At 71.3% G+C, this 56893-nt stretch carries 50 protein-coding genes and 1 riboswitch (1 of these 51 running past the window's edge); of the genes, 29 read left to right on the top strand and 21 right to left on the bottom strand.

Features of this window, described 5'->3' with window-relative positions:
• The first annotated feature begins 82 nt into the window (after positions 1–82).
• Positions 83–1258: a hypothetical protein gene (locus ASD48_RS12545; protein WP_057601627.1), complete on the top strand. Its 1176-nt coding sequence runs from the start codon at positions 83–85 to the stop codon at positions 1256–1258.
• Between the two features lie 80 nt (positions 1259–1338).
• Here the strand turns inward: ASD48_RS12545 and ASD48_RS12540 are convergent, their stop codons facing one another.
• The 9 genes from ASD48_RS12540 to glgX all read right to left on the bottom strand — a co-directional run bounded on the left by ASD48_RS12540 (position 1339) and on the right by glgX (position 17919).
• Positions 1339–1857: a DUF1990 domain-containing protein gene (locus tag ASD48_RS12540; protein WP_057601626.1), complete on the bottom strand. Its 519-nt coding sequence runs from the start codon at positions 1855–1857 to the stop codon at positions 1339–1341.
• 72 nt (positions 1858–1929) lie between these two features.
• The gene (locus ASD48_RS12535; RefSeq protein ID WP_057601625.1) at positions 1930–3594 is read right to left on the bottom strand and encodes a M4 family metallopeptidase; all 1665 of its coding nucleotides are present in this window, start codon (positions 3592–3594) and stop codon (positions 1930–1932) included.
• A gap of 319 nt (positions 3595–3913) precedes the next feature.
• Positions 3914–5962, bottom strand: a complete 2049-nt coding sequence (locus tag ASD48_RS12530) for a M4 family metallopeptidase (RefSeq protein WP_057601624.1) — start codon at positions 5960–5962, stop codon at positions 3914–3916.
• Positions 5963–6500: 538 nt separating this feature from the next.
• Positions 6501–8273: an ABC transporter ATP-binding protein gene (locus tag ASD48_RS12525; protein ID WP_079073738.1), complete on the bottom strand. Its 1773-nt coding sequence runs from the start codon at positions 8271–8273 to the stop codon at positions 6501–6503.
• Entirely contained in the window at positions 8270–10159 is a 1890-nt protein-coding gene (locus tag ASD48_RS12520; RefSeq protein ID WP_057601622.1) for an ABC transporter ATP-binding protein, read from the bottom strand. The genes ASD48_RS12525 and ASD48_RS12520 overlap by 4 nt, the downstream gene beginning before the upstream one ends.
• Positions 10160–10198: 39 nt before the next feature.
• A complete protein-coding gene (locus ASD48_RS12515; RefSeq protein WP_057601621.1) occupies positions 10199–12058 on the bottom strand; it encodes an ABC transporter ATP-binding protein in 1860 nt (619 codons plus the stop codon).
• Positions 12055–13929 carry an ABC transporter ATP-binding protein gene (locus ASD48_RS12510; protein WP_057601620.1) on the bottom strand — a complete coding sequence of 625 codons (1875 nt, stop codon included), beginning with the start codon at positions 13927–13929 and terminating at the stop codon, positions 12055–12057. Before ASD48_RS12510 ends, ASD48_RS12515 begins: the two co-directional genes overlap by 4 nt.
• Positions 13930–14165: 236 nt before the next feature.
• Positions 14166–15566, bottom strand: coding sequence for a sulfatase-like hydrolase/transferase (locus ASD48_RS12505; protein WP_057601619.1), 1401 nt, complete (start codon positions 15564–15566; stop codon positions 14166–14168).
• A gap of 121 nt (positions 15567–15687) precedes the next feature.
• Positions 15688–17919 (bottom strand): glycogen debranching protein GlgX, encoded by a 2232-nt coding sequence (glgX, locus tag ASD48_RS12500; protein ID WP_057601618.1) that lies wholly within the window; start codon positions 17917–17919, stop codon positions 15688–15690.
• A gap of 153 nt (positions 17920–18072) precedes the next feature.
• Here glgX and ASD48_RS12495 point away from each other — a divergent pair, with 153 nt between their 5' ends.
• From ASD48_RS12495 to ASD48_RS12465, 7 genes are all read left to right on the top strand, one after another.
• The gene (locus tag ASD48_RS12495; protein ID WP_057601617.1) at positions 18073–19317 is read left to right on the top strand and encodes an Ig-like domain-containing protein; all 1245 of its coding nucleotides are present in this window, start codon (positions 18073–18075) and stop codon (positions 19315–19317) included.
• 185 nt (positions 19318–19502) lie between these two features.
• A complete protein-coding gene (locus ASD48_RS12490; RefSeq protein ID WP_079073739.1) occupies positions 19503–20741 on the top strand; it encodes an Ig-like domain-containing protein in 1239 nt (412 codons plus the stop codon).
• A gap of 212 nt (positions 20742–20953) precedes the next feature.
• Positions 20954–21721 carry an enoyl-CoA hydratase-related protein gene (locus tag ASD48_RS12485; protein ID WP_057601616.1) on the top strand — a complete coding sequence of 256 codons (768 nt, stop codon included), beginning with the start codon at positions 20954–20956 and terminating at the stop codon, positions 21719–21721.
• A gap of 288 nt (positions 21722–22009) precedes the next feature.
• On the top strand, positions 22010–22513 hold the full coding sequence (locus ASD48_RS12480) for an ATP-binding protein (protein WP_057601615.1): 504 nt from the start codon (positions 22010–22012) through the stop codon (positions 22511–22513).
• 244 nt (positions 22514–22757) lie between these two features.
• Positions 22758–23582, top strand: a complete 825-nt coding sequence (locus ASD48_RS12475; RefSeq protein ID WP_057601614.1) for a polysaccharide deacetylase family protein — start codon at positions 22758–22760, stop codon at positions 23580–23582.
• On the top strand, positions 23582–24778 hold the full coding sequence (locus tag ASD48_RS12470) for a hypothetical protein (protein WP_057601613.1): 1197 nt from the start codon (positions 23582–23584) through the stop codon (positions 24776–24778). Before ASD48_RS12475 ends, ASD48_RS12470 begins: the two co-directional genes overlap by 1 nt.
• A 244-nt stretch (positions 24779–25022) precedes the next feature.
• Positions 25023–25640 (top strand): ADP-ribosyltransferase, encoded by a 618-nt coding sequence (locus ASD48_RS12465; RefSeq protein ID WP_057601648.1) that lies wholly within the window; start codon positions 25023–25025, stop codon positions 25638–25640.
• On the opposite strand, the gene ASD48_RS12460 is transcribed toward ASD48_RS12465, so the two are convergent.
• Positions 25597–26295, bottom strand: coding sequence for an N-acetyltransferase (locus ASD48_RS12460; protein WP_057601612.1), 699 nt, complete (start codon positions 26293–26295; stop codon positions 25597–25599). The genes ASD48_RS12465 and ASD48_RS12460 overlap by 44 nt on opposite strands.
• 61 nt (positions 26296–26356) lie before the next feature.
• On the opposite strand from ASD48_RS12460, the gene ASD48_RS12455 reads away from it, so the two are divergent.
• The 3 genes from ASD48_RS12455 to ASD48_RS12445 all read left to right on the top strand — a co-directional run bounded on the left by ASD48_RS12455 (position 26357) and on the right by ASD48_RS12445 (position 28428).
• A complete protein-coding gene (locus ASD48_RS12455) occupies positions 26357–27271 on the top strand; it encodes a MerR family transcriptional regulator (protein ID WP_057601611.1) in 915 nt (304 codons plus the stop codon).
• A 62-nt stretch (positions 27272–27333) separates the two neighbouring features.
• Positions 27334–27546: an EF-hand domain-containing protein gene (locus ASD48_RS12450; protein WP_028807102.1), complete on the top strand. Its 213-nt coding sequence runs from the start codon at positions 27334–27336 to the stop codon at positions 27544–27546.
• 219 nt (positions 27547–27765) lie between these two features.
• Positions 27766–28428 carry an NAD(P)-binding domain-containing protein gene (locus ASD48_RS12445; RefSeq protein WP_057601610.1) on the top strand — a complete coding sequence of 221 codons (663 nt, stop codon included), beginning with the start codon at positions 27766–27768 and terminating at the stop codon, positions 28426–28428.
• Positions 28429–28608: 180 nt separating this feature from the next.
• Here the strand turns inward: ASD48_RS12445 and ASD48_RS12440 are convergent, their stop codons facing one another.
• The 5 genes from ASD48_RS12440 to gcvT form a co-directional block, all read right to left on the bottom strand.
• Positions 28609–29151 (bottom strand): MOSC domain-containing protein, encoded by a 543-nt coding sequence (locus ASD48_RS12440; protein ID WP_057601609.1) that lies wholly within the window; start codon positions 29149–29151, stop codon positions 28609–28611.
• 38 nt (positions 29152–29189) lie between these two features.
• Entirely contained in the window at positions 29190–30557 is a 1368-nt protein-coding gene (locus tag ASD48_RS12435; RefSeq protein WP_057601608.1) for an L-serine ammonia-lyase, read from the bottom strand.
• A gap of 76 nt (positions 30558–30633) precedes the next feature.
• Positions 30634–31911 (bottom strand): serine hydroxymethyltransferase, encoded by a 1278-nt coding sequence (glyA, locus tag ASD48_RS12430; protein ID WP_057601607.1) that lies wholly within the window; start codon positions 31909–31911, stop codon positions 30634–30636.
• A gap of 14 nt (positions 31912–31925) precedes the next feature.
• A complete protein-coding gene (gene gcvH / locus ASD48_RS12425) occupies positions 31926–32303 on the bottom strand; it encodes a glycine cleavage system protein GcvH (RefSeq protein ID WP_020131386.1) in 378 nt (125 codons plus the stop codon).
• Between the two features lie 118 nt (positions 32304–32421).
• The gene (gene gcvT, locus ASD48_RS12420) at positions 32422–33564 is read right to left on the bottom strand and encodes a glycine cleavage system aminomethyltransferase GcvT (RefSeq protein WP_057601606.1); all 1143 of its coding nucleotides are present in this window, start codon (positions 33562–33564) and stop codon (positions 32422–32424) included.
• Positions 33565–33724: 160 nt separating this feature from the next.
• Positions 33725–33824, bottom strand: a riboswitch (glycine riboswitch).
• A 173-nt stretch (positions 33825–33997) separates the two neighbouring features.
• Here gcvT and ASD48_RS12415 point away from each other — a divergent pair.
• The 9 genes from ASD48_RS12415 (at position 33998) to ASD48_RS41770 (ending at position 44070) form a co-directional block, all read left to right on the top strand.
• Positions 33998–34687, top strand: coding sequence for an AAA family ATPase (locus tag ASD48_RS12415; RefSeq protein ID WP_057601605.1), 690 nt, complete (start codon positions 33998–34000; stop codon positions 34685–34687).
• Between the two features lie 78 nt (positions 34688–34765).
• Positions 34766–35572, top strand: coding sequence for an enhanced serine sensitivity protein SseB (locus ASD48_RS12410; RefSeq protein ID WP_057601604.1), 807 nt, complete (start codon positions 34766–34768; stop codon positions 35570–35572).
• Positions 35573–35787: 215 nt separating this feature from the next.
• Positions 35788–36543 (top strand): enhanced serine sensitivity protein SseB C-terminal domain-containing protein, encoded by a 756-nt coding sequence (locus ASD48_RS12405; protein ID WP_020131390.1) that lies wholly within the window; start codon positions 35788–35790, stop codon positions 36541–36543.
• Between the two features lie 313 nt (positions 36544–36856).
• Positions 36857–37864 carry an ABC transporter permease gene (locus ASD48_RS12400; protein ID WP_057601603.1) on the top strand — a complete coding sequence of 336 codons (1008 nt, stop codon included), beginning with the start codon at positions 36857–36859 and terminating at the stop codon, positions 37862–37864.
• Between the two features lie 119 nt (positions 37865–37983).
• Positions 37984–39783, top strand: a complete 1800-nt coding sequence (locus ASD48_RS12395; protein ID WP_057601602.1) for an ABC transporter substrate-binding protein — start codon at positions 37984–37986, stop codon at positions 39781–39783.
• Between the two features lie 110 nt (positions 39784–39893).
• Complete coding sequence (locus ASD48_RS12390; RefSeq protein WP_057601601.1) at positions 39894–40892, top strand: ABC transporter permease; 999 nt, start codon at positions 39894–39896, stop codon at positions 40890–40892.
• On the top strand, positions 40889–41986 hold the full coding sequence (locus ASD48_RS12385; RefSeq protein WP_057601600.1) for an ABC transporter ATP-binding protein: 1098 nt from the start codon (positions 40889–40891) through the stop codon (positions 41984–41986). The genes ASD48_RS12390 and ASD48_RS12385 overlap by 4 nt, the downstream gene beginning before the upstream one ends.
• Positions 41983–43350, top strand: coding sequence for a dipeptide ABC transporter ATP-binding protein (locus tag ASD48_RS12380; RefSeq protein WP_079073736.1), 1368 nt, complete (start codon positions 41983–41985; stop codon positions 43348–43350). Before ASD48_RS12385 ends, ASD48_RS12380 begins: the two co-directional genes overlap by 4 nt.
• Positions 43351–43413: 63 nt before the next feature.
• A complete protein-coding gene (locus tag ASD48_RS41770) occupies positions 43414–44070 on the top strand; it encodes a trimeric intracellular cation channel family protein (protein ID WP_079073735.1) in 657 nt (218 codons plus the stop codon).
• On the opposite strand, the gene ASD48_RS12375 is transcribed toward ASD48_RS41770, so the two are convergent.
• A complete protein-coding gene (locus ASD48_RS12375) occupies positions 43979–45235 on the bottom strand; it encodes an alpha/beta hydrolase-fold protein (RefSeq protein ID WP_057601646.1) in 1257 nt (418 codons plus the stop codon). The genes ASD48_RS41770 and ASD48_RS12375 overlap by 92 nt on opposite strands.
• 210 nt (positions 45236–45445) lie before the next feature.
• Between ASD48_RS12375 and ASD48_RS12370 the strand changes: the two genes are divergently transcribed.
• Together ASD48_RS12370 and ASD48_RS12365 are read left to right on the top strand one after the other, a co-directional pair.
• Positions 45446–46333 (top strand): thioesterase family protein, encoded by an 888-nt coding sequence (locus ASD48_RS12370; RefSeq protein WP_057601599.1) that lies wholly within the window; start codon positions 45446–45448, stop codon positions 46331–46333.
• A 205-nt stretch (positions 46334–46538) separates the two neighbouring features.
• Entirely contained in the window at positions 46539–46925 is a 387-nt protein-coding gene (locus tag ASD48_RS12365; protein ID WP_057601598.1) for a PT domain-containing protein, read from the top strand.
• 95 nt (positions 46926–47020) lie between these two features.
• On the opposite strand, the gene ASD48_RS12360 is transcribed toward ASD48_RS12365, so the two are convergent.
• Positions 47021–47647, bottom strand: a complete 627-nt coding sequence (locus tag ASD48_RS12360) for a TetR family transcriptional regulator (protein WP_057601597.1) — start codon at positions 47645–47647, stop codon at positions 47021–47023.
• A 122-nt stretch (positions 47648–47769) separates the two neighbouring features.
• On the opposite strand from ASD48_RS12360, the gene ASD48_RS44715 reads away from it, so the two are divergent.
• The 3 genes from ASD48_RS44715 to ASD48_RS12350 are packed head-to-tail and all read left to right on the top strand — an operon-like array spanning position 47770 to position 49463.
• Complete coding sequence (locus ASD48_RS44715) at positions 47770–47937, top strand: hypothetical protein (RefSeq protein WP_020131401.1); 168 nt, start codon at positions 47770–47772, stop codon at positions 47935–47937.
• A 35-nt stretch (positions 47938–47972) separates the two neighbouring features.
• The gene (locus ASD48_RS12355) at positions 47973–48239 is read left to right on the top strand and encodes a hypothetical protein (RefSeq protein WP_057601596.1); all 267 of its coding nucleotides are present in this window, start codon (positions 47973–47975) and stop codon (positions 48237–48239) included.
• 60 nt (positions 48240–48299) lie between these two features.
• The gene (locus tag ASD48_RS12350) at positions 48300–49463 is read left to right on the top strand and encodes a cysteine desulfurase family protein (RefSeq protein ID WP_057601595.1); all 1164 of its coding nucleotides are present in this window, start codon (positions 48300–48302) and stop codon (positions 49461–49463) included.
• Positions 49464–50014: 551 nt separating this feature from the next.
• On the opposite strand, the gene ASD48_RS12345 is transcribed toward ASD48_RS12350, so the two are convergent.
• Together ASD48_RS12345 and ASD48_RS12340 are read right to left on the bottom strand one after the other, a co-directional pair.
• Positions 50015–51607, bottom strand: a complete 1593-nt coding sequence (locus ASD48_RS12345) for a multicopper oxidase domain-containing protein (protein WP_057601594.1) — start codon at positions 51605–51607, stop codon at positions 50015–50017.
• A 203-nt stretch (positions 51608–51810) separates the two neighbouring features.
• Positions 51811–52497, bottom strand: a complete 687-nt coding sequence (locus tag ASD48_RS12340) for an N-acetylmuramoyl-L-alanine amidase (RefSeq protein ID WP_057601593.1) — start codon at positions 52495–52497, stop codon at positions 51811–51813.
• An 83-nt stretch (positions 52498–52580) separates the two neighbouring features.
• Here ASD48_RS12340 and mnmA point away from each other — a divergent pair, with 83 nt between their 5' ends.
• Positions 52581–53711: a tRNA 2-thiouridine(34) synthase MnmA gene (mnmA, locus tag ASD48_RS12335; protein ID WP_057601592.1), complete on the top strand. Its 1131-nt coding sequence runs from the start codon at positions 52581–52583 to the stop codon at positions 53709–53711.
• A 3-nt stretch (positions 53712–53714) separates the two neighbouring features.
• Here mnmA and ASD48_RS12330 read toward each other — a convergent pair whose 3' ends face one another.
• Together ASD48_RS12330 and ASD48_RS12325 are read right to left on the bottom strand one after the other, a co-directional pair.
• Complete coding sequence (locus ASD48_RS12330) at positions 53715–54500, bottom strand: alpha/beta hydrolase (RefSeq protein WP_057601591.1); 786 nt, start codon at positions 54498–54500, stop codon at positions 53715–53717.
• 38 nt (positions 54501–54538) lie between these two features.
• A complete protein-coding gene (locus ASD48_RS12325) occupies positions 54539–54892 on the bottom strand; it encodes a DUF427 domain-containing protein (protein ID WP_057601590.1) in 354 nt (117 codons plus the stop codon).
• A 50-nt stretch (positions 54893–54942) separates the two neighbouring features.
• Between ASD48_RS12325 and ASD48_RS12320 the strand changes: the two genes are divergently transcribed.
• The 3 genes in view from ASD48_RS12320 to ASD48_RS12310 are tightly spaced (at most 51 nt apart) and all read left to right on the top strand, a layout consistent with a single transcriptional unit that may run on beyond the window.
• Positions 54943–55506 carry a TIGR00730 family Rossman fold protein gene (locus ASD48_RS12320; protein ID WP_057601589.1) on the top strand — a complete coding sequence of 188 codons (564 nt, stop codon included), beginning with the start codon at positions 54943–54945 and terminating at the stop codon, positions 55504–55506.
• A gap of 27 nt (positions 55507–55533) precedes the next feature.
• The gene (locus ASD48_RS12315) at positions 55534–56223 is read left to right on the top strand and encodes an SDR family oxidoreductase (RefSeq protein ID WP_057601645.1); all 690 of its coding nucleotides are present in this window, start codon (positions 55534–55536) and stop codon (positions 56221–56223) included.
• A gap of 51 nt (positions 56224–56274) precedes the next feature.
• Positions 56275–56893: the 5' portion of a methionine synthase gene (locus ASD48_RS12310; protein ID WP_057601588.1), read on the top strand. Its footprint extends 383 nt past the window's final position; 619 of the gene's 1002 nt are visible here — the first part of the coding sequence; it begins with the start codon at positions 56275–56277; the stop codon falls past the right edge of the window.

The raw sequence follows: 56893 nt of genomic DNA, 5'->3' as shown, positions 1-56893 counted from the left end.
TACCAGGCCTCCCGCCATGTCTGATCAGGGCTGACATAGGCTGTGCGGCCCGGTGATCGACACAGAGAGAGGCCGAGGGCGCGTGTCTGACAGACCGTCCGAAGAGCACAGATCCGGTTCGTCCGAGGGGAAGGGGGACGGCAGCTCCATATCCGATGAGGAGTGGGCGAAGTTCGTCCGGGACAGCGAACGCGAGATACCCGACTCCGCGCCGAAGGAGCCGTCCGCGCGGGCCCGCGAGGTCACGGAGCGGCTGCGGCAGCAGGAGGCGCGCGGGGTGACGCCCACGGGGTGGCGCACCGTCGCGGATCTGCAGGGGATGCAGGAGCGGGCGTCTCGCAGGAGGCGACGGCGGTGGGTCTTCCTCGGCGGGCCCGTCGCGGTCGCGATGGCCGTCGTGGCGATGCGGCCGTCGTTGTTGCCGGGCAACCCCTTCGGTGTCGGCGAGCCCCGGTCCGCCGTCTCCGCCTCGCCGTTGCCCTTGGAGACCGGCGCCCCGACCGGCGCGCCCGGCGCGGCGGGCGTCGCGATCCCCACGATCGAGCGGCCGTTCGCGGGCTCCCCGGCGCTGCAGTGGGCCGACGGCGCGGCCGGCATCGTGCCGCCGAAGGCGACCCGTGTCGGATCGCTGTCCAAGGCCCAGGTGGAGCAGGCACTTCAGCAGACCCGGAAGCTGCTGATCGACGCGAACCTCGATCCGGTCACCCTGCGCGGCGGACGTCCCGAGACGGCGCTCTCCGTGATCGAGCCACGGCAGAAGGAGTTGCTCGAGCTGCTGGACACCTCGCTGGGCAAGCCGGACGAGGAGCACGACCCGGTGCTGATGTTCAGCCGCTTCGACCCCGCCGAACTGCGCCTGGCCGGTGACGTGGTCAAGACGCGGGGACGGATGACGTTCGAGGCGGGCGAGAGCGCCTCCGTCGTCGTGCACGCCGACTACACCTTCGTGTATCCGCTGGTGCGGGTCGACAAGGACGTTCCGACCGAGGTGGAGCGCACCATCGTGCGCCGGGTCGTCGACATCGAGCTGTTCGATCCCGACAAGTGGGTCGTCACACCGGGGAAGATCACCGTCACGAAGTACGACCAGGAGATCGGCAACTCCGCCTGCGACGTCTACGACGGTTATCTGCACCCCGAGTTCGGGACGGCCGAGCCCACGGGCGCGCCCGCGACCGGCCCGACGACGGACCCCTACGACCGTAGCCAGGATCTCGCCGGGCACTTCGAGGGCTGCGGCGTGGTGTCCCGGACCTGACCCGCCGGCGCGTGGCGTGGTGCATGGTGCGCGGTGCGTGGTGCACAGGGGCGGCCCGCCCGGCCGCGACCCGTTCGCGGCTAGGACTCGTCGCCGCCGCACAGCCCCCGCAGCACCACCCCGCACCGTCGTGCGTACGCCTGCTGCAGGCCGCGGGTCGCCGGTCCGCCGGCCCTCGCGTACCACTTCGCGCCGCGGCTGAAGGCGGAGACCGTCAGCCAGACCGTGCCGTCTCCCGTGCGGTCGACGACGAAGGACTCCTCGCCGCATTCGGGGTGGCCGGGGAGGGTGCCGTACGCCCAGCCGGCCCGCCGGTGTTCCTCCATCGTCCAGACCACGCGGCAGGGGGCTTTGATGAAGCCGGCCACGGTGACCGTGACGTCGACGTCGGGGGCCGCCCGTTCCGCGGTCGTGTCCATGCCCACGCCGAGGGCGCGGTGCATCTCCCAGGTCATGACCGCTTCGGCGGCTCGGCGGAAGACCTCATGGCCCTCGCCGAGGCGGGTGCGGACGTGGAGGGGGCGGAAGCCCGGGGGGCAGTGGCCGGGGCGGTCGCGGGTCGCGCCGACTTCGTCGTACGTGAAGGCCTTCGAGGACATGGGAGCCAAGAGTAGGGCGGTACCCGGGGATGCCTTCGTCCCGGGTACCGCCCTGTCTCGACTGGCCGGTCGTCAGGCGACGTTGACGGCCGTCCAGGCCGCCGCCACCGCCTTGTACTCGGTGCTGGTCGAGCCGTACAGCGCCGACGCCGCGCTCAGGGTCGCCGTGCGGGCGCCCGAGTAGGTGGTCGTCGAGGTCATGTAGGTCGTCAGCGCCTTGTACCAGATCTGGACGGCCTTGGCGCGTCCGATGCCGGTGAGGGTGGAGCTGTTGTACGTCGGGGAGTTGTAGCTGACCCCGTTGATGGTCCGGCTGCCGCTGCCCTCGCTCAGCAGGAAGAAGAAGTGGTTCGCCGGGCCGGACGAGTAGTGCACGTCCAGGTTCTTCAGCGAGGAAGACCAGTAGTTGGCCGAGCCGCCGTCCTTGCTCGGCTGGTCCATGTAGCGCAGCGGGGTGCCGTCGCCGTTGATGTTGATCTTCTCGCCGATGAGGTAGTCGCCGACGTCGGAGGTGTTCGCCGCGTAGAACTCGACGGCGGTGCCGAAGATGTCGGAGGTCGCCTCGTTGAGGCCGCCGGACTCGCCCGAGTAGTTCAGGCCCGCCGTGTTGGAGGTGACGCCGTGCGTCATCTCGTGGCCGGCCACGTCCAGCGAGGTCAGCGGGTGGGTGTTGCTCGACCCGTCGCCGTACGTCATGCAGAAGCAGCTGTCGTCCCAGAAGGCGTTCACGTAGGCGTTGCCGTAGTGGACGCGGGAGTACGCGGCGACGCCGTTGTTCTTGATGCCGCTGCGGCCGAACGTCGACTTGTAGAAGTCCCACGTCGCCTGCGCGCCGTACGCGGCGTCGACCGCGGCCGTCTGGTCCGTGGTCGAGCTGGAGGCGGCGCCGGTGCCCCAGGTGTCGTCCGCGTCGGTGAACAGGGTGCCCGCCGAGGAGCTGGTGCCGTGCGCCTTGTTGTACGTCTTGTGGCCGCCGCGCGTGCCGTCGGTCAGCTGGTACGTCGAGCCCGAGAGGGTCGTGCCGAGGGTCACCGTGCCCGAGTAGAGGCTCTTGCCGGTGCCGGTCTCGATGCCCTGGTACTCGTACAGCTTCTTGCCGGTGGCCGCGTCGGTGATGACGTGCAGCTCGTTCGGGGTGCCGTCGTCCTGGAGACCGCCGACGACCGTCTCGTACGCCAGGACCGGCTTGCTGCCGTTGCCGGCCCAGATCACCTTGCGGGGCGCGTCGCTGGCCTCGGTGCTGGCGGAGCCGGCGTCCTTGGCGAGGGTCAGGGCCTGCTTCTCGGCCTTGGCGGCGGTGACGACGGGGGTGAGCGAGGCGACCTTGATGGTGGTGCTGGTCGCCTTGGTGACACCCTTGTTCGCGCCCGCGGCCGACTCGTGGACGACCAGGTCGCCGCCGAGGACCGGCAGACCCGCGTAGGTCCGCTCGTAGCGCGTGTGGACCGTGCCGTCCGCGTCCTTCACGACGTCGCGCACGACCAGCTTCTCCTGGGCGCCGAGGCCTATCTCCTGCGCGGTCTCGGGCGCGTCGGCCTGCTTGTCCTGGATCAGGGCGGTGCGGGCGGCCGGGGCCAGCGCGGTGGGCACGGCGAGGGGCGTGCCACCGGTGGCGTCCGTCGGGGCCTGGGCGGCGGCGGTACCGGCGGTCAGGCCGGTGGTGACCAGGGCTCCGGCCGCGACGGCGGTGGCGATGGCCAGAGTGGTGCGCTTGTGACGCGCGTAGAGGGAGGTCACACAAGCTCCTTGGATGTGGGGGTGCCCGGGCAGCGTGGGGTGGCTGTCCGTGACTGCTGTGAAGTTGTGCGGCGGGTGACAGGAAGACTGGCATCAAGGCGCGTACATGTCAGGACCCCGAAGTGATGTTGGCTGAAAATCAACTGCCGGATGAACATTGCCGGAATGTAAACGGACTTGACCTGGGTCAAAGGCCAACAGGGCGTAGGTAAGGCGACGGCAAAAAGGGGACGCCGCCCCGGAGGAGTCGAGACTCCGGGACGGCGTCCTGTGCGAGGCCCGTCGGTCGGCTGTACGCGGCCCCTGCGGGGCCTGTGACCTACGGGAAGGTCAGTTTCCAGCTGTTGATGTAGCCGGTGTCCTGGGCCGCGTTGTCCTGGACCCGCAGCTTCCAGACCCCGTTGGCGACCTCGGAGGACGCGTTCACGGTGTACGTGGTGTTGAGGTTGTCCGTGCTGCCGCCGGTGCCGTACGCCTTCAGCGTGTAGGCCGTGCCGTCGGGCGCGAGCAACTGCACCTGCAGGTCACCGATGTAGGTGTGGACGATGTCGACCGCCACCGCGAGGTTCGAGGGCGCGTTGCCGGTCCGGCCGGAGACGGTGACCGAGGAGGTGACCGCCGCCCCGTTGTCCGGAATCGATACGTCGGCGGTGTTCTCGAAGGAGGTGCCGCCACCGCCGCCCCCGCCGGAACGGGCGCCGACCGCCACGCCGGCCCACGCGTCCTGCACCGCCTTGTACTCGGTGGAGGTGGTGCCGTACAGCTCACCGGCCGCCGCCAGCGTGCCGGTGCGGGCCGCCGCGTAGTTGGTGGTCGTGGTGAACTTCGTGGTCAGCGCGCGGAACCAGATCTTCTCGGCCTTGTCGCGGCCGATGCCGGTGACCGGCAGACCGTCCGCGGTGGCCGAGTTGTAGGTGACACCGTTGATGGTCTTGGTGCCGCTGCCCTCCGACAGGAGGTAGAAGAAGTGGTTCGCCGGGCCGGACGAGTAGTGGACGTCGACCGATCCGATCCCGGAGTACCAGCTGTCCTTCGACGCGCCGTCCTTGCTCGGCTTGTCCATGTAACGCAGCGGCGAGCCGTCGCCGTTGATGTCGATCTCCTCGCCGATGAGGTAGTCACCGACGTCGGAGGCGTTCTGCGCGTAGAACTCCACCGAGGTGCCGAAGATGTCCGAGGTCGCCTCGTTGAGGCCGCCGGACTCACCGCTGTAGTTGAGACCCGCGGTGTTGGAGGTGACGCCGTGCGTCATCTCGTGCCCGGCCACGTCGATGGACGTCAGCGGGTGGGTGTTGCCCGAGCCGTCGCCGTACGTCATGCAGAAGCAGCTGTCGGACCAGAACGCGTTCACGTACGCGTTGCCGTAGTGCACGCGCGAGTACGCGCCGACCCCGTCGCCCCTGATGCCGCTGCGGCCGTGCACGTTCTTGTAGTAGTCCCAGGTCAGGGCCGCGCCATAGTGCGCGTCGGCGCCCGCGGTCTCCAGGTTGGACGCGGCGCCGGTGCCCCAGACGTCGTCGGGGCCCGAGAAGAGCGTGCCGGTGCCGGAGGTGCCCCGGTTGAGGTTGTACGTCTTGTGGCCGCCGCGCGCGCCGTCGGTCAGGTTGTAGGTCGACCCCGACTGCGTGGTGCCCAGGGTCACCTGGCCGCTGTACATCGTGTTGCCGGTGCCGGTCTCGATGCCCTGGTACTCGTAGAGCTTCGCGCCGGTGGTGGCGTCGGTGATGACGTGCAGCTCGTTCGGGGTGCCGTCCTCCTGGAGGCCGCCGACGACGGTCTCGTACGCCAGGACCGGGGTGCCGTTCGCCGCCCAGATCACCTTGCGCGGGGCGCGGTTGGTGTCCGCCTGCTCGGCGCCCGCGGCCGCGGCGAGGCTCAGCGCCTGCTTCTGCGCCTTGGCCGCGCTGACGACGGGCGAGAGCGAGGCGACCTTGATCGCCGTCCGGGTCGCCTTGGTGACGGCCTCGGTGGCGCCGGACTTCGCGGTCTCGACGACGAGGTCGCCGCCGAGGACCGGCAGACCGCCGTAGGTGCGCTCGTAGCGGGTGTGCAGGGTGCCGTCGGCGTCCTTGACGACGTCACGGACGACGAGCGCCTCCTTGGCGCCGAGACCCAGCTCCTTGGCGGTGGCCGCCTTGCCGGCGTCCGCGTCGCGTATCAGCGCGGCACGCTGGGCGGGGGTGAGGCGTACCGACTCGGCGCCGGGGTCGGCCTGACCCGCCGCCTGCGGTGCCTTCACCGGGGCGGCGGTCGCGGCGCCGGACTGCACGGCGGCGGCGATGAGCGCGGAGACGCCGACGAGGGCGACGGCCGCGGCACGACGGGAGGTGCTGTGGGGGGTGCGTCTGCGAGAGGGACTGCTGCTCAACACTGACTCCTTCTGCGCGGCCACGGGTCACGCGGCCAGGGGAGACCCGACGGCGGGTGAGCCGTGCGGGCACGACAAAGGCGGTACGCAGAACAAAGGCGGAACGTGGAGCGGGCTTAGCTGTGGGGTTGCTGTGAACCAGCAGTGGGAAGAGTGGCAGTGGATTGCGCTATCTGTCAGGAGCGCGTCAGGAAGTTGGCCGGAAACAGTTCGTTGTCCGGTAGTTCATGTTCGATATGCGGTCGATTGGCCGACCGGTCATGTCGAGCGGTCAGAAGGGACCATGCTCAGGCGAGCCCGAGAGCCCGAGAGCCCGAGAGCCCGAGTTCGAGCCCGAGTGCGATGCCCGAGCCCGAGTCCGATGTCCGAGCCCGAGCCCGCGCCGCCACCGCAACGGCCTCCGCTTCCCGCCCTGCCGCGGCCCAGCCCTCCCCTCCCCACCCCACCCCTGCCCAGCCGCGCGCGCCCCGCCGTGTCCGGCCTCCGCGGGTCGGCGCGCGGCTGCCCTGCCCGCTTCCCGGCCGGGGCGAGGGGCGGGTCAGGGGTCGGTCCGCTCCCCGTGCCAGGTCCGCCAGAGCGCCGCGTACGTACCGTCCGCCGTCACCAGCGCCTCGTGCGTGCCGAGTTCGGAGATACGGCCGTCCTGCATCACCGCGACCCGGTCCGCGTCGTGCGCGGTGTGCAGGCGGTGGGCGATGGCGATGACGGTCCGGCCCCGGAGCACGGCGGCCAGCGCCCGCTCGGTGTGCCGGGCCGTCGCCGGATCCAGCAGCGCCGTCGCCTCGTCCAGGATCAGCGTGTGCGGATCGGCCAGTACCACCCGGGCGAGGGCGAGTTGCTGGGCCTGCGAGCCGTCCGTACGGGTACCGCCCGCGCCGAGCACGGCGTCGAGGCCGCCGGGCAGCTCCCGGACCCAGTCGGCGGCTCCGACCGCTGCCAGCGCCGCCCACAACTGGCCGTCCTCCGCGGCCGGTTCGGCGATCAGGAGGTTGTCGCGGACCGTGCCGAGAAAGACATGGTGCTCCTGGGTGACCAGCACGACCTGACGGCGCAGCGTCTCGGGGGCCAGCTCCGCGACCGGCACCCCGCCCACCGTCACCGTGCCCGCGCTCGGCGCGTCCACGCCCGCGAGCAGCCTGCTCAGCGTGGTCTTGCCCGCGCCCGACGGGCCGACGACCGCGAGCCGCTCCCCGGGCCGCACCGTCAGGTCGACCCCGCGCAGCACCTCGCCGCCGCGCTCGTAGGCGTACCGGACGCCCGTCACGTCGATCCGGTCGTCCGCAGGAGCGGGCGCCCCGCCGTCCGGCTCGGCGCGCGGCGCCCTGGCCAGTCCCTCCACCCGGGCGAACGAGGCGCCACTGCTCTGGAGTTGCTCGACGCGCAGCAGGATCTGGTCGAGCGGTTCGGTGAACTGCCGCAGATACAGCGCGGCCGCCACCACCGCGCCCAGGCTCATCGCGCCCCGCGCGTGCAGCGCGCCGCCCAGCAGCAGCACGCCCGCCACCGGCAGCGAGTACGACACCTCGATCACCGGGAAGAACACCGAACGCAGGTGGAGGGTGCGGAAGCGGGTGCGGCGCGAGATCTCCAGCGCCTCCCGGCTGGCCGCCGTCCGCCGCTCCTGGAGCCGGAACGCCTCGACCGTGCGCGCCCCGGACGCGGTGGCGGCGACGATCTCGGCGACCTCGGAGGTGGCCGCGCCCTCGGCGAGGTAGGCCGCGCGCGCCCGCCGCAGATACCAGCGCAGCGCGAACCAGATCGGGGTCAGGCCCAGCACTCCGATCGCCCCGAGCAGCGGGTCGATCACGAACACCGCGCCGAGCGTGAACAGCGCCTGGACCGTGCAGACCAGCAGCTCGGGCCCGGCGTCCCGCAGGGTGGTGCCCACGGCCGCCACGTCGGCGGTGCCGCGCGTGGTCAGATCGCCGGTGCCGGCCCGCTCCACGACCGACGCGGGCAGCGCGAGCGCCCGCCCGACGAACTCCTCCCGCACCCGCGCCAGCGTCCGCTCACCGAAGCGGTGGCCCGCGTAACGGGCCCAGCGGGCCAGCAGCAGCTGCGCGAGCGCACAGGCCAGGATGGCCGCCGCCAGCCGGTCCACGGCCCCGGTCCCGTGTCCGGCCCGCACCTCGTCGATGATCCGCCCCAGCAGCCAGGGCCCGGCCAGGCCGGCCCCGGCGGCGAGCACGTTCAGGAAGAGGGCGCCGGCGAAGGCCCGCCGGTCGGCCCGCAACAGCCGGACCGCCGCCCGGCGCACCTCACCGGGCTCGGCGACCGGCAACCGGCCCGCGCCCTCGTCGACCACTGTCACCGCACGACCTCCTCGGCGCCGGTACCGGCGTCGGCGCCTGTGTTCGTCTCACCCGGGGCCGGATCCGTGAGGTCGGTGTCGTCCGTGGCCTCGGTGTCCGCCGTGTCGTCGGTGGCCTCGGTGGCCTCGGTGTCCGCCATGTCGTCCGTGTCGTCGGTGTCCCGTGCCACCAAGGCCCGGTATCCCGGTTCCCGTTCCAGCAGGTCGTGGTGGTGGCCGGTCGCCGCCACCTTTCCGTCGACCAGGTAGTGGACGGTGTCCGCCTGGGCGAGGAGCAGCGGGGAGGTGGTGGTCACCACCGTGGTCCGGCCGGTCCGTGCCGCGCGCAGCCGCCGGGCGACCGCCGCCTCCGTGTGCGCGTCGAGCGCCGATGTCGGCTCGACGGCCAGCAGTGTCCCGGGGTCGGCGAGCAACGCCCTTGCCAGCCGCACCCGTTGCCGCTGGCCGCCGGAAAGGCTGCGGCCCTGCGCCGTCACGGGTGACTCGAGCCCCTCCGGCAGGCCCCGCACGATGTCGTCGGCGGCCGCCGCCCGCACCGCCCGCCCGACGTCCGCCGGGGAGGGCCCACGCCGTCCGCCCACCACCTCGCGCAGGCTCCCGGCGAACAGGTCGGCCTCGTTGTCGGCGACCAGGATCCGGTCCCTGACCTGGTCCAGCGGGACGGCGTCCAGCCGTACCCCGCCCCAGGTGGCGTCCGTGGGGCCGTACCGGCCGAGGCGGTCCACGACGGCGGTCACGTCCGCGTGCCGGGCGCAGACGAGCGCGGTCAGCCGGCCCGGCGCCACCCGCACACCCGAGACGGGGTCGTGCAGCACCGACGGCTCGGCGGGCGCGTCGGCGACACCGGTGCCGGTGCCTGTGCCGCTGTCGGTCCCGGTGCCGGTGTCGGTGTCGGCTGCCGGCTCCAGCCGCAGCAGCCGTACGACGCGCCGGGCGGCCACCACGCCCCGGCTGAGCTGGTAGCCCATGTCGACGAGGAACGCCACCGGGCCGATCAGGACCGCGACATAGCCGTACACCGACACCAACTCGCCGACGGTCATGTCCCCCTGGGCGGCGAGCCGGGCCGCCAGCCAGGTCACCACGGCGAGGAACAGTGTCGGCAGGCCCACCCCGAGCGCCTGCATCCAGCTGGTGACCGCGCCGACCCGGTAGCCCTGCGCCCGCAGCCGCTGCGAGTCACGGTCGAAGGAGGCCGCGAACAGCTCCTTGCCGCCGAGCCCGTTGAGCACCCGCAGCCCGCCCGCGAGATCGCCGATCCGCGCGGTGAGCACTCCCTGCCGCTCCCGGTACTCGGTCTCCGTGCCCTGCAACCGCGCCATCAGCGGGCCGACCAGCACCGCGACCACCGGCATCCCCAGCAGCACCACCGCCGCCAGCAGCGGCGACACCGACAGCAGCAGCCCGGCGACGAAGACATAGACGACGACCGAGCCGACGCCCGGCCCGATCACCGTCAGCGCGCCCGCGATCGTGTGCACGTCGCTCACCCCGATGGTGACGACCTCCGAGGCCTCCGCCTGGCGCGGCAGCGCCGCGCCGAGCCGCAGCGTGTGCCCGACGACGACCTTGGTGGTGCGGAGGTACCCGTCCATGCGCACCCGGGTCATCGTGCGGTGCCGCATGATGCTCACCCAGGCGTTGAACGCGCCCACCGCGAACAGAGCCGCCGTCCAGCCGGCCAGCGCCGTCGTGTCACCGGGCTCGAGACCGTCGTCCACCGCCTTCGACAGCAGGTACGGCGCCACCGCCATCAGCACCATCCAGACGCTGGCCAGCACCGCCCCGGCCAGTGCCCGCCACGGCTGGCAGCGCACCAGCCACGCCAGGTACGCCCAGCCGCCGCGGCTGTCGGGCGTGCCGGGATCCTCGTACGCGTCGATCATCCACTCGTCCTTCCGGCCCCCGCGGTTCCCCCCGGACGCTCACGCCAGACTGTCCCGCCAGGCCCGGTGCAGGTCAGCGAACCGGCCGCTGCCCGCGATCAGTCCGGCCGGGCTGCCGTCCTCGACGATCCGCCCGTGCTCCATGACCAGGACCCGGTCGGCGATCTCCACGGTCGACAGCCGGTGCGCGATCACCACCGCCGTACGGCCCCTGAGCACCGTCGCCATCGCCGCCTGCACGGCCCGCTCGCCCGGGACGTCGAGCGAGCTGGTCGCCTCGTCGAGGATCAGTACGGCCGGGTCGGCGAGCAACGCCCTTGCGAAGGCCACGAGTTGACGCTGTCCGGCGGAGATGCGGCCGCCGCGCTTGCGGACGTCGGTGTCGTAGCCGTCGGGCAGGGCGCTGATGAACTCGTGCGCGCCGATCGCCTTCGCCGCCCGCTCGATCTCGGGACGGCTCGCGTCCGGCCGGCCGATGGCGATGTTCTCGGCGACCGTCCCGGAGAACAGGAACGCCTCCTGCGTCACCATGACCACCCCGCGGCGCAGTTCGGGCACGGCCAGCTCACGCAGGTCGACCCCGTCCAGCAGCACCCGCCCCTCGGACGGGTCGTAGAAGCGGGCGAGCAGCTTGGCCAGCGTGGACTTGCCCGCGCCGGTCGAGCCGACCACGGCGACGGTCTGTCCGGCGGGCAGGGTCAGATCGAAGCGGGGCAGGATCTCGCCCCCCGTGCGGTAGCCGAAGGAGACCCCGTCGAAGACGACCTCCCGGCCGGGCAGTTCGCTCTGCGGCGGCGGCAGTTCCCGCGGCGTGGACGGCTCGGGCACGGACGGCGTCTGCGCGAGCAGCCCCGCGATCTTCTCCAGCGAGGCGGCCGCCGACTGGTAGGAGTTGAGGAACATGGCGAGCCGGTCTATCGGGTCGTACAGCCGCCGCAGGTACAGGACGGCCGCCGCCAGCACCCCCAGCTCCAGCGAGCCGTCGGTCACCCGGGTGGCGCCCCACAGCACGATCACCGCGACCGCCGTGTTGGCGACCAGCCGCGATCCGGTGACGTACCGGGCCATCTCCAGGAGCGCGTCGCCGTTGATCCGTTCGTGCCGCTGGTTCAGGACGCGGAAGTCGGCGTCGTTGACGGGCTCGCGGCGGAACGCGCGCACCGGCCGGATGCCGTTCATCGTCTCGACGAACTTCACGATCACGGCCGCGATCGCGGTGGAGCGGGCCCGGAACACCTGTCCGGCGCGCCGCTGGTAGATCCTGACGAGGAGGTACAGCGGCACGAAGGAGGCCACCGCGACGGCCCCGAGGCCCAGGTCCAGCCAGAGCAGCATGGCCGAGATGTAGAGGAAGGAGAGGATCACCGTCACGAGTTCCTGGAGGCCCTCGCTGAGCAGCTCGCGCAGCGACTCCACGTCCGTGGTGGAGCGGGAGATGAGCCGGCCCGAGGTGTAGCGCTCGTGGAAGTCGAGGCTCAGTGCCTGGGCGTGCCGGAAGATCCGGCCGCGCAGATCGAGCAGCGCGTCCTGGTTGACGCGGGCGGAGGCGATCAGGAAGGCGTACTGAAGTCCGCCGGAGGCCAGCGCGCACAGCAGATAGCCGACGCCGACCGCGACCAGCGGCCCGTGGTCGTCGGCCCGGAACGCCGGTACGGCGCGGTCGATGGCGTACGCCACCAGCAGCGGGCCGGCCTGCACGGCCGCCTGCTGGAGCAGCAGCAGGAGCGAGGTGAGGGCGACCCGCGCCCTCATGGGTTCGAGCAGGGAACGCAGCAGCGCGCCCGTGGCGCCGGGCGGGGTGGGCAGGACGTCCCGGTCGAAGGGATCGCCGTCGGCGGGCCGCGGGGGGACGTCGGGCTCCTCGTCGGTGACGGGGAAAGCGGTGGTGGGGGCGGTCATCGGCGGTCGGCCTCCTGTTCCCCGAAGTGAGTTCCGCAGGGTGTTCCGGACGGCTCTGCGGACGGTGTTCCGGACGGCTCTGCGGACGGTGTTCCGGACGGCTCTCCGGACATGAGGTGGGCGTACTCGGTGTTGCTGCGCAGCAGTTCGTGATGGGTGCCCACGGCGGTGACGCGCCCGTCGGACAGCAGGGCGACGCGGTCGGCGAGGAGCACGGTGGACGGGCGGTGCGCCACGATCAGCGCGGTGGTGTCGGCGAGGACCTGCCGCAGAGCCGCCTCCACGGCCGCCTCGGTGTGCACGTCCAGCGCGGACAGCGGGTCGTCCAGGACGAGGAACCGGGGCTGCCCGACGACGGCTCGGGCCAGCGCGAGGCGCTGCCGCTGCCCGCCGGAGAGACTGAGCCCCTGTTCGCCGACCTGGGTCTGCACGCCCTGCGGCAAGGCGTGCGCGAAGTCCGCCTGGGCCACGCCCAGCGCCCGCTCCAGCTCGACGGCGCCCGCCCCGTCGGCCGCTCCCATGAGGACGTTCTCCCCGACGCTCGCGGAGAACAGGGTCGGCTCCTCGAAGGCGACGGCGACCCGCGAGCGCAGCTCCTCGCGGGACATCGCGGTGATGTCCTCGCCGTCGAGCGTGATGCGGCCGGCGGTCACCTCGTGCAGGCGGGGGACCAGGGCCGTGAGCGTGGTCTTGCCGCTGCCGGTCGCCCCCACCAGCGCCATGGACTCGCCGGGCCGGATGTGCAGGTCGACGCCGTCGAGGGTGGGCGGCGAGTCGGGGGAGGCGTCGGGATAGCGGAAGGTGACGCCGTCGAACCGCAGCCCGCCGTCGGCCCCGGGGGCCAGCCCGCCGCGTCCGCCCCGGCCGTCGGGCTCCTCGGGTGCCTCGTCCATCACCTCGAAGTAGCGCTCCGTCGCGGTCGCGGCCTCCTGGCTCATCGCCAGCAGGAACCCGATCGAGTCCACCGGCCAGCGCAGCGCGAGAGCCGTCGACAGGAAGGCGACCAGGGTGCCCGCGGACAGCTCGCCGTCCGCCACCTGCACCGCGCCGAGCACCAGCGCCGCCCCGACGGCCACCTCCGGGAGCGTCACGATGACGGCCCAGATCGTGGCCAGCAGCCGGGCCTTGCGCAGCTCCGTGCCGCGCAGCGTCGACGACAGTTCCCGGAAGGCCCGCGCCTGGCTGCGGTGCCGCCCGAAGCCCTTGATGATCCTGATCCCGAGGACGCTCTCCTCGACCACCGTCGTCAGGTCCCCGGCCTGGTCCTGGGCGCGCCGCGCCACGACCGCGTACCGGTTCTCGAAGTACACGCACATCACGACGACGGGGACGGCCGGCCCGAGGATGACCAGCCCGAGCGTCCAGTCCTGGAGCAGCATGATGACCACCCCGAAGAGGATGGTCACCGCGTTGACCAGCAGGAACGTCAGTGGGAAGGCGAGGAACATGCGGAGCAGACCCAGGTCGGAGGTCGCCCGGGACAGCAACTGCCCCGAGGCCCACCGGTCGTGGAACGCCACCGGCAGCCGCTGGAGCCGCCCGTAGAGGTCCGCCCGCATCTCCGCCTCGACATGCGACAGCGGACGCGCCACCAGCCAGCGCCGCAGCCCGAACAGCAGCGCCTCCGCGAACCCGAGCAGCAGCAGGCAGAGCGCGCCCAGCCAGACCCCTGCCGTGTCCCGGTCGGCCACGGGGCCGTCCACCATCCACTTCAGGACGAGCGGGATGACCAGCCCCGTACAGGAGGCGAGCACGGCGACGAAGGCGGCCGCGAACAGCCGTATCCGTACGGGACGGACGTACGGCCACAGGCGCAGCAGGGAGCGTACGGCGGAGCGGTCCTGGGAAGCGGTTGCAGGTGTCCTGGGCATCACCGCGAGCCTACGGACCGGCACTGACAACGCCCACCGAGTTTTGGCCGGACCGGGCTCGTCCGCTGGTCCTACGACCTGCGCGTTCGAGGGGTCGTACCCGGGTGTCAACCGATCGGCCGACACACGTTCGGCCGAGCCGGCCGGGGTGCGGGTCCCGGGCCCCGGACCGGTACGCCGCTCTCCGCCCGGGCCCGTGGAACGGACCGGGGCGCCGGCTCACCGGTCACGCCCACTCAGTCGGTGTACGGCAGCAGCCCGGCCGCGGTCCGCTCCCAGGCCGCCTTCAGCTCGGCGAGCAGCTCGGGCCGGTCGGTGGCGAGGTCGGCCTGCTCACGGGAGTCGGCGGCCAGGTTGTAGAGGTGGTCGGTCTTCGTGGCGTCCTGGTAGTACTTCCAGTCGCCGCGGCGCAGCGCCCGGTTGGCCCGGACCCGCCAGAACAGGTCGTGCTCCGGCGGCCGTTCACCGCGCAGCAGATACCCGGCGAGGCTCGGGCCGTCCAGCGGGTAGGCGGGATCGGGGCGGGCGCCCGCGAGTTCCAGCAGGGTCGCCGTCCAGTCGGGGGAGACGTTCGGTGCGTGGCTGACCTGGTGGCCGTCGACGCGGGCGGGCCAGCGGACGATCGTCGGGACCCGGATGCCGCCCTCCAGCAGGACGAACTTCTGTCCGCTGAGGGGCCAGTTGTAGGAGTAGCGCTCACCGCCGTTGTCGCTGGCGAACAGCACCAGCGTGTTCTCCTCCTGGCCGGAGCGGCGCAGCGCGGCGAGGACCTCGCCGACCGCCGCGTCCAGGCTCTCCACCATCTGCGCGTACTTCTCGACCGAGCCGCCGTCGTAGTGGTTGAGGGCCCGGCCGACCTCGGCCTGGGTCTTCGCGGCTCGGATCCTCGCCGCGATCTCGGCGCCCGTCTCGGCGTCGTCCTCCGCGAGCCAGGGCCAGTGCGGGGTGGTGAAGTTGAGGTTCAGCAGCCACGGCCTGTCGTGGTCCCGGCCGACGTACTCGACCGCCCGCTCGGTGAGGACCTCGGTGTAGTAGCGCAGGTCCTTGTACTCGGCGTCCCCCTCGTAGAGGTCGTAGTCACCGAGCTGGCCCAGCTTGGAGAAGTACTCCAGCACGCCTCCGTGGTTGCCGAAGAACTCGTCCCAGCCGGACCTGGTGGGGCTGTAGTCCGGCAGCCAGCCGCAGTGCCACTTGCCGATCAGCGCGGTCGAGTAGCCCGCCTTCTTCAGCAGCGAGGCCAGGGTGGGGTGGTTCGGGTCCAGGCCCTGCGTCCTGTTGGCGATCGGCTCGGCCAGTCCGCCCTTCGTGCGCCCGGGGTATCGCCCGGTGTACAGGCTGAACCGGGTGGGGGAGCAGGTCGCCGACCCCGAGTACGCGTCGGTGAAGCGCACTCCCTGCCGGGCCAGCCGGTCCAGGTTCGGCGTCCTGATGTGGGGGGCGCCGTAGGACGACAGGTCGGCCCAGCCCAGGTCGTCGCCGAGGATGACCAGGAGGTTGGGGCGGTCGCCCTTCGCGGCGGCGGTACGGGCTCGGAACGGCTGTTCGGCGGGGGCCGCCTCGGCGGCGGTGGCGGTACCGGCGACGGCGGTGACGGCGCCGACGAGACCGCCGAAGGTACGACGGGACATCTCGGTCATGGGGGTCCTCGGTGCGGAAGGCGAAGGGTGGGGGGCGGCCTGGGCGCTGCCCCCATGTGATCAGCCGTCCGGTCCCGCGACCAGCGATCCGCCGGGGAGTTCATGGCACTGAAACGTTGTCCTACCCCACCACCCGCAGCAGCAGCACCGCCCGTCCCGGCACCGTGACCGGCATCCCCGCCGGGTGCGTCACCCCCGGCGCCTCCGCCTGCTCCTCGCTCGACGTGTCGACGACCACCTCGTACCGTTCCGCCCACGGCGCCCCCGGCAGGACGAAGCTCACCGGCCGGTCCCCGGCGTGCAGGACGGCGAGGAAGCTGTCGTCGGTGATCGGCGCGCCCCGCTCGTCCCGGCCGGGAATGTCCCGTCCGGACAGATACATCCCGAGGGTCGCCGCGGGGGCGTACCAGTCCCCTTCGGTCATCTCCGTGCCCCGCTCGGTGAACCAGGCGAGGTCCCGCAGCCCGTCCGCCGAGTGCGCCCGCCCGGAGAAGAAGGCGCGGCGGCGCAGCACGGGGTGGCGGTGGCGCAGCGCGATCAGCCGGGCGGTCAGGTCGAACAGGGCCCGCCACCCCGGCTCCTCGAGCAGCCCCCAGTCCACCCAGCTGATCTCGTTGTCCTGGCAGTAGGCGTTGTTGTTGCCCCGCTGGGTGCGCCCCAGCTCGTCGCCCGCGACCAGCATCGGCACGCCCGTCGACAGCAGCAGTGTCGTGAGCAGGTTCCGCAGCTGCCTGCGCCGCAGCGCCAGCACCCGCTCGTCGGCGGTCTCGCCCTCGGTGCCGCCGTTCCAGGAGCGGTTGTCGTTCGTGCCGTCCCGGTTGCCCTCGCCGTTGGCCTCGTTGTGCTTGCGGTCGTACGACACCAGGTCGCGCAGGGTGAAGCCGTCGTGCGCGGTCACGAAGTTGACCGACGCGTAGGGCCGGCGTCCGCCCCACGCGTACAGGTCGCTCGACCCCGACAGCCGGTAGCCCATCTCCCGCACGTCCGGCAGCGCGTGCCGCCAGAAGTCCCGTACGGCGTCGCGGTAGCGGTCGTTCCACTCCGTCCACAGGGGCGGGAAGGCGCCCACCTGGTAGCCGCCCGACCCCACGTCCCAGGGTTCGGCGATCAGCTTCACCCGGCGCAGCACCGGGTCCTGCGCGATCACCGCGAGAAACGGGGACAGCATGTCGACGTCGTGCATGGAGCGGGCGAGCGCCGCCGCCAGGTCGAAACGGAAGCCGTCGACGCCCATCTCGGTCACCCAGTAGCGCAGCGAGTCGGTGATCAGCCTCAGCACATGGGGCTGGACCACGTGCAGGGTGTTCCCGCAGCCCGTGTAGTCGGCGTACCTGCGCGCGTCCGACTGCACCCGGTAGTAGCCCCGGTTGTCGATGCCCTTCAGCGACAGGGTCGGTCCCAGCTCGCCGGCCTCGGCCGTGTGGTTGTAGACGACGTCGAGGATCACCTCGATGCCGGCCGCGTGCAGGGCGCGCACCATCCGCTTGAACTCGCCGACCTGCCCGCCCGTCGTCCCGGCGGAGGCGTACGCGGCGTGCGGGGCGAAGTAGCCGATGGAGTTGTAGCCCCAGTAGTTCTTCAGGCCCCTGCGCAGCAGATGGTCCTCGTGCGCGAACTGGTGGACGGGCAGCAGCTCCACCGCCGTGACGCCCAGCCTCACCAGGTGCTCCACGGCCGCCGGGTGCGCCAGTCCGGCGTACGTGCCGCGCAGTTCCTCCGGGATCCCCGGGTGCAGCCGGGTGAAGCCGCGCACATGCAGCTCGTAGATCACCGAGTCCGCCCAGGGCGTCTTGGGGCGGCGGTCGTCGGCCCAGTCGTCGTCATCGTGCACGACGACGCCCTTGGGGACGTGCGGTGCCGAGTCCCGTTCGTCGCGCACGGTGTCGGCGACCTGCTGCTGGGGCCAGTCACGGACATGCCCGTAGACCTCCGGCGGCAGGCTGAACTCGCCGTCCACCGCCCTGGCGTACGGGTCCAGGAGCAGCTTCGCCGGGTTCCAGCGGCCGCCGGTCCACGGGTCCCAGCGGCCGTGCACCCGGTAGCCGTAGCGCTGGCCGGGCATGATCCCGGGCACGAAGCCGTGCCAGATCTCGTGCGTGAGCTCGGTGAGGCGGGCACGGGTCTCCCGGCCGGCCTCGTCGAACAGGCACAGTTCGACCGACTCCGCCCCACCCGCCCACAGCGCGAAGTTGGTGCCCGCGACCCCGTCCGGGCCGACCCGGAACCGGGCGCCCAGTGGTGTGGACGCGCCCGGCCACACGGGTGGACCCGGCACCTTGCGTGACGCACCGTTCAAGACGGTGTCCGGCGTGGCGCGTTCGGCCACCGCCTCCTGCTCGGCTGCGCTGGACACCGTTCAGCCTCCCGCGGCTCATGGAACGACGTGGGAAAAGAGCGCGCGGTGTCCCGGCCGCGGCTCCCCGTCGCGTCGTCCTCCTCCCAGTTCTGCCCAGAGCGGCCCTCGCACTCACGTTTCCCCGGAGCGTGCCCGATCGTTGGGCACCATGTGAGGCACGTACAAGGGCGCGCACGGCGCGCGGGGGTCGCACTGGCCGCCGTACTGACATGGGCAGGACTACTGGCCGGGGCCGCCGGTTGCACCGGCGAGGACAGCCGGAGCGGACTCGACCGGGTGCTCGGCAAACCCCCGGCCCCCGAGGACGTCATCCGCGTCACCCCGGCGGACGGAACGAAAGGGGTACGGCCCGAGGAGCGGCTCTCGGTACGGGTACCGGGCGGGCGGCTGGAGTCCGTCAAGGTCGTCAGGTCGCAGGACGCCCAGGAGACCCCGGTCCCGGGCAGGATCACCGCGGACGGATCGAGCTGGCGGCCGGACGACGCCCGGCTCGGGCTCGCCGCCCGCTACACCGTCGACGCCGTCGCCCTGGACGGCGACGGGAACCGCTCGGCCCGGCACACCACCTTCACCACCTTCGTCCCCGAAGAGCGCTTCATCGGCTACGTCACTCCGGAGAACCGCTCCACCGTGGGCACCGGGATGATCGTCTCGCTGGAGTTCAACCGGGAGATCGAGAACCGGGCCGCGGTCCAGCGCGCGATCCGGGTCACGGCCGAACCCGCGGTGGACGTCCGGCCGCACTGGTTCGGTGACACCCGGCTCGACTTCCGGCCCGAGGAGTACTGGGAGCCCGGCACCCGGGTCACCGTCACGCTCGGGCTGCGCGACGTCGAGGGGGCGCCCGGCGTCTACGGGCTCCAGGACAAGTCGTTCTCCTTCACCGTCGGCCGCAGCCAGGTGTCCCTGGTGGACGCGGCGCAGCACACCATGCAGGTGCGGCGCGACGACGAGCTGCTGGCCACCGTGCCGATCACGGCCGGGGCGCCGAAGAACACCACCTACAACGGGAAGATGGTGGTGACCGAGATGCTGGAGCTGACCCGGATGAACGGCGCCACGGTCGGCTTCAAGAAGGCGAACGGCAAGGGCGAGTACGACATTCCGGACGTGCCGCACGCCATGCGGCTGACGAGCTCCGGCACCTTCCTGCACGGCAACTACTGGGCGGAGGACGTCTTCGGCCGGGTCAACGTGAGCCATGGCTGCGTGGGCCTCAGGGACGTCAAGGGCGGCGCGTCGGACACGCCCGCGGGCTGGTTCTTCGACCGCTCCCTCGTCGGTGACGTCATCGAGGTCGTGCACAGCAAGGACAAGCAGGTCGCCCCGGACAACGGCCTGGGCGGCTGGAACATGACCTGGAAGGAGTGGATCGCCGGCGGCGCCCTGAAATGACCTCGCTCCCCGATGCAACCTTCCCCGCGTTCGCACGGTCCTAGTTGGGACTGAACGGTGACAATCTTGGCCCGTCCAGGCCGTTGACCTTGTGGTTAATATGCGGCGAACGCGGGGGACGCGTCGCGGTGCGGGCCCGGGGAGGGCCCGGGGGAGTGGGGAGAACGACTTTGAACGTGCGACCGATATCGGGGGCGTCGGTTGGGGGACGCTCACGCGGCCGCGACAAGCGGTTGGCGCTGATCGTCGGCGGGCTGCTGCTGGCCGTCACGGCCTGCGGCGGGGGCGGGGACTCGGACTCCGGGTCCGCGAAGGACGCGGGCTCCGAGGGCAAGGGCGCTTCGGCCACCGCGGAGAGCAAGCAGTCCGAGGCGGTCGTGACCATCGCCCCGAAGACGGGCGCCAAGGACGTCGACACCAGCGGCGTCCTGAAGGTGACGGCCGCCAAGGGCAAACTGACCGAGGTCGTCGTCAAGGACGACAAGGGCACGGCGGTCGCCGGCGCGATCTCCGCGGACGGCGCCGGCTGGGCACCGGCCACGCACCTCGCGGGGGCGACCAAGTACCAGGTGCACGCGGTCGCGAAGGACTCCGAGGGCCGTACGGCCGCCGAGGACTCGTCCTTCACCACGCTGAGCCCGCAGAACACCTTCACCGGCAACTTCACGCCCGAGGACGGTTCCACGGTCGGTGTCGGCATGCCGTTCTCGGTGCGCTTCACCCGGGGCATCACCCACCCGGAGGACGTGGAGAAGGCCATCACCGTCACGACCGTGCCGGCCGTCGACGTCCAGGGCCACTGGTTCGGCAACGACCGTCTCGACTTCCGTCCCGAGAAGTACTGGAAGGCCGGCACCAAGGTCACCGTGAAGCTGAACCTCGACGGCGTCGAGGGCCGCAAGGGCGTCTACGGCAAGCAGGCCAAGACGGTCTCCTTCACCATCGGCCGCGACCAGGTGTCCGTCGTGGACGCCAAGAAGCACACGATGAAGGTCACGCAGGAGGGCAAGGTCGTCAAGACCATCCCGGTCACCACCGGCAAGTCCGGCTACGCCACCTGGAACGGCCAGATGGTCATGAGCGAGAAGTTCACCGTGACGCGGATGAACGGTGACACGGTCGGCTACGACGGCGAGTACGACATCAAGGACGTCCCGCACGCCATCCGTCTGACCGACTCCGGCACCTTCGTGCACGGCAACTACTGGGGCGGCGACGCCTTCGGCAACTACAACGCCAGCCACGGCTGCATCGGCCTGCGGGACGTGCGCGGCGGCTACGACAGCGGCGTGCCGGCCGCGTGGTTCTTCAACCACTCGATGGTCGGCGACGTGGTGGTCGTGAAGAACTCCACCGACCCGACGGTCAACCCGGCCAACGGGCTCAACGGCTGGAACATCCCGTGGGCGGAGTGGACGAAGTAACACCCGCACGATGACCCGACGAGGGGCCCGGCGCCGCGACCCACGGCACCGGGCCCCTCGTCGTCCCTCCCTCCTCCGGGGTGACCGACCGCACCGGCCCCGTCGTCGTCGGTCCCCGTGCTGTGTCTGTCCGGGGGCGACCCCCGGACCCCCGGCCCGATGTGACCGACCGCACCGAGTCCGTCGTCGTTAGTCCCCGTTAACCTGCTGCCATGACCGTGAATCTCGAAGTCGCCGAGGGTGTCGGCACGCTGCGTCTCGACCGCCCTCCCATGAACGCGCTGGACGTGGCCACCCAGGACCGGCTGAAGGAGCTCGCCGAGGAGGCGACCCGTCGTGACGACGTACGCGCGGTCGTCGTGTACGGCGGTGAGAAGGTGTTCGCGGCGGGCGCGGACATCAAGGAGATGCAGGAGATGGACCACACCGCGATGATCCTGCGCGCCCGCGCCCTCCAGGACTCCTTCACGGCGGTGGCCCGTATCCCCAAGCCGGTCGTCGCCGCGGTGACCGGCTACGCGCTGGGCGGCGGCTGCGAGCTCGCGCTGTGCGCGGACTTCAGGATCGCCGGGGACAACGCCAAGCTGGGCCAGCCGGAGATCCTGCTCGGGCTGATCCCCGGCGCCGGCGGCACCCAGCGTCTCTCCCGACTGGTCGGCCCCTCCAAGGCGAAGGACCTGATCTTCACGGGCCGGATGGTGAAGGCCGACGAGGCGCTGACCCTGGGCCTGGTGGACCGGGTCGTCCCGGCCGCCGACGTGTACACGGAGGCGCACCGCTGGGCCGCGAAGCTGGCGCAGGGTCCGGCGATCGCGCTGCGGGCCGCGAAGGAGGCGATCGACACCGGTCTCGAGACCGACATCGAGACGGGTCTGGCGGTCGAACGGAACTGGTTCGCGGGCCTGTTCGCGACCGCCGACCGCGAGATCGGCATGCGCAGCTTCGTCGAGGAAGGCCCGGGCAAGGCCAAGTTCCTGTGAGGGAGATCTCCTTCAAACTCCCCGGGATCACTTGCAATTGACGGGGCGTCTCATCCGGGTCCCTCGATGGGGCGGTTTATGGGAACCTTAAGGCGACCTTAAGCCTGCCTTGTCGAGTGGCCCCGTCGAGCGTCTTCCGGCGCATTGTCTCCGCAGGTCAGTCCCGGTTTGTCGGGCTTTGAACTGTCACTGGCATATGCCGATCAATCCATCCGGAGCGGTCGATTCCGGAGGGCGTAATCCGCCGGAACGGCCCCGGAGGGAGCCCCGGGCGGCCATGATGGGGGCATGGCGGGGCTGGAGGGCATCGAACAGCCGCGGGGACCGGGCCGTGCGACCGCGGCGCGCTGGTCGCCTGCGGTCGAGGACGAACGGGCGTTGAAAGCGCTGGAGTTGTTCGGCAACCCGACGGACGGCGAGGTTCCGCTGCCGTCCCGCCCCGAGTCCGCCGCCACGGCCCGCCGGCTGGCCCAGGTCGTCGTCCTGCGCCAGTGGGGACTGACCCCCAAGATGACGGAGGACGCGGTCCTTCTCGTCTCCGAACTCGTCGGCAACGCCGTGCGGCACACCGGCGCCCGGGTCTTCGGCCTCCGGATGCGGCGCCGGCGCGGCTGGATCCGGGTCGAGGTCCGCGATCCCTCCCGGGGGCTGCCCTGTCTGATGCCGGTCCAGGAACTGGACGTCAGCGGGCGGGGGCTGTTCCTCGTCGACAAACTCTCCGACCGCTGGGGCGTGGATCTGCTGCCCCGCGGCAAGACGACGTGGTTCGAGATGCGGGTCGCCGACCGCTAGGGCCGCCGGGGCGGTCGGCCGGACAGGTGCGGATGCCGCCGGCGGTCGGCGGGGTAGGTGCGGTCGCCTCCGGCGGTCGGCCGGGTGTGTGCGGGTGCGTCTCGGCGCGGTCCCCCGGGGGCTGCCGCCCGCGGGTCCCCGCTTCGGCCCTGAACGGGCCTCGGCCTCGAACGCCGGACTGGCTGAGCCTGGTCGGCGCGCTGCGTTGCGTCAATCGCCGGAATTGCCCCATATCCGCCCTTAAATGGTGCGGGTGACCCCATCCGACCGTCGTTCTGTGCTGCGGGCGGGCGCCGGGCTCGTCGCCGGGGGTGCGTTCGCGGCCGCGTGCTCGCCCTTCACGTCCCCTTCCGGCGCCGTCGCCCCGCACGCCCCCGCCTCCGTCTCCCCGGGCTCCGCGTCCCCCACCCGGGCCCCCGGGGCCGCCGCCCGTCCGCTCGCCGCGCCCGCGCCCCGGGCCTTCCCCCGGCAGCCCGCTCAGATCAGTCACGGTCCGAGCGGTCGGTCCCGGGTCGCTCTCACCTTCCACGGTCAGGGCGAGCCCTCCGTCGCCCGGGCCCTGCTCGGGGAGGCCGAGCGGCACGGCGCGCGGGTCACCGTGCTGGCCGTCGGGTCCTGGCTCGACGAGCACCCCGACCTCGCCCGCCGGATCCTCGACGGCGGCCACGACCTCGGCAACCACACCCAGCGCCATCTGGACATCAACGCCATGCCGGAGGCCGAGGCGGCGGCCGAGATCACCGGATGCGCCGAGCGGCTGCGCAGGCTCACCGGGTCCATCGGCACCTGGTTCCGGCCCTCCCGCGCCACCCGCGCGTCCCCGCTCGTGGCGACGCTGGCCCGCCGCGCCGGGTACCCGCACGTCCTCTCCTACGACGTCGACTCCCTCGACTTCACCTCGCCCGGTGCCGCCGCCGTCACCCGCAACATCCTCGGCGGGATCCGGGACGGGTCCGTCGTGAGCCTGCACTTCGGGTACGCGGACACGGTCGCCGCCCTCCCCGCCGTCCTCGACGAACTCGGCCGCCGCGGCCTGCGCGCGGTCACCACCACGGAGCTGATCGGCTGATGCACCGCAACCTCGTGAAAAGCGCCCTGCTCGCCGGCGCCGCGCTCACCGTCCTCGCCGCCTGCGGCACCGACGGCGGGGGCGGTGCGGCCAGGGAGGGACGGAGCGGCGCCAGCAAGGCGGCCGCTCCCGCACCGGCGAAGAAGGCCCACCGGCCCGTCGTCGACGGCCTGCCCGGCATGCCGCCGGTGCTCGACCCGAAGGACGTCTACGCCGCCGACCGCCCCGGCAGACTCTCCCCGGTGGTCAAGGACTTCCCGTCCCGGGTCTACGTCCCCAACACCGAGTCCGACACGGTCTCCGTCATCGACCCGAAGACGTACGAGGTGATCGAGACCCTCCGGGTGGGGCGGCAGCCGCAGCACGTCGTCCCCTCCTGGGACATGAAGACGCTGTGGGTCAACAACAACCGGGGGCACACCCTGACCCCCATCGACCCGAAGACCGGCAAGGCGGGCAAGTCGGTCGAGGTGCACGACCCGTACAACCTCTACTTCACGCCCAACGGCAGATACGCCGTCGTCATGGCCTCCCTCGACCGTGAACTCGTCTTCCGCGACCCGCACACCATGGAGCGGATCAAGACGGAACCGGTCACCTGCTACGGCGTCAACCACGCCGACTTCTCGCTCGACGGGAGGTACTTCATCGTGTCCTGCGAGTTCAGCGGTGAACTGCTGAAGGTCGACACCGAGAAGATGAAGGTCGTCGGACAGCAGAGGCTGCCCTTCAAGGGCGCCATGCCGCAGGACGTGAAGGTCTCACCCGACGGCAAGCGGTTCTACATCGCGGACATGATGGCCGACGGGATGTGGATCGTCGACGGCGACACCTTCGGCAAGCCGGAGTTCCTGCACACCGGCAAGGGCTGCCACGGGCTGTACATCGGCCGCGACTCCCGCGAGATGTACGTCTCCAACCGCGGCGAGGGAACCGTCTCCGTCTTCGACTTCCACGAGAACGCGCTCACCAAGAAGTGGCGCCTCCCGAACGGCGGCAGCCCCGACATGGGCGGCGTCTCGGCGGACGGCAAGGTGCTGTGGCTGTCCGGGCGGTACAACTCCGAGGTGTACGCCATCGACACCGGCACCGGGGAGCAGCTCGCCCGGATCAAGGTCGGCAGGGGCCCGCACGGTCTGGCCGTCTACCCGCAGCCGGGCCGGTACTCGCTCGGCCACACCGGCATCTTCCGCTAGGTGCTGCGACCGGAAAGGTTCACCGGCTCGCGACGCCCGGCACGGCACCTCGCAGCGTTGTCGCATCACCCGAGTACATCCAGTACACGGGTGATGCTCCGTCTTGCGATGCACCGCACCGGACGCCGCGAGCTTTCCGGTAAACCTTTCCGGCCACAGCACCAGGGCGACCCCGGTCGGGGACACGCCGCCGATCGGGTGATGATCCACGGCTCGCCGTCGGGGAACCGACATCGTGCTCAGCATGATCATCACTCGCGTCCGGCGGCGGGTCGCCGCCGCCGTCCTCTCTCTGGGTGCCGTCCTCGCGACCACGGCCGCCGTGCCCGCCGCCGCACCGGCCGAGGCTTCCGCCAAGGCGAGGACGAAGGCGGCCGCACCCGCCTGTCCCCAGTTCGACGACCCCGTCAAGGCCGCCGCCGACCGGCAGGTGGACGTCCCGCGCATCACCCCGGCACCGGTCTGGCGCAAGGCCTGCGGCACGCTGTGGCGCAGCGACAACCGGGCCCCCGAGGTCATCTTCGACGAGGGCTTCCACCCCAAGGACGTCGTCGGCGGCCAGTACGACATCGAGAAGTACGTCCTGCAGAACCAGCCCTCCCCGTACGTCTCCACGACCTACGACCACGACCTCTACAAGCGCTGGAAGTCGAACTACAACTACTACATCGACGCCCCGGGCGGCATCGACGTCAACCGCACCATCGGCGACACCCACAAGTACGCCGACCAGGTCGAGGTGGCCTTCCCGGGCGGCATCGCACGGCAGTACGTCCTCGGCGCGTGTCCCGTCGACAAGGCCACGAAGACCGAGGTGCTCAGCGGCTGTGTGAGCAACCTGAACTACGTGCCCTGGCACTGACCGCCCCGACGCCCGGCTCCCGCCGGACGGTGAGCAGCGCCTCCGCCCCGACCGGCAGATAGCCCGCCGCCCGGAACGCCCGTGTGCTGCGGGCGTTCCCCGGCGAGATCTGCGCCCACACCGGCTCGCCCCCGCCCAGATGCCGTGCCGCGCCCACCAGGGCCCGGCCCAGCCCCCGGTGGCGTACGTTCTCCTCGACCTCCACGGCGACCTCCAGCCGCCCCGCCACCCCGCGCCCGAGGACGACCACACCGCCCTGGGCGGCCCACACCCGCACCTCGTCGCGCCGCCTGCGCGAGCTGACCACCCGGGGATGGTCCGGGTCCTCGATCTCCGTCAGCGCGAGGGACGGCGGGCCCGGCAGCGGGGAACCGACCACCAGCGCGTCCACCGTCTCCGCGACCCGGCCCGTGCGGTCCAGCAGGGCCGTCAGGAACCGGGGGCTCATCGACGCGGCGAGGGCGTCGCAGTCGGCGGCGGCGAGGGTGTCGTACACCCACGCGGGGTCCTCGTCGACGAAGACCACCGAGTGCGCGGTGAAGGAGAGGACGCCCGCGTCCCGGCGGGAGGGCTGGGGGAGGACGGTCGTGCGGCCGTCGGGGGGAGGGAAGACACCGCGCGCGGCCGCGTCGAGAATGTCCCGCAGGTTCCCCACCGCACCGGTTCCCTTCGCGCGCCTTGAGTCTCCACCCACTGGAAGGCCCACACTCACACACATGATCGACGACGGCACCGGACTTTTCACCATCGGAGAGCTGGCCCGCTCCACCGGACTGACCGTGCGCACCATCCGCTACTGGTCCGACGAGGGCGTCCTGACCCCGGTGGCCCGCTCGGCCGGCGGCTACCGCCTCTACGACGGTGAGTCGGCCGCCCGTCTCGAACTGATCCGCACCCTGCGCGAGCTGGGCCTCGGCCTGGCCGACGTACGCCGGGTGCTGGCCGGGGAGCGGACGGTCGCGGAGGTCGCGGCGGCGCACGTGGCGGCGCTGGACGCGCAGATCGGATCGCTGAAGGTGACCCGGGCAGTGCTGTCGTCCGTGGCGCGACGCGGCTCGACCGCGGAGGAGATGACCTTGATGAACAGACTGGCCCGGCTGTCGGCGGCCGAACGCAAACGGCTTCTCGACGACTTCACGGCGGAGATCTTCGACGGCCTCGACACCGCCGACCCCGACATCCGCACCCGGCTGCGGTTCGCCGCTGCCGACCTGCCGGACGATCCCGCCCCCGAGCAGGTGGACGCCTGGGTGGAGCTGGCCGAGCTGATCCAGGATCCGGAGTTCCGGGTGCTGATGCGGACGATGGTCGAGTTCAACGCGGCGGACCGCGGGCCGGACGTCCCCGCGGGCACGTCCCTGTGGTTCATGAGCCGTCTCGTGCACCTGGGCGGCGAGGCGCTGCGCCAGGGCGTCGCCCCCGGCGACCCGGCGGCCGAGACCCTCCTGCGGGACCTGCTGGGCGACGCCGACCGGGCCGCCGTCCTGGACCGGCTGACCGCCGCCTCGAACGTACGGGTCGCCCGGTACCGGCAGTTGTCGGCGATCGTGAACGGCCTCGGATCCCAGCCCTCGTACGAGGAGGAGTTCTCCTGGGTGGTCGCCGCACTCCGCGCTCACCAGGGCCGTTAACCTGACCTGCGTCAGTAGAACAGCGAGTATGACCGCAAGGCATGACGAAGAGGGGCGGATCGGTGGCCGACATCGAAGAAGCGCGCAAGGAGTTCCAGCGGATCGACACGGACGGTGACGGCTTCATCACCGCGGCCGAGTTCAAGACCGCCCTGGCCCAGGGGGGTGACTGGAACGTCACCGAGTCGGTCGCCGAGGTCATCATCAAGAGCCGCGACCTCGACGGTGACAAGCTCCTCTCGTTCGACGAGTTCTGGGCGCACCTGAACAAGTGAGACGAGCGGAAAGGGGGCGCCTCGCGATGCGGGGCGCCCCCTTCTCATGACCGGCGCCCGATGTCTCGTGACCGGCGCCCGGTGGTGCCGGGCCGCGGAGAAACCCGAGAGGAACGTCGCGGAGCCGGAATAGCCCGCCGCCGGCCGGGGTTGCCTCCATCAGATGCATGCATGTGCATCGAACCTGACTCGTCTCGGTCCCGGAAGGCAAGGCCTCTCATGAAGATCGGCATCATCGGCGCGGGCAACATCGGCGGCAACCTCACCCGGCGCCTCAGCGCGCTCGGCCACGACGTCTCCGTCGCGAACTCCCGCGGCCCGCAGACGCTCGCGGATCTCGCCGAGGAGACAGGGGCGACACCCGTCACCGTCGAGGAGGCGGCACGCGGTGCCGAGGTCGTGGTGGTCACGATCCCGCTCAAGGCGATCCCGAGCCTGCCGTCCGGCATCCTGGACGGCGCGGCCGACGGCGTGGCCGTCATCGACACCAACAACTACTACCCGCAGCAGCGCGACGGCCGCATCGCGGAGATCGAGGACGAGGGCCTCACCGAGAGCCGCTGGACCGAACGCCACCTCGGCCACCCCGTGATCAAGGCCTTCAACGGCACCTACGCCCAGGACATCCTGGACCGCCCGCTCGCCGCGGGCGACCCCGGCCGCGTGGCGCTCCCGGTGGCCGGCGACGACGAGGCGGCGAAGGCGAAGGTGCGCGCCCTGATCGACGAGCTCGGATTCGACACCGTCGACGCGGGCGGCATCGACGACTCCTGGCGCCAGCAGCCCGACACCCCCGTCTACGGGCTGCGGGCCGGCGCCGAGGCCGTCGCCAAGGCGCTGGCCGACGCGAGCCCGGAACGGCCGGCGGCCTTCCGCGGCTAGGAGGCCGGGAAGGTCCCTAGCGCTGCGACCGGAAAGGTTCACCGGCTCGCGACGCCCGGCACGGCACCTCGCGGCGTTGTCGCATCACCCGAGTACATCCAGTACGCGGGTGATGCTCCGCCTTGCGATGCGCCGCACCGGACGCCGCGAGCTTTCCGGTAGACCTTTCCGGCCACAGCACTAGACGATCCGCAGGGGATGGTGCGGCCCGTCCGGCAGCTCGACCGTGATCGGGTCCCCGGGCCGCACCACACCGCCGCTGAGCACCACACTCATGATCCCGGACCGGAAGGCCGGCCGGCCGTCCGGGCCCCGCCCGACGACCTGCTTCATGAGGCCCTTGCGGAAGCCGTCGATCTGCTTGCAGGGATTCCGCAGCCCGGTCACCTCGACCACGGCCTGTCCGCCGAGCCGCAGCCGCGTTCCGGTGGGCAGACCGAGCAGGTCGATCCCGCGCGTGGTCACGTTCTCCCCGAGCTGTCCGGCGGCCACCTCGAACCCGGCCGTGCGCACCTCCTCGAACAGCTCCTCGTGGATGAGGTGAACCTGCCGCAGATTCGGCTGCGAGGGATCCTTCTCCATCCGGAACCGGTGCTTCACCGTGGCCCCCGCGTGCACGTCCCCTGCCACCCCGAGCCCGGCGACCAGCGTGACGCTCTCCCGGTTGGGCTTGGTGAAGGAGTACGTGCCGCTGCTGCTGACAGCGCTGACCGACCCGCTCATACGGCGAAACTCCCCTGTCCCCGCGACCCGCTGCCGGGTCAGCACTCGATGATGTTCACCGCCAGCCCGCCCCGGGCCGTCTCCTTGTACTTGACGCTCATGTCCGCGCCCGTTTCCTTCATGGTCTTGATGACCTTGTCCAGGGACACCTTGTGCGAACCGTCGCCGCGCATCGCCATCCGGGCCGCCGTGACCGCCTTCACCGAGGCCATGCCGTTGCGCTCGATGCACGGGATCTGGACCAGGCCGCCCACGGGGTCGCAGGTCAGGCCGAGGTTGTGCTCCATGCCGATCTCGGCCGCGTTCTCGACCTGCTCGGGGGAGCCGCCGAGGACCTCGGCCAGCGCGCCCGCCGCCATCGAGCAGGCCGAGCCGACCTCGCCCTGGCAGCCGACCTCGGCGCCGGAGATGGAGGCGTTCTCCTTGAAGAGCATGCCGATCGCGCCGGCCGCGAGCAGGAAGCGGACCACTCCGTCCTCGTCGGCGCCGGGCACGAAGTTCACGTAGTAGTGCAGGACCGCCGGGATGATGCCGGCCGCGCCGTTCGTGGGGGCCGTCACCACCCGGCCGCCGGCCGCGTTCTCCTCGTTCACCGCCATCGCGTACAGCGTGATCCACTCCATGGAGAGCGCCAACGGGTCGCCCTCCGCCCGGAGCTGACGCGCCGTCATGGCCGCCCGGCGGCGGACCCGCAGACCGCCCGGCAGGATGCCCTCGCGGGACATGCCCCGCGACACGCACGCCTGCATCACCCGCCAGATCTCCAGCAGCCCGTCCCGGATCTCGTCCTCGGTGCGCCAGGCGCGCTCGTTCTCCAGCATCAGCGAGGAGATCGACAGGCCGGTCTCCTTCGCCAGCCGCAGCAGCTCGTCGCCGGTGCGGAAGGGGTACTTCAGGACCGTGTCGTCGAGTTTGATGCGGTCCGCGCCCACCGCGTCCTCGTCCACGACGAAGCCGCCGCCGACGGAGTAGTACGTCTTCGCCATCAGCTCGGCGCCCTGGGCGTCGTGGGCCCATATCGTCATGCCGTTGGCGTGGTACGGGAGGGCCTTGCGGCGGTGCAGCACCAGGTCCTCGTCGAAGGAGAATGGGATCTCGTGCGAGTCCAGCAGCCGCAGCCGGCCGGAGCTCTTGATCTGCTCCACCCGGTCGTCCGCGCCCTCCACGTCCACCGTGCGCGGCGAGGAGCCCTCCAGGCCGAGCAGCACCGCCTTCGGGGTGCCGTGACCGTGGCCGGTCGCGCCGAGCGAGCCGTACAGCTCGCAGCGCACCGACGCGACGGAGTCCAGCACACCCTCGCCCCGCAGCCGGCGGGCGAACATGCGCGCCGCGCGCATCGGGCCGACCGTGTGGGAGCTGGACGGGCCGATGCCGATCGAGAACAGGTCGAAGACCGAGATGGCCACGGGGGAACTCCTCAATGCAGGGTGGTGCGGGGTGCCGCACACACCTCTCAGTGTGCGCGGCACCCGGGAAAAGGAACTACTTGCTCAGACCGGGATACAGCGGGTGCTTCTCGGCCAGGGCCGTGACCCGGGCCTTCAGTGCCGCCGCGTCGGCCTCCGTGAACGGGGCCGGCGCCTTCAGCGTCTCGGCGATCACGTCCGCGACCTCGGTGAAGTCCTCGGCGGTGAAGCCGCGGGTCGCGAGGGCGGGCGTGCCGATGCGCAGTCCGGAGGTGACCATCGGCGGGCGCGGGTCGTTCGGGACCGCGTTGCGGTTGACCGTGATGCCGACCTCGTGGAGCCGGTCCTCGGCCTGCTGACCGTCCAGCTCGGACTCGCGCAGGTCGACCAGGATCAGGTGCACGTCGGTGCCGCCCGACAGGACGTTCACGCCGGCCGCGCGGGAGTCCGGCGCGGTCAGGCGCTCGGCGAGGATCTTCGCACCCTCGACCGTGCGGGCCTGACGCTCCTTGAAGTCCTCGCTCGCCGCGACCTTGAAGGAGACCGCCTTGGCCGCGATCACGTGCTCCAGGGGGCCGCCCTGGAAGCCCGGGAAGACGGACGAGTTCAGCTTCTTCGCGAACTCCTTCTTCGCGAGGATGATGCCGCCGCGGGGGCCGCCCAGCGTCTTGTGGGTGGTGGACGTGACCACGTCCGCGTACTCCACCGGGTTCGGGTGGAGGCCGGCCGCGACGAGACCCGCGAAGTGCGCCATGTCGACCCACAGGAAGGCCTCGACCTCGTCCGCGATCCGGCGGAACTCCGCGAAGTCCAGCTGCCGCGGGTACGCCGACCAGCCCGCGATGATCACCTTCGGGCGGTGCTCCTTGGCGAGCCGCTCGACCTCGGCCATGTCGACCAGGCCGGCGTCGTCCACGTGGTAGGCGACCACGTCGAACTGCTTGCCGGAGAAGTTCAGCCGCATGCCGTGGGTCAGGTGACCGCCGTGCGCCAGGTCCAGGCCGAGGATGGTGTCGCCGGGCTGGGCCAGGGCGAACAGGGCGGCCTGGTTGGCGGAGGCACCCGAGTGGGGCTGCACGTTGGCGTACTCGGCGCCGAACAGCTCCTTGATCCGGTCGATCGCGATCTGCTCGGCCACGTCGACGTGCTCGCAGCCGCCGTAGTAGCGGCGGCCCGGGTAGCCCTCGGCGTACTTGTTGGTCAGGACCGAGCCCTGCGCCTCCATCACCGCGAGCGGAGCGAAGTTCTCCGAGGCGATCATCTCGAGCGTGGACTGCTGGCGGTTCAGCTCGGCGTCGACCGCGGCGGCGATCTCCGGGTCGAGCTCGTGCAGGGGCGTGTTCAGGACGGACATGCGTCTACGACTCCTCAGCCGGCGGTGAAGGCGGTGTATTCGTCGGCGGTGAGCAGGTCGTCCTGCTCGCCCGCCGTGCGTACCTTGAACAGCCATCCGCCCTCGAAGGGGGCGGAGTTCACCAGCGCCGGGTCGTCGACGACGTCCTGGTTGACCTCGACGATCTCGCCGGAGACCGGCGCGTACAGCTCGCTGACCGACTTGGTCGACTCCAGCTCGCCGCAGGTCTCGCCCGCGGTCACCGTGTCACCGACCTCCGGGAGCTGTACGAAGACCACGTCACCGAGCGCGTTGGCCGCGTGCTCCGTGATGCCGACCGTCGAGACGCCGTCCTCGGCGACCGACAGCCACTCGTGCTCCTTGCTGTAGCGCAGCTGCTGGGGGTTGCTCATGGCTTGAATTCTCCTGTACGCGGGAGGGTGCTGGTGAAGGGGGGACTGCTGGAAACGCACGTGAGCAGCACGAATGTGCGCAGGGTCACGCGCGGGCGGGCGTCAACGCGCCCAGTGTCTACTTCTGGCGCTTGTAGAACGGCAGCGCCACGACCTCGTACGGCTCGTGGCTGCCTCGGATGTCCACGCCGACGCCCGTGGTGCCCGGTGCCGCGTGGGCGGCGTCGACGTACGCCATCGCGATCGGCTTGCCGAGGGTGGGCGAGGGGGCACCGGAGGTGACCTCGCCGATCACCTCGCCGCCCGCGACGACCGAGAACCCGGCGCGCGGGACCCGACGACCCTCGGCGACCAGGCCGACGAGGACGCGCGGGGGCTGCGATTCGGCGCGCCCGGCGGCCGCCTCCAGCGCCGTACGCCCGACGAAGTCGCCTTCCTTGTCGAACTTCACCACCCGGCCGAGCCCCGCGTCGAACGGGGTGAGGGAGGTGCTGAGCTCGTGCCCGTACAGCGGCATGCCCGCCTCCAGGCGGAGCGTGTCCCGGCAGGACAGGCCGCAGGGCACCAGCCCGGCGCCCTCGCCGGCCTTGGTCAGCGCCTGCCACAGCTCTACGGCGTGCTCCGGCCGTACGAACAGTTCGAAGCCGTCCTCGCCGGTGTAGCCGGTGCGCGCGATGAGGGCGGGGACGCCGGCGACGGTGCCGGGCAGCCCGGCGTAGTACTTCAGGCCGTCCAGGTCGGCGTCGGTGACGGCGGCGAGGATGCCGGGGGACTCGGGGCCCTGCACGGCGATCAGCGCGTAGGCGTCGCGGTCGTCGCGGACCTCCGCGTCGAAGCCCTCGGCCCGCTCGGTCAGCGCGTCCAGCACGACCTGCGCGTTGGAGGCGTTGGCCACCACCATGAACTCGGTGTCGGCCAGCCGGTAGACGATCAGGTCGTCCAGGATGCCGCCGTCCGCCCGGCAGATCATCGTGTAGCGGGCGCGGCCGGCCTTGACCGCCCCGATGTTGCCCACCAGGGCGAAGTCGAGCAGGGCCGCGGCCTGCGGGCCGGTGACGGTGATCTCGCCCATGTGCGACAGGTCGAAGAGCCCGGCCCTGGTGCGGACGGCGTGGTGCTCGTCGCGTTCGGAGCCGTAGCGCAGGGGCATGTCCCAGCCGGCGAAGTCGGTCATCGTCGCGCCGAGCGCGCGATGCACCGCGTCCAGGGCGGTGTGGCGCTGCTGGGCGGTCTGGTCGGATGCGGGGTCGGTACTGCTCATCGGGCGTTCGTCTCCCAAGGCATGACGGCACGGCGAGGTCGTTCCTCCCCATCTGTCATCGGAACCTGAGAGGTTCGCCATGACGGCCCGCGACGGGATCGTTCATGACTTGCACCTTGGGTGGGGCCACTGGAGACAGCGGCCCGCTTTTCAGATGTGCCTCGCCCGCGCGGTAACGGGGCCTGAGAGATTCAAGGGAGGGACTTGCTCCTTCGGCGCCCCAGCGAAGCTGCTGCTGAGGACTCTCCCGCGCGGATTCAAACGGCCGGTATGCAGTTGGCGCGGCCATCATTGCACGGCTCGCCCCGATCACGGCAGGCCGCATCTGTAACCGGCTTGTGTCGCTACGCGTACGAAATCGCCGGGCGCGGCGCATTACCTTCTCTTTACGCTCGGTGGGGATGAGAACACCATCTGACCCCAGGGGAGGACGATCACGGTGAACAGGACGACCAGGGCAAGGTCCACGGCATTCGCGACCGGCTCGGCGATCGCGCTGCCCGCGCAGCCCGTCGCCCCGGTCCGGGAGGCGTGCGGCCCGCGGCCGGCGCCCGTCGTCCGCGACCTGCGCGAGCGGGCCGGCCGCAGCCCGCACGGCCTGCTCTTCGGTCCCCGTGACCTGGTCGTGGTCACCGGTCTGCCCGGCAGCGGCAAGTCCACCCTCATGCGGCGGACCGTGCAGGGCATCCGCGTCGACTCCCAGGACACCCGGGACCGCTGGGACGCCCGCGCCCCCCGCTTCCTGCCCTACGGCCTCTACCGCCCGCTCGTCCGGATCGCCCACTACGCCGGACTGCGCCGGGCGCTGCGCGGCGGCGAGGGCGTCGTCGTGCACGACTGCGGTACGCAGGCCTGGGTCCGTGACTGGCTGGCCCGCGAGGCCCGCCGCCGCGGCGGCACCCTCCACCTGCTGCTGCTGGACGTCACCGCGGACACGGCGCTGGAGGGGCAGCGCGAGCGCGGCCGGGGCGTCTCCCGGTACGCGTTCCTGCGCCATCGCCACGCGGCCGCCCGGCTGGCGCGCTCGGTGGAGAAGGGCCGGCTGCCCGCGGGCTGCGGCTCGGCGGTGCTGCTCGACCGCGCGGCGGCCGACACACTGCGCCGCATCGGTTTCACCGGCTGAGGGCTCGGGCGCGACCCCCGGTACCCGCTAGCCTTTCAGCCACAGCGAAGTGAGCGGTTCTCAGCAGGCGGTAGGCAGATGGATTTCCCCCCGGCCAACTTTCCGACGGACTTCTCCGCGGACTTTCCGGCGCAGGCACACCCCCATCCGCACGGCGGATGGCCCGGCAACGAGCTGGAGGAGGTGCTCTCCGTCTCCCTCGGCGTGCCGGGAGCCGGCGGCCGGATCGTGGAGGTGCTCGGACGCAGCTTCGTCTGGGTGCCGCTGCCCGGCGGCGGCGGCCCGCACAGCGGCCCCCTCGACCTGCCCACCATGGAGATCGAGGGCCAGGTCTACGTGCCGGTCTTCAGCTCCGAGGAGCAGTTCCGGCAGGTCGTCGGCTCGCACATGTCGTTCACGATCGCGCCGGCGGTGGAGTTCGCCCGGGGGCTGCCCCCGCAGGTGGGCATCCTGGTGAACCCGGACGGCGTGGTCGGTGTCCCGCTGCCCCCGCCCGCCGTGGCCGAGCTCTGCCGGGCGGGCCGCACCCCGCTGGACGGCACCGCGGCCGGGGGGCGGGTCCGCCTCTACGAGCCCGACTGGCAGGACGACCCGATGGACTTCCTGGCCGCGGCCGCGGCCGAGTTCGAGGCCACGGGCGTGGTCCGCACGGCCCGCCGCTGCCTGGCCGCCATCGAGACGGCGGACCCGGTGATGTTCGTGGGCGTGGAACTCTCCCGGCTGGAAGGCGACCTGAGGGCCCTGCCGCTGGAGGCCCTGGGCAGGGCTCTGGGCAGGACCTCGGCCCCCTGGCCGGTCAACCTGGTCCTCCTGGACGTCGCCCAGGACCCGGTGGGCGACTGGCTGACAGCCCGCGTCCGCCCCTTCTACACGAGGGACCGGTGAACCCGGCCGAGGGGCGCGGGGCCGTACCCGGATGCGGCCCCGCCGCGGGGCGCGCCCGGCCACGCACGATCCGCAGCCCGAAGATCACGGCAAGCCCCGAGCTCTCAACGGCCGGACCGGCGGAGCGCCTAAGCTGGACTCCGATGCGGGGCAACTTCTCGAAGGGGCGATAAAAAGTGAGCGCTGGCACTGCCGCGACCGGCTCGGTCGAGCACATGCTGCGCCAGGTCACGCCCGGGCGCTACGACGCCTACGAGGCGCTCCTGCGCGCGCTCGCGACCCCCTCCTCCGGCCAGGTCTGGATGCTGCTGTGGCACGGCCAGGCCGGCTCCCCGGACGCCCAGTACGGAAACATGGAGGTCGAGGGGCACGGCTACGCGCCCTGCGTCACCTCCGCCCAGGAGCTCAGCGCGAGTGGCTGGAACAGGTCGTACGAGGTCGTCGACGGGCTGGACGTGGCCCGCACGCTCTACCCCGACCACTACGGCCTCTGGCTGAACCCGCACGCCCCCGGCGGCGGGGTCGGCATCCCGTGGCTGGACCTGCGCCGGATCGCCACCGGTCTGGAGCGCCAGCCGGCCGGCCCGCTGCGGCTTTCCGAACCGGGCATCGAGATCCCGCAGTTCTACGCCCTGCTCGCGCAGAACGCCCACCGTACCCCGGCGGTGCGCGCGTTGCGCCGCGCCTGGGTGCAGCCGGCGCTCGGCGCGCCCTATCTGGCCATCGGGCTCGACGTGTACGACTCCTCGCCGCCGGCCGTGGACGCCGTGCGGGCGATGATGCAGCAGTCCATCGGTGCCGTGCCGGACGGGCTGCCGGTGTCGACGGTCGCCATGACGGACGAGTACGACCCCGTCGTGATGTGGATGCGTGCCACCGCCCGGCCCTTCTACGACCGCGAGGCGCACGCCCCTGCCCCGGCCCAGGCTCCGGCCGGCGGCTACGGCTATCCGCCCACCGGACGTTACTGACGTCCGAAACGGGTCCCGCCGCGGAGTGGGGGCCGAATGTCTTCGCGCGTAGATGGCGACGATATAGACCGGTTTTGTCCGATCTGCCCCAATAAGTCAGTGTCCGGGGGGCGTTACCCGCCGTCCGGATAACGGAACCCCTCTACCCGGATCACGTTTACGCATCCATTCACTGCCAAGTCTGGCAACAGATCGCCAAAGCGTTGAAGACTCCCGCTCCAGGGGACTTATCCCCTGCGTATTACGGACTGATCACGCCGCTACAGCGGCAAGTGCGGGCCGGCTACCGCCGGTTGAGAGGGGTCCCTGCCAGATGACGGCACCATTGCACGAGCCGACCGCGGAAGCGGCCCCGAGCGCGGCCGAGGAAGCGTCGGTCGCCACCAGCGGCGCCAAGGCCGTTCAGGGCCGTTCCCTGGGCCGGATCGCCTGGGAGCGCCTCAAGCGGGACAAGCTCGCCCTCACGGGCGGCGTCGTCGTGCTCGTCCTGGTCGTGGTCGCGCTTCTCGCGCCGGTCATCACCGGGCTGCTCGGGCAGGACCCGAACGAGTACCACGAGAACCTCATCGACCCGCTCTTCGGAACGCCCACGGGCTCCCTGGGCGGTCTCAGCGGCGACCACCTGCTCGGTGTCGAGCCGGTCAACGGCCGCGACATCTTCGCCCGCATCCTCTACGGCGCCCGGATCTCGCTGCTGGTCGGTTTCCTGTCGGCCGTAGTCGCGGTGATCCTCGGAACGGTGCTGGGCATCCTCGCCGGCTTCTTCGGCGGCTGGGTCGACTCCCTCATCAGCCGGGTGATGGACGGTCTGCTCGCCTTCCCGCAGCTGCTCTTCATCATCGCGCTGGTCTCCGTCATGCCGAACGACCTGCTCGGCCTCTCCGGTTCGAGCGTGCGTGTCTTCGTGATGATCCTGGTCATCGGCTTCTTCGGCTGGCCCTACATCGGACGCGTGGTGCGCGGCCAGACGCTCTCGCTGCGAGAGCGCGAGTACGTCGAGGCCGCCCGATCGCTGGGCGCGGGGCGGCTCTACATCCTGTTCAAGGAACTGCTGCCCAACCTGGTCGCCCCGATCGTCGTCTACACGACGATGATGATCCCCACCAACATCCTCACCGAGGCGGCGCTCAGCTTCCTGGGCGTCGGTGTCAAGCCGCCCACCGCCTCGTGGGGGCAGATGCTCTCGAGCGCGATCGACTACTACGAGTCCGACCCCATGTACATGGTGGTCCCGGGTGTGGCGATCTTCATCACCGTGCTGGCCTTCAACCTCTTCGGTGACGGCGTCCGGGACGCGCTGGACCCGAAGGCCTCGCGCTGATCCGCCCCGTCGGGGACCAGCGAACACAGCGAGCCGCAGAACCGCCGAACACACGGCGCCCCAACCGTCCCGTGGTCTTCACACGGGGTATCTCTCATCTATCCGGAGGATCCGAGATCGTGACTACCCAACGCACCTCAGGGCGGCGGAAGCAGGCATTTGCCGCTGCTGCCGCGGTCGCCGCGCTGCTGACCACGGCGGCGTGCGGCGGCGGTGGAGACGACGGCGACAAGGGCTCGAGCTCCGGTGCCGCCGGCTTCGACGCCGCGAACAACAAGGTCGCCCAGGCCTCCGCCGCCAAGAAGGGCGGCACGCTGAAGTTCGGTGCCGCGCAGGATGCCGACTCGTGGGACACCACGCGTGGCTACTACGGCATGATGTGGAACTTCGCGCGCTACTACAGCCGTCAGCTCGTCACCAACAAGGCCGAGCCGGGCGCTGCGGGCGCCGAGGTCACTCCGGACCTCGCCACCGAGACCGCGAAGGTCACGGACGACGGCAAGACCTACACGTACACCCTGCGTGACGGCATCACGTGGGAGGACGGCAAGCCGATCACGTCCAAGGACGTGAAGTACGGCATCGAGCGCGTGTGGGCGCAGGACGTGCTGTCCGGCGGTCCGACGTACCTGAAGGACGTGCTGGACCCCAAGGGCGAGTACAAGGGCCCGTACAAGGACACGTCCGCGGACAAGCTCGGTCTGAAGGCGATCGACACGCCCGACGACAAGACCATCGTCTTCCACCTCCCGCAGGCCAACTCGGACTTCGAGGAGATGCTGGCCCTGGTCTCGGCCTCGCCGGTCCGCCAGGACATGGACACGAAGGCCAAGTACGGCCTGAAGCCGTTCTCCTCGGGCCCGTACAAGTTCGCGTCCTACAGCCCGGGCAAGGACCTCAAGCTGGTCCGCAACACTTCCTGGAAGCAGGCCTCGGACCCGATCCGCAAGGCCTACCCGGACCAGATCACCATCAAGTTCTTCTCGGACGCCAACCAGCTCGACCAGCGTCTGCTCAGCGGTGACCTGGACCTCGACCTGAACCAGACCGGCATGTCGCCGCAGGGCCGCACCACCGCCCTGAAGCAGCACAAGGCCAACCTGGACAACCCGGTCACCGGCTACGTCCGCTACGCGGTCTTCCCGCAGAGCGTCGCGCCGTTCAACAACATCGAGTGCCGCAAGGCCGTCATCCTCGGCGCCGACCACGTGTCGCTCCAGACCGCCCGCGGTGGTCCGGTCGCCGGTGGCGACATCGGCACCAACATGCTGCCGCCGTCCGTCCCGGGTGCCGAGGGCCAGAAGTACGACCCGTACGAGATCTCCGGTGCCAACAAGAGCGGCAACGAGGCCAAGGCCAAGGAGGCCCTGAAGGCCTGCGGTCAGCCGAACGGCTTCAAGACCACCATCGCGGTGCGTAACAACAAGCCGGTCGAGGTGGCCACCGCCCAGTCCCTCCAGGCGTCGCTGAAGAAGATCGGCATCACCGCCGAGATCGACCAGTACGACGGCTCGCAGACCGCCGGCATCATCGGTAGCCCCTCGAACGTGAAGAAGAAGGGCTACGGCATCATCATCATGGGCTGGGGTCCCGACTTCCCGTCCGTGCAGGGCTTCGGTCTCCCGCTGTGGAGCAGCAAGTACATCTCCGAGAGCGGTAACAACAACTACGCGCTCATCAACGACAAGACGATCGACGGTCTGTTCTCGTCGTACGTCACCACGCTGGACGACGCCGGCAAGACCAAGATCGCCACGGAGATCAACCACAAGGTGATGGAGGGCGCGTACTACCTGCCCTTCGTCTTCGAGCGGTTCCTCAACTGGCGCTCGGACAACCTGGCGAACGTCTACACCACCGACGGTTACAGCGGTCAGTACGACTTCGTCAACCTCGGCCTGAAGAACCCGAAGAAGTAGTCCCGGCACACCCGCCGAACGGCACGAAAGGCAGGTGAAGGCCGGCGCGGCGTGATCGCGGGTCACTGGACACAATCCGGTGGCCCGCGGTCCGCGGCGGGCCGAGAGCTGTGCTCGCTTACCTCATCAGGCGGCTGTTCGCCGCCGCAGTGATGCTCGTGGTCATCGTCATGGTGGTCTTCGGCATCTTCTTCCTCATCCCCAAGTGGGCTGGCGTAGACATCGCCTTGAGCTTCGTGGGCAAGCAGGCCGACCCTGCCGCCGTCGAGGGTGTGCGCGAGAAGCTGGGCCTGGGCGACCCGATCTACGCCCAGGTCTGGGAGTTCTTCAAGGGCATCTTCGCCGGCCGGACCTACACGGGCGGTGGCGATTCCATCCACTGCGCCGCCCCGTGCTTCGGCTACTCCTTCCGCAGTGAGCAGGCCGTCTGGCCGGTGCTGACCGACCGCTTCCCGGTGACCCTGGCGCTCGCGCTCGGTGCCGCCGTGCTGTGGCTGATCTTCGGTGTCTCGGCGGGCGTGCTCTCCGCGCTCAAGCGGGGCAGCCTGTGGGACCGCGGCGCGATGGTGGTCGCGCTCTCGGGTGTCTCCCTCCCGATCTACTTCACCGGCATGATCGCCCTGTCGATCTTCGTGTACGGACTCGACCTGTTCGACGGGCAGTTCGTACCCCTGGAGGACAGTCTCAGCGGCTGGTTCGGCGGGATGATCCTGCCGTGGGTCACTCTCGCGTTCCTGTACGCGGCCATGTACGCCCGCATCACCCGGGCCACCATGCTGGAGATCCTGGGCGAGGACTACATCCGCACCGCCCGCGCCAAGGGCCTCAAGGAACACACCGTCATCGGCAAGCACGCCATGCGCTCCACGATGACCCCGCTGCTGACGATGCTCGGCATGGACCTCGGCGCCCTCATCGGCGGCGCGATCCTGACCGAGACGGCGTTCAACCTGCCCGGCCTCGGCCAGGCGGTGCTCAACGCCATCAAGAACCAGGACCTGCCCGTCATCCTGGGCGTCACCCTGATCACTTCTCTGGCGGTGCTCGTCGCCAACCTCGTGGTGGACATCCTGTACGCCGTGATCGACCCCCGAGTGAGGCTCTCATGACCGAACTCAGCAAGAGCGGAGCGGCCGTGGGCGAACCCACCCCCGCCTCGCCCGCGCCGACCGCCTTCCTCGAAGTGCGCGACCTCAAGGTGCACTTCCCGACCGACGACGGTCTGGTCAAGTCCGTCGACGGGCTCAGCTTCCAGCTGGAGAAGGGCAAGACCCTCGGCATCGTGGGCGAGTCCGGTTCCGGCAAGTCGGTGACCTCGCTCGGCATCATGGGCCTTCACACCGCCGGCCAGTACGGCAAGCGCAAGGCCCAGATCTCCGGTGAGATCTGGCTGGACGGCACCGAACTGCTGTCCGCCGACCCGGACCACGTGCGCAAGCTGCGCGGCCGCGAGATGGCGATGATCTTCCAGGATCCGCTGTCGGCACTGCACCCGTACTACACGATCGGTCAGCAGATCGTGGAGGCCTACCGGATCCACCACAACGTCGACAAGAAGACCGCCAAGCGCCGCGCGGTCGAGATGCTCGACCGGGTCGGCATCCCGCAGCCGGACAAGCGGGTCGACAGCTACCCGCACGAGTTCTCCGGCGGTATGCGTCAGCGCGCGATGATCGCGATGTCGCTGGTCAACAACCCCGAACTGCTGATCGCGGACGAGCCGACGACCGCCCTGGACGTGACCGTCCAGGCGCAGATCCTCGACCTCATCCGCGACCTCCAGAAGGAGTTCGGCTCCGCGGTCATCGTGATCACCCACGACCTGGGCGTCGTCGCCGAACTCGCCGACGACATCCTGGTGATGTACGGCGGCCGCTGCGTCGAGCGGGGACCGGCCGACAAGGTGTTCTACGAGCCCCGGCACCCCTACACCTGGGGTCTGCTCGGTTCGATGCCGCGGCTGGACCGCGAGCAGCAGGAGCGCCTGATCCCGGTCAAGGGCTCCCCGCCCTCGCTGATCAACATCCCGTCCGGCTGCGCCTTCAACCCGCGCTGCCCGTACGCGGACCTCCCGAAGGACAACGTCACCCGCACCGTCCGGCCCGAGCTGGCCGAGGTCGGCAGCCGGCACTGGGCCGCCTGCCACCTGGGCACGGAGCAGCGGGAGCGTATCTGGACCGAAGAGATTGCGCCGAAGCTGTGAGTGACGACGAGAAAGCGGTGAAGATCCCCGCGCAGGCCCAGGGCCCGACGCAGGGCGCGACCCTCACCAAGGACGCCGCCCCCGGCGAGGTCCTGCTGAAGGTGACCGGCCTGCAGAAGCACTTCCCGATCAAGAAGGGCCTGCTCCAGCGGCAGGTCGGGGCGGTGCACGCGGTCGACGGCATCGACTTCGAGGTCCGCTCCGGCGAGACGCTCGGCGTCGTGGGCGAGTCCGGTTGTGGCAAGTCCACGATGGGCCGGCTGATCACCCGGCTGCTCGAACCGACCGCGGGCAAGGTCGAGTTCCAGGGCAAGGACATCACGCACCTCGGGGTGAGCGGCATGCGTCCGCTGCGCCGCGATGTGCAGATGATCTTCCAGGACCCGTACTCGTCGCTGAACCCGCGCCACACCATCGGCACGATCGTCGGCGCTCCCTTCAAGCTCCAGGGCGTCGAGCCCGAGGGCGGCATCAAGAAGGAAGTGCAGCGGCTGCTGTCGGTCGTGGGTCTCAACCCCGAGCACTACAACCGCTACCCGCACGAGTTCTCCGGCGGTCAGCGTCAGCGCATCGGCATCGCCCGCGCGCTCGCGCTGAACCCGAAGCTGGTCGTGGCGGACGAGCCGGTCTCGGCGCTCGACGTGTCGATCCAGGCCCAGGTCGTCAACCTGCTCGACGACCTCCAGCAGGAGCTCGGCCTCACGTACGTGATCATCGCGCACGACCTCTCGGTCGTCCGGCACGTCTCGGACCGCATCGCGGTGATGTACCTCGGCAAGATCGTGGAGCTGGCCGACCGCGACCTGCTCTACAAGTCGCCGATGCACCCGTACACCAAGGCGCTGATGTCGGCGGTGCCGATCCCGGACCCGCGGCGCAAGCACGCCAAGAGCGAGCGGATCCTGCTCAAGGGCGACGTGCCCTCGCCGATCTCGCCGCCGAGCGGCTGCCGGTTCCACACCCGGTGCTGGAAGGCGACCCAGGTCTGCAAGACCACGGAGCCGGCCCTCGTCGAGCTGCGGACGGGTCAGCAGGTCGCCTGCCACCACCCGGAGAACTTCGAGGACCAGGCCCCGCAGGACACCGTCCTGCTGACCGCCGCGAAGGAGGCGGCGGAGCTGGTGGCCGACGAGGTGCTCGCGGAGTCGGCGGAGACGTCGGCCGCGGTGGCGGCGGAAATCGCGGCCGAAGCGGCTGCCGAGCCCGCCGAGACCATCGTGACCGCCGAACCGGCCGAGGTCGCCGAGCCGGCTGAGGTCGCCGAGCCGGCCGGGGATGCCGAGGTCACCGGGGATGCCGAGGCGGCGGCCGACGAGGCCGCGTCGGAGGCTTCCGGTGAGGACGCTCCGGCCAAAGAGAAGTAAGTAACACCGAGCCCCCGCCTTGCAATGTAAGGCGGGGGCTTCGTGCTGGGTGAGAATGTAGGGGTGCTCCAGCAAATCTTCAGCCCCTCCGTCCAGCACACGCTCGACCTGATCGGCATCTTCGTCTTCGCCATCTCGGGCGCGCTGCTGGCCGTCCGCAAGAACTTCGACGTGTTCGGCATCGCCATGCTCGCCGAGGTCACCGCGCTGGGCGGCGGAGTCTTCCGGGACCTGGTCATCGGGGCCGTGCCCCCGGCGGCCTTCACGGATCTGGGGTACTTCCTCACCCCGCTGCTCGCCGCCCTCCTGGTCGTCTTCCTGCACCCCCAGGTGGAGCGCATCCAGACGGGCGTCAACGTCTTCGACGCGGCCGGCCTCGGCCTGTTCTGCGTGACGGGGACGACGAAGGCGTACGACTACGGCCTCAACCTCACCGCGTCGGCCGCGCTCGGCCTCGCCACCGCCGTCGGCGGCGGTGTGCTGCGCGACGTGCTGGCCAACGAGGTGCCCTCGCTGCTGCGCTGGGACCGCGACCTCTACGCGGTCCCCGCGATCGTCGGCGCCACCATGGTGGTGCTCTGCATCCACTACGACGTGCTCACCCCGCTGGCCAGCGGGGTGGCCGCGGTCACGGCCTTCGTGCTGCGGCTGCTCGCGATGCGGTTCCACTGGCGAGCGCCGCGTGCTTGGAATCGGCGCTCGACGGTACGCGAGGAGTAGCCGCCTTCGCCTTCCCCCTCCCCTTCCCGTCGGGGGTCACCGGGCGCTGCCCCAGCTGGGTGGTCAGCCAGCGGAACGCCGGCACGACCTGCGGCCGCCACAGCGCCATGGTGTGGCCGCCCGCCCCGCTCGGGATGTAGACGACGTGCACGGCCGTCGGCGCCTTCGCCTCCCGTCGCAGGGCCAGGGCGGCCTCGTAGCCGTCCTTCGGCTGGCCGGAGAGGTAGAGGGCCACGGGCGGCGGTACGGGGGCCCCGCGCAGCAGCAGGTAGGGGTTGTTGGCCCGGCGCAGGGCGGGGCTCTGTGCGGCGAGGGAGTCGGGCTCGCCGATCGGGTCGCTGTACCCGGACAGACTCACGGCCGCCCGGAAGCGGTCCGGGTGGGCGACGGCGAGCTTGGCCGCGCAGTGGCCCCCGGCGGAGTACCCGGCGACCGCCCAGCCCTTGGGCGCGGGCTGGACCCGGAAGTTGTCCCTGACCATCTTCGGTACGTCGATGCTGAGCCAGCTGTCGGCGTTGACGGTGCCCGGGACGTTGGCGCAGCCCGTGTCCACGCCCGGCAGCAGTGTGGTGCGCGGCGCGACCAGGATGAAGGGGGCGACCTTGCCCGCGCGCATCAGCGGTGCCAGCTGCTCGTGCACGTGCAGCGTCCCGTACCAGGACTTCGCGGAGCCCGGGTAGCCCGGCAGCAGCTCCACCACGGGGAAGGAGCGGTGCGCGTAGGCGGGCTCGTCGTACTGCGGGGGCAGCCAGACGTAGACCTCGGCGTTGACGCCGGAGACCCGGCCCTCGAGCTGGGTGACGCGTACCCCGCCCGCCGCGTGCATGCCCGGCCCCTCGGCCCGGGTGAACGTCTGCCGGACCCTGGGCAGCCGGTCCAGCGCGATCCCGCCGGTGCCGTCGGCGCCCAGGTCGGCGGCCTGCTGCACATGGGTGCCGGTGCCCAGCAGGTCGTCCCAGGTGTCGTACAGGCCGTTGGCGTTGTTGACCAGGGTGAAGACCAGGGCCACGGCCGTGCCCTGGGCGAACAGCAGCATCACCGTCCGGGTCGCGGCGCGCAGGACCCGCGGCCCGCGCAGCCGCGACCACATCAGCAGCGGCAGCGCGACGGCGACCACGGACAGTGCGATCAGGGTGTAGAGGAACGGAGTCCCGGTGAGGCTCATGTCCTTGCAGAGGGGAATCAGGGCGTCGAGGTTACGGACGAGTTCGGACACTTACCAAGAAATTGCCGACCGCTCACCCGAACCGGTCACCGATGAGACCCGAATCGGTCATGAGCGGGCTCGATCCGTTCATCCGGCCGTAGCGCGCTCGCCGTAGGGTCGCAGCAACCAAAGCTACCGCTTAGTAATGGGCTGTTGTACGGTTCAGGCATGCCAGAAGCAGCTACCGCGGCGGCCGAGTCGGCCTCCATCGCCCTCGTCACGGCCCCGACCGGAGACGATGAGTTCGAGTTCGACCGCGACACCGCGCTCACCCGGCGCGCGCCCGGCGTCTACGACATCGACCTCTCGGCCGGCTGGACGATCATCAGCGCCGTCAACGGCGGCTACCTTCTCGCCGTCCTCGGCCGCGCGCTCGCGGACGCCCTGCCGCACCGCGACCCGTTCACGGTCTCGGCGCACTACCTCACGGCGTCCCAGCCCGGCCCCGCGGTCGTCCGCACGGACGTCGTGCGCACCGGCCGTACCCTCTCCACCGGCCAGGCCTCGCTCTTCCAGTACGACGAGAACGGCGCCGAGGTCGAGCGGATCCGGGTCCTCGCCTCCTACGGCGACCTGGACTCCCTGCCGGACGACGTCCGTACGACGGCGAAGCCGCCCGCGATCCCGCCGATGGAGCAGTGCTTCGGCCCCGAGGACGGGCCGGCGCCCGTCGACGGCAGCTCCGCGATCGCAGACCGCCTGATGCTCAAGCTCGACCCCTCGACCCTCGGCTGGGCGCTCGGACAGCCCTCCGGCAAGGGCGAGATGCGGGCCTGGTTCGGTCTGAAGGACGGCCGCGAACCCGACCCGCTCTCCCTCCTCCTCGCGGTGGACGCGCTGCCGCCCACCGCCTTCGAGATCGGCCTGCGCGGCTGGGTCCCCACGGTCGAGCTGACGGTCCACGTGCGCTGCCGTCCGGCACCGGGCCCGCTGCGCGTCGCCATCACCACCCGCAACCTCGCGGGCGGCTTCCTGGAGGAGGACGCCGAGGTCTGGGACAGCGCCGACCGACTCGTCGCACAGTCACGGCAGTTGGCCCGGGTCAGGCTCGGCTGAGCCCCGGCGCGCGGGGGCTTCTGTCACGGAGCTGTACCAGCGCGCCGACCGGTCCGCCTGGGTGAACTCCCAGGTCAGAAAGGTTTCTTGAGAAGCGCTTTACCTGATTGACAGGCGGGGGACAGAGGGGCCCCAAGGAAGGCCTAAGCGCCGTTGGTTGAGTTCCGGTCTCAGGTTCTCCTCATCGTCTCCGGAGCTGTTTCTCATGAAGCGTGCGCTGATGCCCGTCCGTCTCGTCCCCGCGGTGGCGCTGCTGGCGCTCTCGCCCCTCGCCCTGGTGGCCTGTGGCTCGGGCGACTCCTCCTCGAGCAGCGGGACGTCCGCCCAGCAGTCCTGTCAGCCGCCGTCCGGCAACCCGTCGGGCATGCCGAGCGGCGCTCCCTCGGGCGCCCCGTCGGCCGCGCCGACCGGTGCTCCCTCGGGGCAGCCGACGGGCACCCCGACCGGCATGCCCACCGGCACGCCGACCGGTGTCCCGTCGGGCATGCCGAGCGGCGGTCCCGGTGGCGGCCAGGGTGGCCCCGGCGGCGGCCAGGGCGGCGGCTGCGGCGGTCCGGGCGGCGGCCAGGGGCAGCAGGGGCAGCAGGGCTGACGGCGGTCCGACCACAGGGGCGGCGCACCCGGCAACGGGCGCGCCGCCCCTGCGGCGTACGGTCCTCGCCGGCGACCGGGTGCGTCGAGGGGCCGTCAGTCCAGCCAGTGCCGGCGGCCGATGCTGATGAGCCGCATCTGGCGGGCGGCGAGCAGGCCGACCCGCTCCCGCTCCTCCGGTGAGGACTCCAGCGCCTCCAGGAACAGCGAGGCCGTGACGAGCATCTGGTCGACGTAGAGGTGCGAGAGCATCAGCAGGTCGTCGTCGCTCCACCCCTCGGCCTCGGCGTCCTTGGCCAGTTCGGTCTTCACCTCATCGGCGAACCGGGCCAGTTGGTCCCGGATCGCCTCCCGCACCGGCTGTACCCCGCCGTGTCGCTCACGGGCGATGAAACGGACGGGTGCGGGGTACGCGGTCACATGACCGGCGATCAACTCGACAGCGCGCGCTATGCGTTCCTCGCTCGTGCCGTCCGCGGTCACGGTGGTGCGGATCATCGGGTGCAGGCTGCCCAGCGCCTCCTCGACCAGGGCCACGCCCAGATCCGCGGTGGAGCGGAAGTGGCGGTAGAAGGCGGTCGGGGCGACCCCTACGGCACGGGTGACCTCGCGCAGCCCCAGGCTGCTCAGGCTCTGCTCCTCCAGCAGCACCAACGCCGCGTCCATGAGCGCCTGCCGGGTCTTCTGCTTCTGGGCCTGCCTGATGCCGAGGGTGTGACTCATGTCATCCAGTTAACAACTGTTCTCTGGAATTGGAAAGCCGGGGTACACGCTAGACTCAAGAGTCAGTGAACAAGTGTAACCACAACTGTTCACCCAAACTTTACGGAGGGGGATCCGATCCCATGCTGTTCCTCGTTGCGGCCCTGCTGCTGTTCGGCGTCGTCATGGGCACCGTGGCCCACGCGCCGTTCGAGTTCACCCTCGTCGCCGCCGCCGTGATCGCCGCCTGGCTGGGCGTCTTCGCGCTCCGCGAGCGCCACGGCCGCCGTCGGCACACCTCGACCCACTGACCCGTCGCACTTTCCTCCACAGGAGCTGACCAGCCATGCAACTCACCGCACCGGCCACCCGCCGCACCGGCATCCGGGACACCGACGGCATGGCCGTCGCGTCCTTCATCCTCGGTCTCCTCGGCCTGCTCGTCCTCAACGTCTTCCTCGGCCCGATCGCCATCGTCCTGGCGTCGGTCGCCCTGTGGCGCGGCACGGCCCGCCGCGGGCGCGCCTTCCTCGGGCTCGGTCTGGGCATCGCCGACCTCGTGGTCCTGGTGGCGTTCATGCAGGCCGACTCGACGGTTTCCTGGAGCTTCTGACCGTCCGGGCTCACCTGCCAGCGAGGCGCGCCACCCCACCCCCGTAGAATCGGGGCCACCATGGCATACCTCGACCACGCCGCGACCACGCCGATGCTCCCCGAGGCGGTCGAGGCACTCACCGCGCACCTGGGCGTCACCGGCAACGCCTCCTCCCTCCACGCGGCCGGCCGGCAGGCCCGCCGTACGGTCGAGGAAGCCCGGGAGACCCTCGCGGACGCGCTCGGCGCCCGTCCCAGCGAGGTCGTCCTCACCTCCGGCGGCACCGAGGCCGACAACCTCGCGGTGAAGGGCCTGTACTGGTCCCGCCGTGACGCGGACCCGGCCCGCACCCGAGTCCTGGCCAGCCCGGTCGAACACCACGCGGTCCTCGACGCCGTGCACTGGCTCGGCGAGCACGAGGGCGCCACGGTCGAGTACCTGCCGGTCGACTCCTACGGGCGGGTCCACCCCGAGGCGCTGCGCGAGGCCATCGCCCGCGACCCCCACGACGTGGCGCTGGCCACCGTCATGTGGGCGAACAACGAGATCGGCACGATCCTGCCGGTTCGTGAACTGGCCGATGCGGCATCCGAGTTCGACGTCCCGCTGCACGCGGACGCGGTCCAGGCCTTCGGTCAGGTCCCCGTCGACTTCGCCGCCTCCGGCCTCGCCGCGATGACGGTCTCCGGCCACAAGATCGGCGGCCCGTACGGCATCGGTGCCCTGCTCCTCGGCCGGGAGTACACCCCCGTACCCGTGCTGCACGGCGGCGGCCAGGAGCGCCATGTCCGCTCCGGCACCCTCGACGTCCCCGCCATCGCCTCCTTCGCGGTCGCCGGACGCCTCGCCGCCGAACAGCGCGAGTGGTTCGCCCGCGAGATCGGCGCCCTGCGCGACGCGCTGATCGACGCCGTCCGTACGGCCGTCCCGGACGCGATCCTCGGCGGGGACCCGGTGGACCGGCTCCCGGCCAACGCCCACTTCACCTTCCCGGGCTGCGAGGGCGACTCCCTGCTGCTGTTGCTCGACGCCCAGGGCATCGAGTGCTCCACCGGCTCCGCCTGCACCGCCGGCGTCGCCCAGCCCAGTCACGTCCTGCTGGCCACCGGCACCGACCCGGACCTGGCCCGCGGCACGCTGCGTTTCTCCCTCGGCCACACCTCCACCGAGGCCGACGTCGAGGCGGTCGCCAAGGCCATCGGCCCGGCGGTGGAGCGGGCGCGCGCCGCGGGACTGACGTAACCCGGGAGGCCTCCGGGCTCCGGGCTCCGGGCTTCTCGGCATCCGGGCTTCTCGGCTTCCGGGCTTCTCGGCTTCCGGGCTTCTCGGCTTCTCGGCTTCCCGGCCTCTCGGCTTCCCGGCCTCTCGGCTTCCCGGCCTCTCGGCTTCCCGGCTTCCCGGCTTCCCGGCTTCCCGGCTTCCCGGCCTCCGGTGTCCGCCGCGCCGTCCGTGCCGGTCGCGTCCGCTCCACTGTCGACACTCGGCTCGAATCTTAGGGTCAGCTGTCTAAAATGCTGCTAGGTGTCGACAGTTGATGGCGGCTGGGCTACCTGCCGGTGCAGGTTCCCGCCCAGTCCTGTCGACAGAAGGCCACCCCATGACCGTCGAGTCATCGCGTGAACGCCACGTCACCCGACGGCGGTCGCCGCCGCGCCGAAGGCGAGGCGGGTGTGTTCAAAGGCGGCTGCCAGGCACCCTCTCCACCATGGACCTGGCCCGGGTGCGCCGGGCCAGGGGCTGCCGCCGGCACTTCCACTGCCGGCGGCAGCCTGCCCGGGAGGCCGGCGCGAGGGCTAGCCGTCCGTGACCATGAGGGCCGCCATCATGCCCTCGTCCTCGTGCTGGAGAAGGTGGCAGTGGAGCATGTACATGTACGTGTCGTCGGTGAAGTCGGTGAACTTCATCGCGATCTTGATGGAGCCGCCGCCGACCACCTCGAAGGTGTCGAACCAGCCGAGGTCGACGCCGGTCGGCGCCTCGCCGTTGATCTCGATCACCTGGTAGGGCACGTCATGCAGATGGAACGAGTGCTCCAGCTGCGTGCTGTTGGTGATCGTCCAGACCTCCTCGGCGTCCAGGGTGGTGCTGATCATCGCCATCCCGGCCATGGTGGTGCCCACCGAGCCGTTGATCGTCATGGTCCCGCCGGTGCCCTGGCCCAGGGTGATCGTCCGCGCGGTGAAGTCGCTCGTGTCGTAACGGGTGATGGTGTTGAGCGTGCTCGGCAGGGCGGCCGGGGTGTCGGTGGCGTCCGGGGTCACGGTCAGGAAGTCGTACGTGCCGCTTCCGCCGCGGATCCAGCCGGTGGTGACGACGGCCTGGAGCGTGACCGCGTCCTCGAGGTCGAGGACGAACTCGGCGCGGGCGCCGGCCACCAGCCGGATCGTGGTCACCTCGGTGGCCTCGGTGAGATAGCCCTGGTCGGTGGCGATCTGGGTGAGCGTCCCGCCGTCGCCGCGCTGGACGGTCATGATGTCGGCGGGGGACGCGTTCAGTACCCGGAAGCGGGTGCGCTTCCTGGTGGCGGTGAAGCCGAGGGTGGTCGAGTCGACGTTGGTGCCGTTGACCAGCACCGGGAAGCTGACCCCGGAGCTGCGGTAGCCGGCCGCCTCGTACTTGATGTCGCCGGCGCTGTCGACCGCCAGACACTGCAGGATAATCGGGATGTCGTCGACGCCGTACTCGCCCGGCAGCGCGGCCGAGACGTCCGAGTCGTCCTCCACGATGATCATCCCGGCCAGGCCGTGGACGACCTGCTCGGCCGTGGTGCCCAGGGCGTGCGGGTGGTACCAGAGGGTCTTGGCCTCGTCGAGGACCTCGAAGGTGGGCGACCAGGTCACGCCGTCCGCGAAGGCGTTCTGCGGGCCGCCGTCCATCTTGGGCGGGATGTGGGCGCCGTGGAAGTGGACCGAGGTGTCCGCGCCCAGGGTGTTGGTGAAGTTCATCAGGACCGTGTCGCCCGCGGTCCATTTCATGGTCGGGCCGAGGTACGAACCGTTGTAGCCGGCCGTGGTGCTGGTGACGCCGGAGAGCACCTCGCCGGTGCCGGTCTTCGCGGTCAGGGTGTAGGTGGTGGTGCCGTCGGTGGTGGTGGCCTCCAGCAGGTCGGGGATGGTGAGGGTGCCCGTGGCGTCGGCGGCGGACGCCTTGTTGCCGTTGCCGCCCGTCAGCAGCGAGAAGGTGACCCCGGCGGTCCCGACGGCGGCCAGTCCGGCCGCCCCCGCCATGCCGCCGAGGAACTTGCGCCGGTGCAGGCCCTTGCCGTGCCCGCCCTTGGTCTCGCCGCTCTTGGTGTGGCGCTCGTCCTTGGCGCCGCGGTCGCTTCGCGCGTGGGCGCCCTTGCTCTGCCGTCCCGCGCCGGAGGCGGGATCCGTGGTGTGGGTCATGGCCGTGGAGCCTCGGGCCAAGGCCTATGTGAAGACTGGGTCCAACATAGGAGTGGGCCGAGGAGGCTGTGCGGCCCCCGTGCACCCCAACTCCCTTGAAGAAAAGCCAAGTTGGTGGAACGCAGGTCATGTTCGGGGTGCGGGACACATCGGACGGTCTGCTCTCATCAACTGTTCACGATTCTGAGCACATGTGACTTGTATCACGTTGCCGGTGCTCGGGTGGCTGTGGGCGTGGCCGTGGCCTGCGCCTCCCGCACGAGCCGCAGATACCGATCCCAGTCCCAGTGCTCGCCCGGGTCGGTGTGATCCGTGCCCGGCACCTCCACATGTCCGATGATGTGCTCGCGGTCGACGGCTATGTCGTACCGCCGGCAGATCGCGGCGGTCAGCCGGGCGGAGGCGGCGTACATCGCGTCCGTGAAGTCCTTCGGCCGGTCCACGAAGCCCTCGTGCTCGATGCCGACACTGCGCTCGTTGTAGGCGCGGTTGCCCGCGTGGTACGCCACGTCCAGCTCCCGGATCATCTGCGTGACGTGCCCGTCCTTGCCGACGATGTAGTGGGCGGCCGCCTTGTGCCCCGGGTCCTCGAACGCCTTCACCGCGCTGCCGAGGTCGCCCTGTGTGACATGGACGACCACCATGTCGATCCCGTAGTCGTCCGGCCGGTCCGCCCAGCGGAAGTTCGCCTCCGACGCCGCCACCCACCGGGCGCCCCGGAAGTCCACGGCGCCTTCCACCCGCTGCCTGCGCACGCCCGGCAGCCGCCAGTACAGCCGCGCCAGTTCCTCGCGCGCGAGCACGCCCGTACCGACGGCGGCCGCCGCCCCGCCGATCAGCAGGGCCCGCCGCCCGATCCGCCGGTCGGAGTCGCTCTTCCCGTCCCCCATGTCCGTGCCCTTCGTCGCCCCTTGTGATCGTCAACGGATACTCGCGGGCTCCGGTTCCCGAGGACCCGTACCCTGGAAGCGTTATGACTGAGACCTCGCAGCGCTCCCGCCCCCTTCGCGTACTCGCCGCCATGTCCGGCGGGGTCGACTCCGCCGTCGCCGCCGCCCGCGCGGCCGAAGCCGGCCACGACGTGACCGGCGTCCACCTCGCGCTCTCCGCGAACCCGCAGTCGTTCCGCACCGGCGCGCGAGGCTGTTGCACCATCGAGGACTCCCGCGACGCCCGCCGCGCGGCCGACGTCATCGGCATCCCGTTCTACGTCTGGGACCTCGCCGACCGCTTCCGTGAGGACGTCGTCGACGACTTCGTCGCCGAGTACGAGGCCGGCCGCACCCCCAACCCCTGTCTGCGCTGCAACGAGAAGATCAAGTTCGCCGCGCTGCTCGACAAGGCGCTGGCGCTGGGCTTCGACGCGGTGTGCACCGGCCACTACGCGAAGGTCCTGGTCAACGAGGACGGCACGCGCGAGCTGCACCGCGCCTCCGACATGGCCAAGGACCAGTCGTACGTCCTCGGCGTCCTCGACGACCGGCAGCTCGCCCACGCGCTCTTCCCCCTGGGCGACACGGTGACCACGAAGGACGAGATCCGCGCGGAGGCCGAGCGCCGGGGCCTGGCGGTCGCCAAGAAGCCCGACTCCCACGACATCTGCTTCATCGCCGACGGCGACACCCAGGGCTTCCTCGCGAACCGGCTGGGCAGGGCCGAGGGCGACATCGTCGACGAGTCCGGCGCCAAGGTGGGCACCCACGAGGGCGCGTACGGCTTCACCATCGGCCAGCGCAAGGGCCTGCGCATCGGCACCCCGGCCGCCGACGGCAAGCCGCGCTACGTCCTCGACATCTCCCCGGTGAACAACACGGTGACGGTCGGCCCGGCCGCCTCCCTGGACGTCGCCGCCCTGACCGCGATCAGGCCCCGCTGGTGCGGCGCCGCCCCGACCGGCCCCGGCACCTACACGGCCCAGCTGCGCGCCCACGGCGGCGAGACCGAGGTGCGCGCGGAACTCGTCGACGGCACCCTGGAGGTCACCTTCACGGAGCCCGTCCGGGGCGTGGCCCCCGGCCAGGCGATCGTGCTGTACGACGACACGCGCGTGGTGGGCTCGGCGACGATCGCTTCCACGGTGCGGGCGACGGCCGGGGTGTCCTGACCGTCAGTCGCGCGACCCGAGGAACTCCGCCAGCACCGGCGCCAGCACGTTCGGGTCCACCATGTGGGTCTGGCCCTCGAGCACGCGGTAGGTGCCGTCCGCTGCCGCGTCCGCGACGGCACGCGTCGCCTCGCGCAACCACGGCGGACTGGCCCCGCCCGCGGCGGCGAGCACCGGGACCGCGATCGAGGCCAGCCGTTCCCGGGGCGGCGCACCGCCGCCCATGACGGCGTCGTCGTAGGCGAGGGTCGGCGCGACGGCCTCCATCCCCTCCCACATGGGTGACTGACGGGCGCCCCGGATCATCTCCTCGGCCAGCCCCGTCAGTCGCAGGAACAGCTCGACGGCGTCCCCGCGCCGCCCCTGCGCGAGCGCCTCGGTGAGGTCGGCCGTGTAGGCGGCGCGTCCCCGCGTGCCCTCCTCGTCCAGGGCGTACGGCGTCTCGTACACGGCCACCCGCCGCACCGGCAGCCCGGCGGCTGCCGCCTCCAGCACGAGCGCGCCGCCCGAGGAGATGCCGTAGAGCGCCGCCTCGCCGCCCGCCGCGTCGATGAGGGCCGCCAGGTCCTCGACCTCGCGTTCCACCGCGTACGGCGCCGTGTCGCCGCTCTCGCCACGGCCCCGGCGGTCGTACCGGAGGACGGTGAAGCGGTCCGCGAGCAGGCCGGCCAGGGGCGCCATGGTGCCGCCCGTGGACATCGCCCCGCTCACCAGGATGACCGCGGGCCCCTCGCCGACGCGTGCGTACGCGAGTTCGGTGCCGTCGCGCGAAATCGTCTTCTTGTCCATGCCCATGCAGACTGCCGCACGGCACGGCGGTCATCGGCCTACGACACCTCCGCTTGCGGCACTTCCGCCTCCGAGACCTCCACTTCGTAGAAGCACATGTGGTTCCTGATCTCGGCGACGTCGGGCTTGGGGTCGGGATAGCCCCAGACGAGGTCCGCCGCGTCCGGCAGCGACCAGTAGGAGGCCGTCCCCTTGAAGGGGCAGTACGTGTGAGTGTCGGAGGGGGTCAGCAGGTCGAGCCGTACGTCCTCGGCGGGGATGTAGTACCGCACCGGACAGCCGGTCTCGCGCAGGGCGAGCGCCCGGTCGGTCTCGGCCAGCACGTGGCCCCCGTGGACGACCCTGATGTGCCGGCCGTCCCGCTCGATGGTGATCGTGTGTCCTCGGGTCATGCCGGAACAGCGCCCGCGGGTCTCCGGTTCTTCCCGCGTACGGTGGCCGCATGCGTATCTGCGTCTTCCTCTCCGCCGCCGACCTCGACGACCGTTACACCCGCCCCGCGCGCGAGTTCGCCGAACTCCTCGGCAAGGGCGGCCACACCCTCGTGTGGGGCGGCTCCGACACCGGCCTGATGAAGGTGGTCGCGGACGGCGTGCAGGAGTCGGGCGGCAGGCTGTGCGGGGTGTCCGTGGACTTCCTCGCCGCCAAGGCGCGGGCCGGGGCCGACGAGATGGTCGTCGCGCGCGACCTCGCCGAGCGCAAGCGGCTCCTCCTGCAGAAGTCCGACGCCGTCGTGATCATGGTCGGCGGGACGGGGACGCTGGACGAGGCGACCGAGATCCTCGAACTGAAGAAGCACGGACACACCGACAAGCCGGTCGTCCTGCTCAACACCGCGGGCTTCTACGACGGTCTCAAGGAGCAGTTCCGGCGCATGGAGGACGAGGGGTTCCTGCCCCGCCCCCTGACCGACCTGGTGTTCTTCGCGGAAGAGCCGGTCGGCGCCCTCGCCCACCTGGAGGCCGTGACATCAGCGGCCACCGCCGCGGGGCAGGGCGTCGCGTGACTCCTAGGTGATGCGAGCATGGCGGGCATGGCTACTCATGTGATCACCGGAGCCGGTTCCGGCATCGGCGCGGCCGTCGCCCGCCGTCTGCACGCGCGCGGGGACGAACTCGTGCTGCACGCGCGCGACGCGGGCCGCGCGAAGGAACTGGCGGCGGAGTTTCCCGGGGCCCGGACCCTGGTCGGCGACCTGGCCGAGCCCGCCAAGCTGAGCTGGGCCTTCTCCCACCAGACCCTGCCCGACCGGGTGGACTCCCTCCTCCACATCGCGGGCGTGGTCGACCTGGGGCCGGTCGGCGACCTGACCCCGAAGTCCTGGCGTCACCAGCTCGACGTCAACCTGATCGCCCCGGCCGAGCTGACCCGGCACTTCCTGCCCCAACTGCGGGCCACCCGGGGGCACGTGGTCTTCGTGAACTCCGGGGCGGGCCTGCGGGCGAGCGCCGACTGGTCGGCGTACGCCGCCTCCAAGCACGGCCTGAAGGCACTGGCGGACGCGCTGCGCGCCGAGGAGCACGGCAACGGAGTCCGCGTCACCTCCGTCTACCCCGGCCGCACCGCCAGCCCCATGCAGGCCAAGGTCCACCAGCAGGAGGGCAAGGAGTACGACCCGGGGGAGTGGATCGATCCCGAGTCGGTCGCGACGACGATCCTGATGGCCCTCGACCTGCCCCGGGACGCGGAGGTCAACGACCTGACGGTGCGGCCGGGGCGATGAGACCGCCCGCGGGGGCGTGGCGCGCCCCCGCGCCTACGTAGGCTTCACCCCGTGAACGCACACTTCAGTTTCGGCCCCGCCACCGGCGTCGGCTCCCTGCCCGGCAGCGACGCCCGCGAGGCCGCCAGGGCCGCCACCGGGTCCTTCGAGGACTTCCCGTTCCTCGCCGAGCTGCCGGCCCGCGGCCCGGGCGCCGACATGATCGGCCGCACCGCGGGGATGCTCGTCGAGCTGTTCGCGCGTGTGGAGCCCAGCGGCTGGCGGATCGGCGACCGGCCGGGGCGGGACACCAAACGGGCCCGGTCCTGGCTGGGGGAGGACCTCGACGCGCTGGAGGAGTTCACGCAGGGCTACGAGGGTCAGGTGAAGGTGCAGGCCGTCGGGCCCTGGACCCTCGCCGCCGCGCTGGAGCTGAAGAACGGCCAGTCGGTGCTCTCCGACCACGGCGCCCGCCGCGACCTCGCCGGCTCCCTCGCCGAGGGGCTGCGCCTGCACCTCGACGAGGTCCGGCGCCGGCTGCCCGGGGCGCAGCTCGTGCTCCAGCTCGACGAACCCTCCCTGACGGCCGTCCTGCGCGGCCAGGTGAAGACCGCCAGCGGCTACCACACCCACCGCGCCGTCGACCGGCAGGTCGTGGAGGCCACCCTGCGGGAGGTCGTCGGCGTGCACG

Source organism: Streptomyces sp. Root1310 (genome assembly GCF_001426425.1).
GTDB lineage: Bacteria > Actinomycetota > Actinomycetes > Streptomycetales > Streptomycetaceae > Streptomyces.
This window is presented reverse-complemented; position numbering and strand designations above follow the sequence as displayed.

What these genes read in the sequence shown, in the direction of transcription:
- ASD48_RS12540 (WP_057601626.1), bottom strand. Translation starts at nt 1,857, where the DNA reads ATGTCCTCGAAGGCCTTCACGTACGACGAAGTCGGCGCGACCCGCGAC.
- ASD48_RS12520 (WP_057601622.1), bottom strand. Translation starts at nt 10,159, where the DNA reads ATGATCGACGCGTACGAGGATCCCGGCACGCCCGACAGCCGCGGCGGC.
- ASD48_RS12515 (WP_057601621.1), bottom strand. Translation starts at nt 12,058, where the DNA reads ATGACCGCCCCCACCACCGCTTTCCCCGTCACCGACGAGGAGCCCGAC.
- ASD48_RS12510 (WP_057601620.1), bottom strand. Translation starts at nt 13,929, where the DNA reads ATGCCCAGGACACCTGCAACCGCTTCCCAGGACCGCTCCGCCGTACGC.
- ASD48_RS12505 (WP_057601619.1), bottom strand. Translation starts at nt 15,566, where the DNA reads ATGACCGAGATGTCCCGTCGTACCTTCGGCGGTCTCGTCGGCGCCGTC.
- ASD48_RS12485 (WP_057601616.1), top strand. Translation starts at nt 20,954, where the DNA reads ATGACCGTGAATCTCGAAGTCGCCGAGGGTGTCGGCACGCTGCGTCTC.
- ASD48_RS12480 (WP_057601615.1), top strand. Translation starts at nt 22,010, where the DNA reads ATGGCGGGGCTGGAGGGCATCGAACAGCCGCGGGGACCGGGCCGTGCG.
- ASD48_RS12475 (WP_057601614.1), top strand. Translation starts at nt 22,758, where the DNA reads ATGGTGCGGGTGACCCCATCCGACCGTCGTTCTGTGCTGCGGGCGGGC.
- ASD48_RS12470 (WP_057601613.1), top strand. Translation starts at nt 23,582, where the DNA reads ATGCACCGCAACCTCGTGAAAAGCGCCCTGCTCGCCGGCGCCGCGCTC.
- ASD48_RS12465 (WP_057601648.1), top strand. Translation starts at nt 25,023, where the DNA reads ATGATCATCACTCGCGTCCGGCGGCGGGTCGCCGCCGCCGTCCTCTCT.
- ASD48_RS12455 (WP_057601611.1), top strand. Translation starts at nt 26,357, where the DNA reads ATGATCGACGACGGCACCGGACTTTTCACCATCGGAGAGCTGGCCCGC.
- ASD48_RS12445 (WP_057601610.1), top strand. Translation starts at nt 27,766, where the DNA reads ATGAAGATCGGCATCATCGGCGCGGGCAACATCGGCGGCAACCTCACC.
- ASD48_RS12440 (WP_057601609.1), bottom strand. Translation starts at nt 29,151, where the DNA reads ATGAGCGGGTCGGTCAGCGCTGTCAGCAGCAGCGGCACGTACTCCTTC.
- glyA (WP_057601607.1), bottom strand. Translation starts at nt 31,911, where the DNA reads ATGTCCGTCCTGAACACGCCCCTGCACGAGCTCGACCCGGAGATCGCC.
- gcvH (WP_020131386.1), bottom strand. Translation starts at nt 32,303, where the DNA reads ATGAGCAACCCCCAGCAGCTGCGCTACAGCAAGGAGCACGAGTGGCTG.
- gcvT (WP_057601606.1), bottom strand. Translation starts at nt 33,564, where the DNA reads ATGAGCAGTACCGACCCCGCATCCGACCAGACCGCCCAGCAGCGCCAC.
- ASD48_RS12410 (WP_057601604.1), top strand. Translation starts at nt 34,766, where the DNA reads ATGGATTTCCCCCCGGCCAACTTTCCGACGGACTTCTCCGCGGACTTT.
- ASD48_RS12405 (WP_020131390.1), top strand. Translation starts at nt 35,788, where the DNA reads ATGCTGCGCCAGGTCACGCCCGGGCGCTACGACGCCTACGAGGCGCTC.
- ASD48_RS12400 (WP_057601603.1), top strand. Translation starts at nt 36,857, where the DNA reads ATGACGGCACCATTGCACGAGCCGACCGCGGAAGCGGCCCCGAGCGCG.
- ASD48_RS12385 (WP_057601600.1), top strand. Translation starts at nt 40,889, where the DNA reads ATGACCGAACTCAGCAAGAGCGGAGCGGCCGTGGGCGAACCCACCCCC.
- ASD48_RS12375 (WP_057601646.1), bottom strand. Translation starts at nt 45,235, where the DNA reads ATGAGCCTCACCGGGACTCCGTTCCTCTACACCCTGATCGCACTGTCC.
- ASD48_RS12370 (WP_057601599.1), top strand. Translation starts at nt 45,446, where the DNA reads ATGCCAGAAGCAGCTACCGCGGCGGCCGAGTCGGCCTCCATCGCCCTC.
- ASD48_RS12365 (WP_057601598.1), top strand. Translation starts at nt 46,539, where the DNA reads ATGAAGCGTGCGCTGATGCCCGTCCGTCTCGTCCCCGCGGTGGCGCTG.
- ASD48_RS12360 (WP_057601597.1), bottom strand. Translation starts at nt 47,647, where the DNA reads ATGAGTCACACCCTCGGCATCAGGCAGGCCCAGAAGCAGAAGACCCGG.
- ASD48_RS44715 (WP_020131401.1), top strand. Translation starts at nt 47,770, where the DNA reads ATGCTGTTCCTCGTTGCGGCCCTGCTGCTGTTCGGCGTCGTCATGGGC.
- ASD48_RS12355 (WP_057601596.1), top strand. Translation starts at nt 47,973, where the DNA reads ATGCAACTCACCGCACCGGCCACCCGCCGCACCGGCATCCGGGACACC.
- ASD48_RS12350 (WP_057601595.1), top strand. Translation starts at nt 48,300, where the DNA reads ATGGCATACCTCGACCACGCCGCGACCACGCCGATGCTCCCCGAGGCG.
- ASD48_RS12345 (WP_057601594.1), bottom strand. Translation starts at nt 51,607, where the DNA reads ATGACCCACACCACGGATCCCGCCTCCGGCGCGGGACGGCAGAGCAAG.
- ASD48_RS12340 (WP_057601593.1), bottom strand. Translation starts at nt 52,497, where the DNA reads ATGGGGGACGGGAAGAGCGACTCCGACCGGCGGATCGGGCGGCGGGCC.
- mnmA (WP_057601592.1), top strand. Translation starts at nt 52,581, where the DNA reads ATGACTGAGACCTCGCAGCGCTCCCGCCCCCTTCGCGTACTCGCCGCC.
- ASD48_RS12330 (WP_057601591.1), bottom strand. Translation starts at nt 54,500, where the DNA reads ATGGACAAGAAGACGATTTCGCGCGACGGCACCGAACTCGCGTACGCA.
- ASD48_RS12325 (WP_057601590.1), bottom strand. Translation starts at nt 54,892, where the DNA reads ATGACCCGAGGACACACGATCACCATCGAGCGGGACGGCCGGCACATC.
- ASD48_RS12320 (WP_057601589.1), top strand. Translation starts at nt 54,943, where the DNA reads ATGCGTATCTGCGTCTTCCTCTCCGCCGCCGACCTCGACGACCGTTAC.
- ASD48_RS12315 (WP_057601645.1), top strand. Translation starts at nt 55,534, where the DNA reads ATGGCTACTCATGTGATCACCGGAGCCGGTTCCGGCATCGGCGCGGCC.